This is a genomic window from Streptomonospora nanhaiensis (genome assembly GCF_026642255.1).
Classification (GTDB): domain Bacteria; phylum Actinomycetota; class Actinomycetes; order Streptosporangiales; family Streptosporangiaceae; genus Nocardiopsis; species Nocardiopsis tropica.
This window is the reverse complement of sequence record NZ_CP113264.1, coordinates 2,697,130-2,752,762: the sequence shown is the minus strand read 5'-3', so window position 1 is coordinate 2,752,762 and position 55,633 is coordinate 2,697,130. Positions and strand designations below refer to the sequence as shown.

The 55,633-nt window shown below is 73.4% G+C and carries 51 protein-coding genes (2 of these 51 running past the window's edge); 21 read left to right on the top strand and 30 right to left on the bottom strand.

Annotation, left to right across the window (positions count from 1 at the left end; genetic code table 11):
- Positions 1-18, bottom strand: the start of a protein-coding gene (locus OUQ99_RS31580; RefSeq protein ID WP_344178619.1) for a type II toxin-antitoxin system Phd/YefM family antitoxin. Its footprint begins 495 nt before the window's first position; 18 of the gene's 513 nt are visible here — the first part of the coding sequence; the start codon lies at positions 16-18; the stop codon falls past the left edge of the window.
- Between the two features lie 71 nt (positions 19-89).
- The gene (locus tag OUQ99_RS11800) at positions 90-929 is read right to left on the bottom strand and encodes a helix-turn-helix transcriptional regulator (RefSeq protein ID WP_267949481.1); all 840 of its coding nucleotides are present in this window, start codon (positions 927-929) and stop codon (positions 90-92) included.
- Between the two features lie 326 nt (positions 930-1,255).
- Here OUQ99_RS11800 and OUQ99_RS11795 point away from each other — a divergent pair, with 326 nt between their 5' ends.
- Entirely contained in the window at positions 1,256-2,200 is a 945-nt protein-coding gene (locus OUQ99_RS11795) for an SDR family oxidoreductase (RefSeq protein ID WP_267949480.1), read from the top strand.
- 40 nt (positions 2,201-2,240) lie between these two features.
- The gene (locus OUQ99_RS11790) at positions 2,241-3,602 is read left to right on the top strand and encodes an MFS transporter (RefSeq protein ID WP_267949479.1); all 1,362 of its coding nucleotides are present in this window, start codon (positions 2,241-2,243) and stop codon (positions 3,600-3,602) included.
- Positions 3,603-3,851: 249 nt separating this feature from the next.
- On the opposite strand, the gene OUQ99_RS11785 is transcribed toward OUQ99_RS11790, so the two are convergent.
- From OUQ99_RS11785 to OUQ99_RS11760, 6 genes are all read right to left on the bottom strand, one after another.
- Entirely contained in the window at positions 3,852-5,270 is a 1,419-nt protein-coding gene (locus OUQ99_RS11785) for an aspartate ammonia-lyase (protein ID WP_267949478.1), read from the bottom strand.
- The gene (locus OUQ99_RS11780) at positions 5,267-6,466 is read right to left on the bottom strand and encodes a M20 family metallopeptidase (RefSeq protein WP_267949477.1); all 1,200 of its coding nucleotides are present in this window, start codon (positions 6,464-6,466) and stop codon (positions 5,267-5,269) included. The genes OUQ99_RS11785 and OUQ99_RS11780 overlap by 4 nt, the downstream gene beginning before the upstream one ends.
- The gene (locus tag OUQ99_RS11775) at positions 6,456-7,124 is read right to left on the bottom strand and encodes a DUF1028 domain-containing protein (RefSeq protein WP_267949476.1); all 669 of its coding nucleotides are present in this window, start codon (positions 7,122-7,124) and stop codon (positions 6,456-6,458) included. The genes OUQ99_RS11780 and OUQ99_RS11775 overlap by 11 nt, the downstream gene beginning before the upstream one ends.
- On the bottom strand, positions 7,121-7,543 hold the full coding sequence (locus OUQ99_RS11770; protein ID WP_267949475.1) for a RidA family protein: 423 nt from the start codon (positions 7,541-7,543) through the stop codon (positions 7,121-7,123). Before OUQ99_RS11770 ends, OUQ99_RS11775 begins: the two co-directional genes overlap by 4 nt.
- Positions 7,544-7,550: 7 nt before the next feature.
- Entirely contained in the window at positions 7,551-8,840 is a 1,290-nt protein-coding gene (locus OUQ99_RS11765) for a flavin-containing monooxygenase (RefSeq protein WP_267949474.1), read from the bottom strand.
- 226 nt (positions 8,841-9,066) lie between these two features.
- Complete coding sequence (locus OUQ99_RS11760) at positions 9,067-10,383, bottom strand: MFS transporter (protein ID WP_267949473.1); 1,317 nt, start codon at positions 10,381-10,383, stop codon at positions 9,067-9,069.
- Positions 10,384-10,666: 283 nt separating this feature from the next.
- Here OUQ99_RS11760 and OUQ99_RS11755 point away from each other — a divergent pair, with 283 nt between their 5' ends.
- Positions 10,667-11,575 (top strand): LysR family transcriptional regulator, encoded by a 909-nt coding sequence (locus OUQ99_RS11755; protein WP_267949472.1) that lies wholly within the window; start codon positions 10,667-10,669, stop codon positions 11,573-11,575.
- A gap of 151 nt (positions 11,576-11,726) precedes the next feature.
- Here OUQ99_RS11755 and OUQ99_RS11750 read toward each other — a convergent pair whose 3' ends face one another.
- Entirely contained in the window at positions 11,727-12,548 is an 822-nt protein-coding gene (locus OUQ99_RS11750) for an SDR family NAD(P)-dependent oxidoreductase (protein WP_267949471.1), read from the bottom strand.
- 113 nt (positions 12,549-12,661) lie between these two features.
- Here OUQ99_RS11750 and OUQ99_RS11745 point away from each other — a divergent pair, with 113 nt between their 5' ends.
- Together OUQ99_RS11745 and OUQ99_RS11740 are read left to right on the top strand one after the other, a co-directional pair.
- Positions 12,662-13,270 carry a TetR/AcrR family transcriptional regulator gene (locus tag OUQ99_RS11745; RefSeq protein WP_267949470.1) on the top strand — a complete coding sequence of 203 codons (609 nt, stop codon included), beginning with the start codon at positions 12,662-12,664 and terminating at the stop codon, positions 13,268-13,270.
- A gap of 616 nt (positions 13,271-13,886) precedes the next feature.
- Positions 13,887-14,060 (top strand): hypothetical protein, encoded by a 174-nt coding sequence (locus OUQ99_RS11740; protein ID WP_267949469.1) that lies wholly within the window; start codon positions 13,887-13,889, stop codon positions 14,058-14,060.
- Positions 14,061-14,106: 46 nt separating this feature from the next.
- Here the strand turns inward: OUQ99_RS11740 and OUQ99_RS11735 are convergent, their stop codons facing one another.
- Positions 14,107-15,510 (bottom strand): GH1 family beta-glucosidase, encoded by a 1,404-nt coding sequence (locus tag OUQ99_RS11735; RefSeq protein WP_267949468.1) that lies wholly within the window; start codon positions 15,508-15,510, stop codon positions 14,107-14,109.
- 217 nt (positions 15,511-15,727) lie between these two features.
- On the opposite strand from OUQ99_RS11735, the gene OUQ99_RS11730 reads away from it, so the two are divergent.
- Positions 15,728-15,901, top strand: a complete 174-nt coding sequence (locus OUQ99_RS11730; protein ID WP_267949467.1) for a hypothetical protein — start codon at positions 15,728-15,730, stop codon at positions 15,899-15,901.
- An 11-nt stretch (positions 15,902-15,912) separates the two neighbouring features.
- Positions 15,913-16,680, top strand: a complete 768-nt coding sequence (locus OUQ99_RS11725) for a DUF1266 domain-containing protein (RefSeq protein ID WP_267949466.1) — start codon at positions 15,913-15,915, stop codon at positions 16,678-16,680.
- Between the two features lie 34 nt (positions 16,681-16,714).
- On the opposite strand, the gene OUQ99_RS11720 is transcribed toward OUQ99_RS11725, so the two are convergent.
- The 6 genes from OUQ99_RS11720 to OUQ99_RS11695 all read right to left on the bottom strand — a co-directional run bounded on the left by OUQ99_RS11720 (position 16,715) and on the right by OUQ99_RS11695 (position 22,698).
- Positions 16,715-17,731, bottom strand: coding sequence for a methyltransferase (locus OUQ99_RS11720; protein WP_431061500.1), 1,017 nt, complete (start codon positions 17,729-17,731; stop codon positions 16,715-16,717).
- A 12-nt stretch (positions 17,732-17,743) separates the two neighbouring features.
- A complete protein-coding gene (locus tag OUQ99_RS11715; protein WP_267949465.1) occupies positions 17,744-18,829 on the bottom strand; it encodes a magnesium and cobalt transport protein CorA in 1,086 nt (361 codons plus the stop codon).
- A gap of 97 nt (positions 18,830-18,926) precedes the next feature.
- Complete coding sequence (locus OUQ99_RS11710) at positions 18,927-19,580, bottom strand: alpha-ketoglutarate-dependent dioxygenase AlkB family protein (RefSeq protein ID WP_267949464.1); 654 nt, start codon at positions 19,578-19,580, stop codon at positions 18,927-18,929.
- 135 nt (positions 19,581-19,715) lie between these two features.
- Entirely contained in the window at positions 19,716-21,518 is a 1,803-nt protein-coding gene (locus OUQ99_RS11705; RefSeq protein ID WP_267949463.1) for a hypothetical protein, read from the bottom strand.
- 272 nt (positions 21,519-21,790) lie between these two features.
- A complete protein-coding gene (locus OUQ99_RS11700; RefSeq protein ID WP_267949462.1) occupies positions 21,791-21,961 on the bottom strand; it encodes a DUF397 domain-containing protein in 171 nt (56 codons plus the stop codon).
- Positions 21,958-22,698, bottom strand: coding sequence for a Scr1 family TA system antitoxin-like transcriptional regulator (locus OUQ99_RS11695; RefSeq protein WP_267949461.1), 741 nt, complete (start codon positions 22,696-22,698; stop codon positions 21,958-21,960). Before OUQ99_RS11695 ends, OUQ99_RS11700 begins: the two co-directional genes overlap by 4 nt.
- Positions 22,699-22,796: 98 nt before the next feature.
- On the opposite strand from OUQ99_RS11695, the gene OUQ99_RS11690 reads away from it, so the two are divergent.
- Positions 22,797-23,078 (top strand): helix-turn-helix domain-containing protein, encoded by a 282-nt coding sequence (locus OUQ99_RS11690; RefSeq protein ID WP_267949460.1) that lies wholly within the window; start codon positions 22,797-22,799, stop codon positions 23,076-23,078.
- A gap of 60 nt (positions 23,079-23,138) precedes the next feature.
- On the opposite strand, the gene OUQ99_RS11685 is transcribed toward OUQ99_RS11690, so the two are convergent.
- The gene (locus tag OUQ99_RS11685) at positions 23,139-24,200 is read right to left on the bottom strand and encodes an EamA family transporter (RefSeq protein WP_267949459.1); all 1,062 of its coding nucleotides are present in this window, start codon (positions 24,198-24,200) and stop codon (positions 23,139-23,141) included.
- 71 nt (positions 24,201-24,271) lie between these two features.
- Here OUQ99_RS11685 and OUQ99_RS11680 point away from each other — a divergent pair, with 71 nt between their 5' ends.
- On the top strand, positions 24,272-25,192 hold the full coding sequence (locus tag OUQ99_RS11680; RefSeq protein WP_267949458.1) for a LysR family transcriptional regulator: 921 nt from the start codon (positions 24,272-24,274) through the stop codon (positions 25,190-25,192).
- Positions 25,193-25,219: 27 nt separating this feature from the next.
- On the opposite strand, the gene OUQ99_RS11675 is transcribed toward OUQ99_RS11680, so the two are convergent.
- Positions 25,220-26,149 (bottom strand): LysR family transcriptional regulator, encoded by a 930-nt coding sequence (locus OUQ99_RS11675; protein WP_267949457.1) that lies wholly within the window; start codon positions 26,147-26,149, stop codon positions 25,220-25,222.
- A gap of 317 nt (positions 26,150-26,466) precedes the next feature.
- On the opposite strand from OUQ99_RS11675, the gene OUQ99_RS11670 reads away from it, so the two are divergent.
- The 3 genes from OUQ99_RS11670 to OUQ99_RS11660 all read left to right on the top strand — a co-directional run bounded on the left by OUQ99_RS11670 (position 26,467) and on the right by OUQ99_RS11660 (position 30,730).
- On the top strand, positions 26,467-27,009 hold the full coding sequence (locus OUQ99_RS11670; protein ID WP_267949456.1) for a GNAT family N-acetyltransferase: 543 nt from the start codon (positions 26,467-26,469) through the stop codon (positions 27,007-27,009).
- Positions 27,010-27,336: 327 nt separating this feature from the next.
- A complete protein-coding gene (locus OUQ99_RS11665) occupies positions 27,337-28,545 on the top strand; it encodes a hypothetical protein (RefSeq protein ID WP_267949455.1) in 1,209 nt (402 codons plus the stop codon).
- 76 nt (positions 28,546-28,621) lie between these two features.
- On the top strand, positions 28,622-30,730 hold the full coding sequence (locus OUQ99_RS11660) for an FUSC family protein (RefSeq protein WP_378552565.1): 2,109 nt from the start codon (positions 28,622-28,624) through the stop codon (positions 30,728-30,730).
- Between the two features lie 69 nt (positions 30,731-30,799).
- On the opposite strand, the gene OUQ99_RS11655 is transcribed toward OUQ99_RS11660, so the two are convergent.
- Positions 30,800-31,453 carry a cyclase family protein gene (locus OUQ99_RS11655; protein ID WP_267949453.1) on the bottom strand — a complete coding sequence of 218 codons (654 nt, stop codon included), beginning with the start codon at positions 31,451-31,453 and terminating at the stop codon, positions 30,800-30,802.
- A gap of 251 nt (positions 31,454-31,704) precedes the next feature.
- Between OUQ99_RS11655 and OUQ99_RS11650 the strand changes: the two genes are divergently transcribed.
- The 3 genes from OUQ99_RS11650 (at position 31,705) to OUQ99_RS11640 (ending at position 37,285) form a co-directional block, all read left to right on the top strand.
- Positions 31,705-32,388, top strand: a complete 684-nt coding sequence (locus OUQ99_RS11650; RefSeq protein WP_267950348.1) for a lysophospholipid acyltransferase family protein — start codon at positions 31,705-31,707, stop codon at positions 32,386-32,388.
- A gap of 292 nt (positions 32,389-32,680) precedes the next feature.
- Positions 32,681-34,027: an FAD-dependent oxidoreductase gene (locus OUQ99_RS11645; RefSeq protein WP_267950347.1), complete on the top strand. Its 1,347-nt coding sequence runs from the start codon at positions 32,681-32,683 to the stop codon at positions 34,025-34,027.
- A gap of 381 nt (positions 34,028-34,408) precedes the next feature.
- Positions 34,409-37,285 (top strand): penicillin-binding transpeptidase domain-containing protein, encoded by a 2,877-nt coding sequence (locus OUQ99_RS11640; protein WP_267949452.1) that lies wholly within the window; start codon positions 34,409-34,411, stop codon positions 37,283-37,285.
- Positions 37,286-37,427: 142 nt separating this feature from the next.
- Here the strand turns inward: OUQ99_RS11640 and OUQ99_RS11635 are convergent, their stop codons facing one another.
- From OUQ99_RS11635 to OUQ99_RS11610, 6 genes are all read right to left on the bottom strand, one after another.
- A complete protein-coding gene (locus OUQ99_RS11635) occupies positions 37,428-37,817 on the bottom strand; it encodes a DUF3040 domain-containing protein (protein ID WP_267949451.1) in 390 nt (129 codons plus the stop codon).
- Positions 37,818-38,021: 204 nt separating this feature from the next.
- Positions 38,022-39,113 (bottom strand): ABC transporter ATP-binding protein, encoded by a 1,092-nt coding sequence (locus tag OUQ99_RS11630; protein WP_267950346.1) that lies wholly within the window; start codon positions 39,111-39,113, stop codon positions 38,022-38,024.
- Complete coding sequence (locus OUQ99_RS11625) at positions 39,113-39,958, bottom strand: ABC transporter permease (protein WP_267949450.1); 846 nt, start codon at positions 39,956-39,958, stop codon at positions 39,113-39,115. Before OUQ99_RS11625 ends, OUQ99_RS11630 begins: the two co-directional genes overlap by 1 nt.
- The gene (gene modA / locus OUQ99_RS11620) at positions 39,955-40,773 is read right to left on the bottom strand and encodes a molybdate ABC transporter substrate-binding protein (protein ID WP_267949449.1); all 819 of its coding nucleotides are present in this window, start codon (positions 40,771-40,773) and stop codon (positions 39,955-39,957) included. Before modA ends, OUQ99_RS11625 begins: the two co-directional genes overlap by 4 nt.
- Complete coding sequence (locus tag OUQ99_RS11615) at positions 40,766-41,167, bottom strand: TOBE domain-containing protein (RefSeq protein ID WP_267949448.1); 402 nt, start codon at positions 41,165-41,167, stop codon at positions 40,766-40,768. The genes modA and OUQ99_RS11615 overlap by 8 nt, the downstream gene beginning before the upstream one ends.
- Before the next feature lie 189 nt (positions 41,168-41,356).
- Positions 41,357-42,985, bottom strand: coding sequence for a glycoside hydrolase family 10 protein (locus OUQ99_RS11610; RefSeq protein ID WP_267949447.1), 1,629 nt, complete (start codon positions 42,983-42,985; stop codon positions 41,357-41,359).
- Between the two features lie 321 nt (positions 42,986-43,306).
- Here OUQ99_RS11610 and OUQ99_RS11605 point away from each other — a divergent pair, with 321 nt between their 5' ends.
- Both OUQ99_RS11605 and OUQ99_RS11600 read left to right on the top strand, forming a co-directional pair.
- Positions 43,307-44,587 (top strand): isochorismate synthase, encoded by a 1,281-nt coding sequence (locus tag OUQ99_RS11605; RefSeq protein ID WP_267949446.1) that lies wholly within the window; start codon positions 43,307-43,309, stop codon positions 44,585-44,587.
- 66 nt (positions 44,588-44,653) lie between these two features.
- Positions 44,654-45,154, top strand: coding sequence for a GNAT family N-acetyltransferase (locus tag OUQ99_RS11600; protein ID WP_267949445.1), 501 nt, complete (start codon positions 44,654-44,656; stop codon positions 45,152-45,154).
- 192 nt (positions 45,155-45,346) lie between these two features.
- Here the strand turns inward: OUQ99_RS11600 and OUQ99_RS11595 are convergent, their stop codons facing one another.
- Together OUQ99_RS11595 and aztA are read right to left on the bottom strand one after the other, a co-directional pair.
- Positions 45,347-45,655, bottom strand: a complete 309-nt coding sequence (locus tag OUQ99_RS11595) for a threonine dehydratase (RefSeq protein WP_267949444.1) — start codon at positions 45,653-45,655, stop codon at positions 45,347-45,349.
- A 61-nt stretch (positions 45,656-45,716) separates the two neighbouring features.
- Positions 45,717-46,415, bottom strand: a complete 699-nt coding sequence (aztA, locus tag OUQ99_RS11590; RefSeq protein WP_267949443.1) for a zinc ABC transporter ATP-binding protein AztA — start codon at positions 46,413-46,415, stop codon at positions 45,717-45,719.
- Positions 46,416-46,466: 51 nt separating this feature from the next.
- Between aztA and aztB the strand changes: the two genes are divergently transcribed.
- The 4 genes from aztB (at position 46,467) to aztD (ending at position 50,868) form a co-directional block, all read left to right on the top strand.
- Positions 46,467-47,360 (top strand): zinc ABC transporter permease AztB, encoded by an 894-nt coding sequence (gene aztB, locus OUQ99_RS11585; protein WP_267949442.1) that lies wholly within the window; start codon positions 46,467-46,469, stop codon positions 47,358-47,360.
- Positions 47,357-48,565: an ABC transporter gene (locus OUQ99_RS11580; protein ID WP_267949441.1), complete on the top strand. Its 1,209-nt coding sequence runs from the start codon at positions 47,357-47,359 to the stop codon at positions 48,563-48,565. Before aztB ends, OUQ99_RS11580 begins: the two co-directional genes overlap by 4 nt.
- A gap of 4 nt (positions 48,566-48,569) precedes the next feature.
- Positions 48,570-49,511 (top strand): zinc ABC transporter substrate-binding protein AztC, encoded by a 942-nt coding sequence (aztC, locus tag OUQ99_RS11575; RefSeq protein ID WP_267949440.1) that lies wholly within the window; start codon positions 48,570-48,572, stop codon positions 49,509-49,511.
- Positions 49,512-49,680: 169 nt separating this feature from the next.
- Complete coding sequence (aztD, locus tag OUQ99_RS11570; protein ID WP_267949439.1) at positions 49,681-50,868, top strand: zinc metallochaperone AztD; 1,188 nt, start codon at positions 49,681-49,683, stop codon at positions 50,866-50,868.
- A 199-nt stretch (positions 50,869-51,067) separates the two neighbouring features.
- Here the strand turns inward: aztD and OUQ99_RS11565 are convergent, their stop codons facing one another.
- The 3 genes from OUQ99_RS11565 to OUQ99_RS11555 form a co-directional block, all read right to left on the bottom strand.
- Positions 51,068-53,086 (bottom strand): PhoX family protein, encoded by a 2,019-nt coding sequence (locus OUQ99_RS11565; protein ID WP_267949438.1) that lies wholly within the window; start codon positions 53,084-53,086, stop codon positions 51,068-51,070.
- Positions 53,087-53,634: 548 nt separating this feature from the next.
- Positions 53,635-54,996 carry a GntP family permease gene (locus tag OUQ99_RS11560; RefSeq protein WP_267949437.1) on the bottom strand — a complete coding sequence of 454 codons (1,362 nt, stop codon included), beginning with the start codon at positions 54,994-54,996 and terminating at the stop codon, positions 53,635-53,637.
- 12 nt (positions 54,997-55,008) lie between these two features.
- On the bottom strand, positions 55,009-55,633 hold the 3' portion of the coding sequence (locus tag OUQ99_RS11555) for a glycerate kinase (RefSeq protein WP_267949436.1). The gene runs 575 nt beyond the window's last position; 625 of the gene's 1,200 nt are visible here — the last part of the coding sequence; its start codon lies beyond the right edge, outside the window; it ends in the stop codon at positions 55,009-55,011.

The following is a 55,633-nucleotide window of genomic DNA, read 5'->3' as shown; positions in this document are numbered from 1 at the left end:
GACGGGGTGGGCGTCCACCGGTGACCGGAGGCCTCCCGGGCCGGGTGCCCGAACCCCGGCAGCGGCCGGAGACGGAGCCCGTCGGGGCCTCAGTGGAGCGCCTGGGCTCCGATGACGGAGAGCAGGCGCAGCTTCTCGTGGCTCTCGCTCCCGGGGTCGGCGGTGTAGACGAGCAGCGAGTGGGCCTGGCCCGGGTCGAGCAGCCTCTGGCAGTTCAGCGTCAGGGGGCCCACCTCGGGGTGGACGAAGTGCTTGACGTCGTGGGGGCGCACACCGATCTCGTGGTCGCCCCACACCCGTCGGAACTCCTCGCTCCGGTCGAGGAGCAGCTCGGCCAGGTGCGCGGCCCGTGAGTCGGGTCCCCGCAGGGTGAGGATCTGGCGCAGGCCCGAGGCGTACATGCGGGTGAGGAACGCATGCTCCTCGGGGGCGTAGAAGTCCCGCACGGAGGGGTCGGTGAACCACCGGTACCCGGCGCTGCGCGCGGGCCCGGTGTACCCGGTCGTGTCGCCGGTGAGGGCGACGCCCATCGGGGTCTGCCTGAGGGTCTCGCCGAGTTCGGTGACGATCTCCGCGGGGGTGTCGTCCAGGCGGTCGAGGATCCGCAGCAGGCCGGGGCCGACGTGGTCTCCGACCCCGCCGCGTGCGGGCGGGTTGTGTCCGGCGAGGCGGAACAGGTGGTCCCTCTCCTCCAGCGACAGGTGCAGCCCCTGGGCGATCGAGGCGAGCATCTGGAGCGAGGGCTGCGGCCCGCGCTCCCGTTCCAGCCGGGAGTAGTAGTCGGTCGACATGTGGCACAGCGACGCGACCTCCTCGCGTCGCAGGCCCATGGTCCTGCGGCGCTGCCCGCGCGGGAGCCCGACGTCCTCGGGTTGCAGCGCCCCCCTGCGGTTGCGGAGGAACTCCGCCAGCCCGGTGCGATCGATCACAGCATTCCTTCCAAGGTCATGCTCTGTGTCTACCGTCCGCGCGCGAGTGTAGCCACGGACCGCCGATCCCCCCTTCCGGCCGCCGGCCCGAGGGGTGGACCCGCGAGCCTGGGATCGGGAGGCCGTGGTTACTCCCCCGCCGAGGACCGAGGATCGCTCTTGCGCACCGGGAACGGAAGCGGGGCGGGTCGGTGACCGGTCCCTCCCGTGCCGGGCCTGCGCGGTCCGGTGACCCCTACCCGCCCCTGCCCCCGGCGGAGGGGAACACCGGACGCCTCCCACGCCCCCGACCGGCGTGAGGGATCGACTATCCGAGGAGCAGAGCAATGCCACGTCGAACCATCGACATCACCGTGCCCGACCTGACCGGGAAACTGGCGGTCGTGACCGGCGCGAGCGACGGCATGGGCCTGGGAATGGCCGAGTGGCTGGCCGCGGCCGGCGCGGAGGTCCTCCTGCCCGTCCGCAACCCCGCCAAGGGGAAGAAGGCGGTCGAGAAGATCCGCCGCAACCACCCGGGCGCGCGGGTGTCGACCCGCGGCCTCGACCTCTCCTCACTGGCCTCGGTCGCCGCCCTGGGCGACACGCTCCGTGAGGAGGGCCGCCCGATCCACATCCTCATCAACAACGCCGGCGTGATGCGGCCCCCGAACCACCAGACCACGGTCGACGGGTTCGAGCTGCAGTTCGGCACCAACTACCTCGGCCACTTCGCCCTGGTCTGCCGGCTCCTGCCGCTGCTGCGCGCCGGCCGGGCACGGGTGACCTCGCAGATCAGTGTCGCCGCGCGCCGCGGCTCCATCAACTGGGAGGACATCAACTGGGACCGCTCCTACGACGGGATGCGCGCGTACAGCCAGTCCAAGATCGCGTTCGGTCTGTTCGGCCTCGAACTGGACCGCCGCAGCAAGGCTCACGGGTGGGGCATCACCAGCAACCTCTCCCACCCCGGGGTGGCCCCCACGAGCCTCCTGGCCGCCCGCCCCGAGCTCGGCCGCGACGAGGACACCCCGCACATCCGCCGGATCCGGGCCCTGTCGGCCCGCGGGATCCTGCTGGGCACCCTCGAGTCGGCGAAGCTGCCCGCGCTGATGGCCGCGACCGACCCCGGTTCCAAGCCGGGTGCGCTCTACAGCCCCAGCGGCTTCGGAAGGCTCGGCGGCCCGCCCTCCGAACAGCGGCTGTACCCGACGCTGCGCAGCGCGGAGGAGGCGGCGCGCGTCTGGCAGGTCTCCGAGGAACTGGCCGAGGTCTCCTTCCTCGCCGCCTGACCGCCGTTCGCACGACCGCCCCACTACCTACGGAGTCCGCATGAGCACTGTCACCCCCCGCGCAACGAGACCGAGAAGCCCCTGGTGGGTGGTGATCGGCGGTGGCACCTCCAACGCCGTCGGCCCCCAGATGTACCTGGCCACCATCGGCCTGTTCGTGCTGCCGATCGTCGAGGAGACCGGCTTCAGCCGCACGACCGTGACCGGGGCGTTCTCGGTCGCGGCGGTCGGAATGGCGATCGGCCTGATCATCGTCGCGCAGCTCGTGGACCGCTTCGCCGCGCGCTACATCCTCGTGCCGGGGTTCGTGCTGTTCGCGGCCTCGATGGCGCTGGTCGGGCTGGTGCCGCCGGTCGAGTGGGTCTACTTCGTCCCGTGCTTCTTCGTGGGGTTCTTCGGGGCCGGAACGGCGGTACCCGCCACCAGGGCGGTGGTGAGCTGGTTCGACAACAACCGCGCCCTCGCCGTCGGCGTGGTGACGGGCATCATCGGGCTGGGCTCGGCCCTGGCCCCGCTGCTGGCCGGAACGCTCATCGAGAACGTCGGATGGCGGATGACGTACGGCGTGATGGCGCTGATCTCGGTCCTGGTGTCGGTCACGATGGTCACCCTGTTCGTGCGGGCCCGCGCGGAACGGCACGTCCGCGGACGGCTCGTCCAGGAGACACAGGTGGAGGGCCGCGACGTCAGTCTCCAGCTCCCCGGCCTGACGGTCCGCGAGGCGTTCCGCACCCGGCAGTTCTGGGGCATCGCGGTCGGGCTGGGCCTGGTCGGGGTCGTCGTCTACGGCCTCCAGGTCCACCTCGTGCCGATGATGACCGACCGCGGGCTGAGCGCCGAGCAGGCGGCCACCCTGCTGGTCGTCTTCGGCCTCGCCTCGCTGGTGGGACGCGTGGCCGGCGGCTTCATCGTCGACCGCGTGCCCGGAACCATCATCGGCCCGATCGTGATGATCGCCCCCATCGCGGGCATGTTCTTCCTGTACCCGCCGTTCGGCAGCGCCGCCGTCGCGGTCGCCTTCATCGGCGTCGCCTTCGGCATCGAGGGCGATCTGCTCGCCCTGCTCATCAGCCGCTACCTGGGCACGCGCTACTTCGGCCGGATCCTGGGCGTGGTCCAGGCCGCGTTCCTCCTGGGCACCGCCTTCGGGCCGCTCCTCCTCGGGCTGGGCTACGACCTGCTGGGCTCCTACGACCCCGTCATCCCCGTCCTGATGGGCATCCTCGTCCTCGGTGCGATCCTCATCGCGACCCTGGGCCGCTACGTCTACCCCCCGGTCACCGGCTTCGACCGGCTCGCCGCGCGCGACGAGCTCGCCGCCTCCGAGGTGCTGAGCGGCATCGCCGAGGGCGGCGACGCCCCCGGTTCCCCCGACAGGCCGAAGGCCGGGGCCCACGGCTGACCGTCCCGGGCCGGCACGCCGCAGGGCCGCCACGGGCCCGCGGCCGCCGGCCCGCTCCGTCCGCCCGGGGCAGGGGGTATCTCCCCACCCCGGTCGGACGGACCGCAATAGCCTTCCATGGAGGCCCCGACCGGGCCGGGCAGGACCCTGCCGAGACCGCGGCCCAGGACCGTGGAACGGGGCTGCTTCGGCGCCGGAACCGTCGGAGCCGCCCCTGAGGCGCGACCGCGGGCACGGCCGTGCGGGTGGCTAGAGGACGACGGAGCCCTCACCGGTCAGCTTCTCCGGCGCGAGCACGGCATCGAGCTGCTCCTCGTCGAGCAGGCCCCGTTCCAGGACCAGTTCGGCCAGTGCGCGGGGCCCGTTCAGCGCCTCCTTCACGAGAGCCGCCGTGGGCGCGTACCCGAGGAGCGGCACCAGTCCGGTCGCGACGGCGAGGCTTCCCCTGGTCCGCGCGGTGACGGCCTCGCCGTCGGCGCGGATACCGCTCACGCAGCGCCCGGTGAGCAGGTCGGCGGCGTTCGTCAGGAGGTCCGCCGAGTCCAGGAGGGAGGAGGCGATGACCGGCCCGAAGGCGTTGAGCTGCAGCTGCCCGGCCTCGGCCGCCATGGTCACGGTCGTGTCCGCCCCCACGACGAGGAACGCCACCTGGTTCACGGTCTCCGGGATGACCGGGTTGACCTTTCCCGGCATGATCGACGATCCCGCCTGCACGGCCGGGAGCACGATCTCCCGCAGCCCTGCCTGCGGACCGGAGGCGAGGAGCCTGAGATCGTTGCAGATCTTCGACAGCTTCAGCGCGCAGCGTTTCAGGAGCCCGGAGGCCGAGACGAACACACCGGTGTCGGAGGTCGCCTCGATCAGGTTGTTCGCCGAGGTCAGCGGATACCCCGTGATCTCGCTGAGCTCGGCCACCACGCTCCGCCGGTATCCGACGGGGGCGGTGATGCCGGTCCCGATCGCCGTGGCGCCGAGGTTGACCTCACGCAGGTGGGGCAGGAACTCCTCCAGTCGGGCTGCGTCCTCCCGGATCGTCTCCGCGAAGGCGGCGAACTCCTGCCCCAGGGTCATCGGCACGGCGTCCTGCAGCTGTGTGCGACCGATCTTGACGATGCCGCGGAAGTCCGCCGAACGTGCCTCGAACTCGGCGGCGAGCCGGAGGAGCGCGGGCACGAGCCGCTCGATGCCGCGGTGGACCGCGATCCTGACCGCAGTGGGATAGGTGTCGTTGGTGCTCTGGCTGCGGTTGACGTGATCGAGCGGGTCGATCACCGCGCGGGTCCCCGGCACGAGGCCGAGGATCTGCAGTGCCCGGTTGGCCACCACCTCGTTCACGTTCATGTTGGTGCTGGTCCCCGCCCCGCCCTGGACCCGGTCGACGAGGAGCTCCCCGTCGAGGTCGCCCCGCATGAGCTCGTGGCAGGCCGCGGCGATCGCCTGCTCCTGGGCGGGGTCCAGCAGCCCCTGCCGGGCATTGGCGCGGCAGGCGGCGAGCTTGACCGCCCCGTAGGCCCAGACGAGGTCGCGCAGTTCGCCCCAGGGGCGGCCGGTGACGGGGAAGTTCGCCCTGGCGCGTGCGGTGTTGATCCCCCAGAGCGCGTCCGCCGGGACCGACACCTCGCCGAGCGAGTCGGCCTCCGTCCTCTCCACGGGGACGTCCGCGCTCATGCCGGCCCTCCTCCCGACCGTCGCCGGGCGACGGGCGTGCTCCCCGCCGGGTCGGCGTCGGCGGGGCCGGGTTCCCGCGCGAAGTACTCGTGCGCCGTACGCGCGAGCAGCGTGGCGCCGTCCCCGATGACCCGGTTGGCCGCCTCCCCCACGCAGACGGCGGCGAACTCCGGCTGGTGGTTGCTCACCGGGAAGCAGTCCAGTCCGATGTAGGGGTGGATGGCGGGCACGTGCTGGGAGACGTTGCCCATGTCGGTCGAGGCGCGGTTCATCGTCCGGTGTTCCACGGGCGCGTCGAGCCTGCGCCCGATCGCGAGGGCGTGACGCGTGTAGATCTCCAGGGCGCGCTCGTCCGTGCGGAACTCGGAGTAGGGCCGGGACTCCGGTGTGAACTCCAGCGCGGTGTCCGTGGCCAGCGCTCCCGCCTCGAAGCACTGCTCCACCCGGCGGCGCAGCGGCTCCAGCTGGGCCAGGCTCTCGGCCCTGGTGTACCAGCGGCCCTCGGTGGTCCCGGGGATGGCGTTGGGCGCCTGGCCGCCCACCGTCTGGATCCCGTGGACGCGGGTGCCCGGCGGGAGCTGCTGGCGCAGCAGGCCGAGGGCCACCTGGGCGATCACGAAGGCGTCGTTGGCGTTGCGGCCCTCGTGCGGGTAGGCGGCCGCGTGGGCGGACCGGCCGGTGAAGCGGACGTGGTCGTGGGCGACGGCGTAGGGCTCGGCCCGCGGGGCGTCGACCGGGCCCGGGTGGGCCATCAGCGCCAGGTCCAGATCCCGGAAGGCTCCGGCGTCGAGCAGTTCGATCTTGCCCCCGCCGCCCTCCTCGGCCGGGGCGGCGATCACGTCGATGCGCAGGTCGAGCGGGTCCGCCCACGCCCGGAGCGCGATCGCGGCGCCCGCCGACATCGCGGCGATGAGGTTGTGGCCGCAGGCGTGGCCCAGGCCCGGCAGCGCGTCGTACTCGACGACGAAGCCGACCCGGCGCCGGCCGGTCCCGTAGGCGGCGTGCACCGCGGTGGGGAAGCCGAGGTAGGCGGTCTCGACGTCGAAACCGAACTCCTCGAGCAGCTCCGCCGTCCACCGTGCCGCGCGGTGCTCCTCCCAGGCGGTCTCCGGGTGGGCGTGCAGGGTCTCGGAGTAGGTGATCAGGCGTTCCAGGTGCTCCGTGGCACCGGGCTGCCCGCCGGGTTCAACGGTCATCGCCGGGCACCCCGTATCCGGGCGAGGCCGCCGGTTCCAGGCCGCGCCGGACGTAGTCGTCGCGCTGCGGGAGCCAGACCCCGAGCAGCCCCCGCAGCGCCTCGATCGGGTCCTCCTGCCAGTCGACGCGCAGGTCCGTGTCGCGCCAGCCGTTCGCGGACACGGTGGACAGGCCCGCGGAGTACACCGGTCCCGCCTCGCCGCCGGCGGCCAGCCCGGCCGCGAGCGCGGCGAGGAGACGCTCCTCCAGCTCTCCCCCGGCGGAGCCGAAGGCCTCGCACATGGCCTCGGGGACACCGGGTCGGGAGAGCATGTTCCCCGCGGCCGCGCAGTGCGGTCCGGTGGCCTCCCCGTGGACGCCGAGGGTGAGCGCGCCGCTGTAGGTCGCCGCCGCCCCGGAGGCGTCCACCACGGTGAGCTGCCGGTAGTCGATGTCCGGCTCGCCGTCGACGACGGCGTCGAGCGCTTCCCGGGGGCCCGCGCCCGCGGCGAGCCCGTCCAGCAGCGCCGTTCCCAGCCGCGGGTCGGTGATGTTCTGTGAGGCGACAGCGCCGACGGAGTCGCGCAGGTGCACGACCCGTGCCGCGACCGCGGGGGAGGACGAGGCGGCGGCGATGCCGAACCGGCCGTCCTGGTGGGCGGCGATGGAGAAGGTCATTCCCCGCCTCCCGAGATCACGGCCGTCGCGTCGATCTCCACGAGCCACTCCGGACGGGCCAGGGCCTGGACGACGATGCCGGTGGAGACCGGGTGGACGCCCTTGAGCCAGCGCCCGATCTCGCGGTAGACCTCCTCGCGGTAGCGCGGGTCGACGAGGTAGATCGTCACCTTGACGATGTCCCGGAGGTCGCTCCCGGCCTCCTTGAGGAGCAGGTCGATGTTGGCCATGGCCTTCTCGGTCTGCGCGCGGACGTCGCCGATGCCCACGGATTCCCGGGTGTCCAGGTCCTGGCCGATCTGGCCGCGCAGGTAGACGACGCCGCCGGCCACCACCGCCTGGCACAGGTCGTTGTCGAGGTTCTGCTCGGGGTAGGTGTCCTTGGTGTTGAACGGGCGGATGCGCTTGTGCGTGGTCATGGTGTGGTCACTCCTGGATGCGGGCTCGGGTGTGGGACGGGCGCGGGTTCGAGTCGTTGTGTTCCATGTAGCCGCGCTGGATCGAGATCTGGTCGGCGACGTACTTCGCGTCGTGCCAGGCCCCCCAGAGGAAGCTGGAGCCGCGGCGGGACTGCCACGGAAGCCCCATGAAGTACACGCCGGGCTCGGAGGAGACCCCGCGCTGGTGCCTGGGTCTGCCGTCCGCGTCGAAGGCGTCCACCTGCAGCCAGCCGTAGTCGGCGGTGAAGCCGGTGGCCCACAGGACGGACGTGATCCCGGCGGCGGCGAGGTCGAGTTCGAGGACGGGATCGGTCACCGACTCCGGGTCATCGCCCAGGATCCTGGCCTCCGGCTCCTCGGGGAGGTCGAGGCCGTTGCGCTCGACGTAGGCGTCGGCCTCGTCCAGCAGGGACAGGTAGTTGGCGTCGCCCCGCGCGATGTTGTCCCGCAGGTCGGGCGCGAAGCGGAGGGTCCCGGCGTCGAAGGACTCGGTCCGGCCGACCAGGGTGATGCCGCGGTCGGCCAGCGTCCGGAAGTCCACGGTTCGGCCGCCGTGCGCGCCGCTGACCGCGATCGTGACGTGTTCGGCGCCCTGCGGAGGGGAGGACGCCTCCCACTTGCCGAGCACACCCAGCCACCAGACGAAGTCGTGTCCGCGGTACCTGCGCGGGGGGCGGTCGTGCGGTCCGACGGAGAGGTGGACCCGTCGGCCGGCGGCACGGAGCTCGTCGGCGATCTGGACCCCCGAGGAGCCCGATCCGACCACGAGCACGGCGCCCTCGGGCAGTTGGGCGGGGTTGCGGTAGGCGCTGGAGTGGATCTGGACCAGGCCCGCCTCCTCGGGGATGATCGGCGGGACGGCCGGGCGCTGGAAGGGGCCGGTGGCGGCCACCACGTAGCGGGCGTCGAAGTCCCCGTCCGAGGTCCGGACCCGGAATCCCCTGCGGCCGGTGTGCCTGCGCACGGACGTCACCTCGACACCGCAGCGGATCGGCGCACCGATCTTCTCCGCGTAGGCGGCCAGGTAGTCGGCCACCTGCTCCTTGGAGGCGAAGTCCTCCGGGCCGAGGCCGGTGAACTCCAGCCCGGGGAAGCGGTCGTGCCAGACGGGCCCGTTGGTGACCAGCGAGTCCCACCGCTCCGAGCGCCAGCGCTCGGCGACGCGGTTCCTCTCCAGGACGACGTGCGGCACCTTGCGTTCGCCGAGGTGCTCACTCACCGCGATCCCGGCCTGCCCCCCTCCGACGACGACGACCTCGATCTCTTGGACTGACATGCGAAACCTCCAGGGTTCGGTCAACGCGTGTGGTTCCGCGGCGGCGGACGCGCTCTGCGTGCTTTCTCCGTGGACCCGGCCGGCTCTCCGGGGCGGTGTCCGCGGAGTCCGCCGGGCCGGGCCGCTCCACGGGCCCGTCCGCCGGGCGGATGGATCTGTTCTCGGGCGGGCCGGGGCGCCGGCCGGGCGCGGAGCGCACACGGACGGCCCCCGGCCCGCGTACTGCTCAGCGCGGGGCCCGGTCGCTCTCGTGCAGCAGGTCGGAACCGCTGGTCTCGGGCATGGTGCGCAGTGTGACCGCGCCGATGACGCCGATCACGATCATGGTGAACGCCGGGACCATGGTGCTTCCGGTGAGCGAGATCAGCCAGGTCATCAGGTACGGCAGGGTTCCGGCGAAGAAGGCCCCCGCGACGCTGTAGGCCATCGACAGGCCGCTCTGCCGGGTCCGTGTCGGGAAGAGCTCCGCCACCGTGGACGCGTGTGTGCCCAGGATGATCGCCAGGATCGCGGCCAGGCCGAAGGTCGCGGCGAACGCCGCCCAGGACGTGTTCACCTGCATCAGCAGGAACAACGGCACGGCGGCGACGATCAGCAGGGCGGCGGCGGTGTAGAGCACCGGCTTGCGGCCCACGCGGTCGGACATCCTGCCCGACAGCGGGATGATCCCCATGGCGACGACCGAGGCCGCCGCGGAGAGCAGGGCCGCCCGGTCGGCGGGCACCCCGACGATCTCCTCCTGGTAGGTGATCAGGTACACGAGGACGATGTAGAAGGTCGAGTTCATGAAGGTCTCGATGCCGACCGTCTGGAGGAACTGCCTGCCGTTGGAGCGGAACACCTCGACGACCGGCTGGCTGGGGACGTTGTTCATGTCCTCGAGGGCGCGGTACTCGGGCGTGTCCTCGATACGCAGGCGGATGTAGAGGCCGACCGCGGCCATGGGCACCGTCAGCAGGAAGGGGATCCGCCAGGCCCAGTCGAGGACGACCTCCGCCGGGAAGGCCGCGTGCAGGGCCCAGACGGCGATCGACGCGCACAGGAACCCGCCGACCGAGCCGAACTCGATCCACGAGCACCCGAATCCACGGCGCTTGGGCGGCGAGAACTCGGCGAGGAAGGCCGCGGCGGAGCCGAACTCCCCGCCCGCGGCGAGCCCCTGGATGATGCGGGCGACCACGAGCAGGATCGGCGCGAGGATGCCGACGGACTCGTAGCTGGGCAGCAGCCCGAGCATGAGCGTGCCCGCCGCCATGGAGATGATGACGATCGACAGTGTGGTCTTGCGGCCGAACCGGTCACCGAGGTGGCCGAAGAGCACCGAGCCGAGCGGACGCACGAAGAACGCGACGGCGAAGACCGCGAAGACCGAGAGCAGGCCGGCGGTGCCGTCCTGTTCGGGGAAGAACACCTGCGCCATGGTGGTGGCCAGGTACGCGTAGACGGCCCAGTCGAACCAGTGGACGAAGACGCCCACCGCTCCGGCGAACACACTCCGCCGCAGGTCCTTCTTGTCTACCTGCTCCGAGATCTCACTCGTCATTTCTCCTCCTGGGATCGTGTCCTCGCACGCGCCGAGGCCCCGGAGGCGCCGGTGGCCCCCAGCGCGCCGGAACGCTCTGGTGAATGATCAGGAGGTCGCTCGTTCGCGGGAGTGTGGAGTCGAGCGCCTTGCGGGGGCGCGGTAGAGCCCCCGGTGTTGTCGGCATCCGACCTGCCTGTGTCATGGGTCACCACTATCCAGGCGGAAGATAGGATCTGTAAAACACATAGATCCAAAGAACGCCTTCGGAAAAACCGATGGCTCCGGCAGGAGGGTCGAACCGGTGGGTGACGTGAGCCTGCGGCAGCTGGAGTACCTGAGGGCCATCGCCAGGCTCGGCTCGGTGACGGCGGCGGCGCGGGAACTGTTCGTGTCGCAGTCGACGGTGTCGACGGCGTTGACCGACCTGGAGTCGGCGCTGGGAGTCACCCTCTTCGTCCGTTCTCCGAAGGGGATGCTCCTCACGGCGTCGGGGCAGCGCGCCCTGGCCGTGGCCGACAACGTGCGGGCCAACCTCGAACAGCTCCGGGAGACGGCCAGCCGGGAGCGGGAGGAGGTCGAGGGGGACCTCACCGTCGGCTGCTACGCGACGATCGCGCCGATCCTCCTGCCGAAGGTGATCGCCGAGTTCTCGCGGCGGCACCCGCAGGTGCGGCTCTCCTTCGTCGAGGCGGCACACGGGACGCTGTTGGACGACCTGCTCAACACCCGGATCGACCTCGCGATCACCTACCACTACGAGCTCGACTCCGTACGCGCCATGAGCGGGGTGACAGCGCAGACGCTCCGGTCGGACCCGCCCTACGCGCTCGTCCCCGCGGACAGGGCATGGGACACGGAGGGCCCGCTGAGCCTTGCCGCCCTGGCCTCGGAACCGCTGATCCTGTTCGACCTGCCGCCCGCGGGCGACTACTTCCTCGGCCTGTTCGCCAAAGCCGGCCTGGTCCCGAACGTGCGCTTCCGTACCGCGAGCTTCGAGATGGTCCGCGCCCTGGTGGCCCGCGGGCTGGGCTGCGCGCTGCTCACCCAGCGCACCGCGCTCGAACGCAGTTACGAGGACCTGCCCTATGTGACCAGGGAGCTCGACATCGAGTCCGGGGGGCTCGGGATCGAGGTCATCGAGCCGACCGACCGCAGACCGGTGCGGCGGGTGCAGGCCTTCGTCGACGTCTGCCGGGAGATCATCGTCTGATCCCCGGCGCGGAACCGGCTCCGCCGCAGCCGATACGTGCCGGGGCTCCGAAGAACCAGGCGGGACACCGGTCTGCCCCCCGCGCACGCGGGGACGGCCCCGACCGCCCGACCGCCGTGTGATGCGCCCCCGGAGGCGACGCGGGACGCGGTCAGCCCGGGGCCGTCCGGCTGAGGTGCTCCCAGGACCGGTACAGTTCCGTTCGCTCCCGGTCCATCTGAAGGACGTGGTCGAAGGACTGGCTGCCGACGATGAGCCTCCGGGGCGGGTCCGGCAGTGCGACCAGCTCCATGACGGTCGGAGCGGCGGTGTCCGGTCCCGGAGCGACGGCGTCGCCCCACATCGCCTCCATCTCGGTGCGCAGGGGTCGGTACCGCGCCAAGGGTTCCGTGGCCGTGGTGCCGGCGGTGAACAGGCCGGTCTCGTAGCCGCCCATCTGCACGACGGTGACCTTGACGCCGAACCCCTCGACCTCCATCGCCAGCGCCTCGCTGACCGAGTCCAGGGCGGCCTTGCCCGCGCCGTAGAGGCCGACGGTGGCCATGCCGCCGCCGCTGCCCATCGAGGTGACCTGCAGGAGCCGTCCCCCGCCCCGGGCACGCAGGTGCGGCAGGACCGCCTGGGCCACCCACACGGCGCCGAAGAAGTTCACGTCCATGTGCGCCCGGATCTGCTCCTCCGTGGCCTCCTCCACCATGCCGTAGAGCATGGCGCCGGCGTTGTTGACGACCACGTCCAGCCCGCCGAACGCGGCCGCCGCCCGCTCCACCCCCTCGAACACGCCTCGGCGGTCGGCGACGTCCAACGCGAGCGGGACCAGGCGCTCGGGGTACTTCCCGGCCAGCTCCTCCAGGGGCCCGACGTCGCGGGCGGCGGCCACCACCCGGTCGCCGCCTGCCAGGGCAGCCTCGGCGAAGGCTCTTCCCAGGCCGCGGGATGCCCCGGTGATGAGCCAGACTCGTGCGTCCGCCATGACACCTCTTTCTCACAAAGGAAACGGTTCGTCTCGTTTCCTGCGAGTGTAGGACACTCCACCCAACCTAGCAATACGGCCCGTCTCGTTTCTTTTGCGGATAGGCTGGACGCATGTCCAACGCGAAGGGGCCGGACCACTCCCGGCGCAAGGAACGGTCCCGGCAGGCGATCCTCTCGGCCGCCCGCTCCCTGGTGGCGGAGCAGGCCTACGACAAGGTCACGGTCGAGGCCATCGCCGCCCGCGCCGGCGTCGGGAAGCAGACGATCTACCGGCGGTGGCCGTCCAGGAGCGCGGTCGTCTTCGCCGCCGTCCTGGCCCTGAGCGAGGGCGCGGACGGACAGTCCGTCGCACTGCCGGACACGGGCGACCTGGAGTCCGACCTCAAGCTCGTCATGCGGGCCACGGCGGAGGAGTTCGCCGACCCGTCCTTCGACAGGCTGCTCCGCGCCCTCAACACCGAGATCGCCAACGACGCCGAGCTGGCGGCCGAGTACCGCGAGAAACTGGCCCGCCCGCTGGACGAGGCGAAGAAGGCGCGTCTGCGCAGCGCCCAGGAGGCCGGCCAGCTCGATCCCGACGCCGACCTCGACCTGGTCCTGGAGGTGCTCTACGCCCCCCTCTTCCAGCGGTGGCTGCACCGCGGCGGCCCACTGACCCCCGCGTACGCCGACGCGCTCGTCGACGCGACCCTCAGGGCTTTCGGCCCGGCCCGCCCCTGACCCCCGGGCGTCCGCCGTCGAGCGTTCCGGCGCGGAGCCACAGGCGGTGACGCCGGGTCCGGAACGCCTGTGGCGCAGGACTTTCCGGGCATTGGTGACCGGTTTCGGCGTTCGCCGGGCGGGTCGGCGGAAGCGTCCCTAGGCTCGCCCGGAACGACCCCGAGGAGCCATGATGCCCACCCCGGCGGCGCGCCGCCTCCCCCGAGCCCGTGCGGCGACCCGGTCCCGGCCTCCTCCCCCGCCCCGTCCGGGCGGCGACCCACCGGTACGCGCGGGGGGACGGGACGACCGCCCCCACCGACCGGTGCCGCCGCACGCCGGAACAGGGATCCGGCCACCCCCCCGGGGCATGGCCGGTTCCGGCCAGTGCGCCGTGCCTCCGATGCCGCCCCCACCCCGCCGCGCCGGTGGTATCACTGGGATTGCTCCCCGCGCACACCGGAACGGACCCCGGAGCGTGACAGGGCTGGGTACCCGGCCCGGGAAACAGTGGACCGCCCTGCCCCAGTGGCGCCGTTCCCGCTCGGTTGTACCCGGCCCCGGCCGTAGTGAGGGTTGACGCATGTCCATATGGTCCCGCGGTGACCGTACAGGAAGGGTCGAAGAGGCCCTGTTGATGTTGGAGGGACAGGGGATCATCGACGGGTTGGAGATCCTGCCCGCCGAGCCCAAGCCCTACCGGGTGCGCGTTCCGGCCGGCATCGTCCACATGGACGAGGACGAGGCGTCGATGTTCGCCCTGGGCGCCGTCGTGGGGGCGTTCGGCGGCGTCGCGCGCCAGCACGCCTGAGCACCGCCGCGCCCCGCCGTCCGCGGGGCGCGGCGGAAGCCGCCCCTTACGAGCCCTGTCGGACGGCCTCGCCGGCCCTGCGGGCCCGGTGGGAGGTCAGGAAGTCGCGGTACCAGTGGTAGCTGTCCTTGGGGTGGCGCTCCAGGCGTTCGTAGTCGACCCGGACCAGGCCGAAGCGCCGGTCGTAGCCGTAGGCCCACTCGAAGTTGTCCAGCAGCGACCACACGAAGTAGCCGCGCACGTCGACCCCGGCCTCGATGGCCCGCGCCAGGGCCGCCAGGTGGTCCCGCAGGTAGTCGACGCGACCGGTGTCGCGGACGCGCCCGGTCTCGTCGGGCCGGTCGTCCTCGGCCGAGCCGTTCTCGGTGATGAGGATGGGCGGCAGGTTCGGGTAGCGGCGGTCGAGGTCGATGAGCAGGTCGGCGAAGGTGTCGGGGAGCACCGGCCAGCCCATGGTGGTGTGCCGTACCCCCTCGAAGTCCACCTGCTCGGTCCGGATGTCCACGGCCGTGCGGGCGGAGATGTCGGCCTCGGCGTGCGGGGCGTCGCGGAGCATGATCGGCCGGTAGTAGTTCACGCCGAGGAAGTCCAGGGGCTGGGCGATGATCTCCAGGTCCCCGTCGGCGCGGTACGAGCCGTCGGCCATGTCTCCCCAGACCTCGTCCTCGTTGTCGGGGTAGGCGCCCTTGAAGATGGGGTCGAACCACACGCGGTTGTGGAGCGTGCGTGCGCGTTCCACGGCGGCGCGGTCGGCGTCGGAGTCCGACGCGGGCAGCAGGTGGTCGGGGTTGAGGGTGATGCCGACCTCGCCCGCCGCGGCGGCGCGCAGTTCTCCGGCGGCCATGCCGTGGGCGAGGAGGAGGTGGTGGGCCGCGGCGAGCGCGGGGGCCCCCTCGCGGGTGCCGGGGGCGTGCCGGCCGATTGCGTGGCCGACGAAGGCCGAGCAGAACGGCTCGTTGAGGGTGATCCAGCGGTTGACGCGGTCGCCGAGGCGGTCGGCGACGATGCGGGAGTACTCGGCGAAGCGGTGGGCGGTGTCGCGCACCCGCCAGCCGCCCTCGTCCTCCAGGGCCTGGGGCAGGTCCCAGTGGTAGAGGGTGAGGACGGGTTCGATCCCGGCGCCGAGGACGGTGTCGACGAGCCGGTCGTAGAAGGCGAGGCCCTCGGGGTTGGGGCGGCCCCTGCCCGTGGGCTGGACGCGCGGCCAGGCGACGGAGAAGCGGTAGAGGTCCACTCCGAGGTCGGCCAGCAGGGCGACGTCCTCGCCGTAGCGGTGGTAGTGGTCGCAGGCGATGTCGCCCGTCTCGCCGCGCGCGACGCGTCCGGGGGTCCGGCAGTAGGTGTCCCAGATGGACGGTCCGCGCCCGCCCTCGTGGACTCCCCCTTCGACCTGGTAGGCGGCGGTGGCGGTACCGAACTGGAGGTGTGCGGGCAGTGTCGGGGCATCCATGGGGAGTCCTTTCTGGGAGCGCTCCCATCGTAGGTGATGTGACCCCTGGCACCAAGACCTTCTCCGTCACACCGCGAACACCGGGAGTGCACGGAAACCACTCCTTCCACTCCTCTTCCTCTCGATCGGAGAAATCCGGAACCCGCGGCCCGACGGAGGCGTCACACCTCGCGGCGCGCCCCACCGTCTCCGGGCGCGCGACGGAAGGAACCGGGGCATGGGCAGCAGCTGGACCGACCACGCGCACAACCGCAGGACCCGGGAGCCGGAGGAGACACCGGACTCCGCCCGCTCCCGGACGGCGGCCCCCCGGTGCTCCGCCGCCCCGGAGCGGAGCACCGCCGGGGCCCGACGCGAGGCGGAGGGGATCCGCCGCCTCCCGAACCCCTGAGGAGGGGCGCCATGGGACTGTTCTCCAAGCGGGCCAGGCTCCGGAGCGACCCCGCGGGGTTCTTCCAGGGGCCGCTGGCGCACGCCTTCGCCTCCGGGGCGCACATGCCGACGGCGGGGGGCGGGGTGTGGAACGCCGTCCACTCGTCGTGCTCCTGCTGCGACGCCGAGGACGAGCGGGCCAAGCTCCGGGACTCCTGGGGCATCACCGACACCGCCGGGTGGGACGGCGCGCTGCGCCGCCTGACCGACGACCACCGCCCCGCCTCGGACGTGACGGTCCTGCTGGACCTGCGCAACCGGGCGATGGCCCGCGCGCCCGGGCACCCCTTCGACGCGGGCGTGTGGCCGGACCTGATCGCCCACTGGTGCCGGGCCCGCGGCGCCGCCCACCGGGTCTACGAGGAGATGGTCCTGGAGGCCGCCCGGATCTGGGAGTACGAGGAGCGCATGGTCGAGGACGGGGTCCTCCCCCGGGGCGTGCCGGTGCGGACCGTGCGCGCCTACGACTTCGGCCGGGCGGTCAACCTCGCCCGGTGGGGCGTCAACGCCGGGTACGCCGACGAGCGGGCCGCGCACGGGCACATCCTGCGGGCGGGTGCGCAGTCGATGCGCCACCACGGCTCGTGGCAGGAGATGTCGGCGGGCTTCGTGCTAGGGCGGGCGATGGCCTTCGACGAGGGCTCGTTCGGCCCCTACTACACGGACTCGGTGGCGGCGCACAAGGTCCTGGCCGGTGATCCGGCGAGCCCGTGGCTCAACCTCCCCTGGCGGATGTGACGGGACGGGCGAGGGCGGAGGGCCCGCCCCATGGTCATGGCTGCGGGACGGGGCCGGCGACGAGGAGCCGCATCTCCAGCGGCAGGTCGAGGATCTCGCGCGTGGTGAGCCCGGCGGAGCGCAGCAGTTCCTCGTAGCCGCGCTCGGTCCGCTCGGCCCCCGGGGTCATCACCATCATGTGCACGTCCAGGACCAGCGACAGCCAGGGACGGCCCTCGTCGGGCAGGATGCGTTCGGCGACGAGCACTCTGCCGCCGGGGGCCATGGACCGGCGGCAGTGGCGGAGCAGACCGCGCGCGTCCTCGTCGGACCAGTTGTGCAGCACCCGGCTGAGCAGGTAGACGTCGGCGCCCTCGGGGACCCCTTCCCGGAAGTCGGCCTCGACCAGGTCGCACCGTCCGGCGTCCGCGAACGCCCCGAGGCGCTCGCGGGCCGCGGCGAGCGCGGCCGGGCGCTCCACCAGGACGCCGTGCGCGCCGGGGGCGGCGGCCAGGACCGCGGCGAGGAGCTCGCCGGCCCCTCCCCCGAGGTCGACGACCGTGCGCACCCCGCCGAAGTCGTACACGTCGGGGATGTGCGTGGAGAACCGGCCGCCCGCGGCCATGCCCGCGGTGTAGAGCTCCGCGTCCCGGGGGTGCCGTTCCAGGTACGAGAAGACGTCGGTGCCGTGGGCCTCGCCGAAGGCGGTCCGCCCCGTGCGGACGGCGTCGGCCAGGTGCTCCCACGAGTCGCCGAACATGTCGCTGTCGTAGAGCAGGGCGAGTTCGGCCATCCCGGAGGGGTGGCCCCGGCGCAGGTGGGAGCCGACCCGGGTGGGCTCGTGGCGGCCGTCGCGCTCGCGGACCACGCCCACGGCCGCCAGCAGCCGCAGCAGGCGGTCCAGCCGGTCCGGGTGCAGGCCGAGCCCCTCGGCCAGGGAGCCGGTGTCGGCCGGGCCCTCGCCGAGGCGGTCCAGGACCCCCAGCTCGACGGCGGTGGCGACCGCCCTGGACACCCACGCCCCCGTCATCAGCCGGATCACCTCGCGTTCGGCGGATTCCCCGTCGCGCACCGTGTTCCCTCCTCACAGCCAGCCGTTGCGTCGGAACACAACGTAGAGGCTGAGGCTGGAGAGCGCCATCAGAAGGAGGGACAGAGGCCAGCTGAACATCCACTCGAACCCGGGCCGGGGCGGGATGTTCATGCCGTACGCGGAGGCGATGAGGGTGGGCACGACCAGGATGCCGCCCCAGGACGAGACCTTCTTCATGGCCTCGTTCTGGGCCTGGTCGATGAGGGCGCTGTTGACGGACATGATGTTCTGGAGGATCTGGCGGAACCCCTCGGCGTGCTCGCGCACGGCGCTGACGTGGTCGGCGACGTCGCGGAGGAGGTTGTGCAGCGTGCCCCGGGCCTCGGCGGAGGCGTGGGGCGGTCCCGGGTCGGCCTCCTCGGGGCGCTCCATGAGCGCCATGAGGTCGGTCATGACGACGTCGAGCGGGTCGACCGCGCGGTGCAGGACGATGACCTGGCGGGCGAGCCGGTAGGTGCGGCGCGAGGCCTCCGGGTCGCCGTCGAGGACCTGGGTCTCGACCTCGTCGATGTCGTCCTGGATGTCGAAGACGACGGGCGCGTAGGCGTCCACGACCCTGTCGAGCACCGCGAGCACGACGGCCAGGGAACCGTGGGCGAGGACCCGCGGCTCGGCCTCCAGGCGGCCCCGGACGGCCTCGACGTCCACCTGCCCCCGGTGCCGGATGGTGATGACGAAGCCGCGGCCCCCGAAGAGGTGGAGCTCGCCGACCCGGACGGCCTCCCGGTCCCGGTCGTAGTGCGCCGGTCGCAGCACGACGAACAGGACGTCGCCGTAGGTCTCCACCTTGGGCCGCTGGTGGGCGACGATGGCGTCCTCCAGGGCGAGCCTGGGAAGGGAGAAGTGCCGGGCGGTGTCGGTGAGCTGCTCCTGGTCGGGCTCGTCCATGCTGATCCAGGCCATGAGCCCGCTGTCGCGGGCGAGGGCCCGGCGGGCCTCCTCGACGGAGTCGGCCTCGCGCTCCCGGCGCCCGTCGCGGTAGAGGACGGCGCGGACGGTCCCCGGCGAGTCCCGGGCCGGCAGTCGGGCGGCCTCGTGGCCCAGGGCCATCACGCGTTCGGGCGAGGAGTCGTGCATGGGCTTCCCTCCCGGGCGGTGGGTACTGTGCCCGATCCTGGCGGGGCGCGGGGGCCGGGGCGCGCCGACACGCCACGCCCGGGCGAACCGGGAGCGGTCAGCCCTCCAGGCCGGAGGCGCGGACGGTGATGTTGAGCCGTCCGGCCAGCCCGAGGGAGGGCGGGGCGGTTCCCGGCCGGGTGCGCGGAACGCCGTGGTAGGCCATGCGGGAGGGGCCGCCGAAGACGAAGAGGTCGCCGCTGCGCAGTTCGACGTCGGTGTAGGGGCGGGTGCGGGTCTCGGTGTTGCCGAAGCGGAAGACGCAGGTGTCGCCGAGGCTGAGGGAGACGACGGGTTCGCGGGAGAGCTCGTCCCTGTCCTGGTGCATGCCCATGCGGGCGTCGGCGTCGTAGAAGTTGACCAGCGCCACGTCGTAGGGGTCGGCGCCGGGCCCGGGCGGGGCGCCGTAGGCGGCCCCGACCGCGCGGGCGGCCAGGTCGGCGAGGACCGCCGGGAAGGGCCGGACGGGGGTGCCGTCGGGGAGGGTGCGGGAGTAGGAGTAGGGCTGCCAGTGCCAGCCGAGCCCGACCATCTGAACGCTCATCACCCCTCCGCGGGGCATCGGGTGCCGGCGCATCCCGGCGGGGCCTCGGGCCCAGTCGCGGCAGCGGCGGACCAGGTCGGCCTGGGCGTCCCCGTCCAGCCATCCGGGCAGGTGCACGGCGCCGGGGGCCACCTCCACCGGCGGGGAGCCGAACAACGCGTCGCTCATACCCCCATCGTCCCCGCGCGGGGCCCCGGCGCCAACCGCGGCTCCCGGGAAGCCCAGGAAGCTCCCCGGGCCCGGACGGCGGGCGCACGAGGGGAGCGCCCCGCCCCCGCGGCGGGGGCCGCGGGGGCGGGAGGGTCAGCGGCGCAGGAGTTCGCGGATGTTGACCACGAGCAGGAGCACCACGATGACCGCGATGGGGACGGCGATCGCGATCCGCCAGTCGGCGATGAACGCGGCCACGATCCCGACGGCGATCCCGATCACGAAGGCCGCGATCGCCAGACCGGTGAGGTACTGGACGAACTTGCGGCGGGCGACCGAGTCGACGGCGGCGAAGGCCACCACGACCCCGAGCATCGCGTAGAGCGTGAACTGCCCGTCCAGCAGGAACATGGGCAGGGCCAGGGACACCAGCAGGAGCGGGGTGCTCAGGGCCACCCACAGGTGCAGGAAGCGGGCGGTGCGCTGCTGGCCGGAGGAGTACGGCAGGTGCGGGGCCTTGAGGTGCCCGGTCGGCGTGGGCACCAGGGGCGTCTCGGAGGCCAGGGCCCGGAGGTGGGTGTCCCGTTCGTCCGCGGTCAGCACGCGCTTCTCGTAGACCTGGGCCAGCTCCTCCTCCAGGGCCTCGATCTGCTCGGTGTACTCGCGGGCGCGCGGCCGGGAGTGCGCCTCCCGGGACAGGGCCATGCGGGCGGAGTCGAGCTGGCGCAGCTCGTGGCGGCGGCGCAGGACGTCGGCGTCCATCTCGCGCAGGCGCTCGTCCAGGACGCCCACGTGGGAGCGGAGCTCGGCGCGGGCGGCGGCCTCGGTAGGCGCCACCTTCTGGAGGCCGACCCAGGCCAGCGGGTCCGCCCACGAGCGGCGGATGGTGCCGTCGCGCTCGTAGCGGGGGCCGCTGGGCGCGCGCTCCCCGTCGAAGAAGTCGCGGGTGTCGCGCCCCCACAGACCGCGGAAGCCCTTCAGCCAGGGGGTGTCGTCGTCGATCAGGACGGCGTACCACTCGCGGTCGCCGCCGGGGCCGAGGCGTTCGCCGTCGCCGCGCGCGTAGTCGACGAAGGGGACGCCGATGCCGTGGCGGTTGATCGCGCTGTCCGCGCGGAAGACGCGGTGCGCGATCCACTGCCAGACGCGGATGATGCCGCGCAGGAAGGAGGGGTCCACCTGGATGAGGTAGTCGCCGGGGAGCATCTGGTGGGAATGCGATCCCGCGCCGACGTAGACCATCGGGTGGTCGCCGTCCCGGTGCAGGTCCGGGTCGTTCCAGCTGCGCCTCAGGTCGTCGCCGTGGTACTCGTGCGAGGAGGCGCCGACCCAGACGGGGCGCGTGGTGCCGTCGGGGTTCTCGACGGCGTAGACGGTGACGCGCTCCCAGTCGGCCTCGTGGTCGTTGACCCCGCCGTAGATGGTCCGCCAGTCGTTCATCGCGTAGAAGAACCAGTACTGGAGGATGATGTAGCCGCCCTCGCGGGACACCCGGCCGTAGTAGGTGGCGCCGCCGTTGTCGACGCGCTCCCGGTACCGGGTCACCGCCGCGAAGGTGACGCCGCCGGGGACGGCGCCCCGGATGAGCAGGGAGAGCTTCATGAGGATGTCGAGGACCCGGCCCAGGACGCCGACGGCGGCGAGGCGGCCGCTCTTGGGGATGACCGAGCGGGCGACCCCCTTGTAGCGCCGGGCCTCCTCGCGCAGGGTCTCCTCCTGGACGAAGCGGAGGTGCTTGTGGCGCTCGGGCCACTCCTCCTCGGCCTGGGACAGACGGTCGAGGGTCAGCTCCCCCGCGGGGACCAGGACGCGTTCGCGTCCGCCGGGCTCCTCGATCCACAGGCTGCAGTTGCGTACGTAGGCGTCCACGTCGGTGGGGAAGAAGAGTTCCCCCTTCGTGCACATGAGCACGGGTTCGTGGGCGCGCAGGAGTTCGAGATCAGATTTCGCGGCCATGATCGCACCAAGCTAGTGCATTCGGACTGTCCGATACGCGAGGGGAAATCCCAGCTCAGAGCCCGTTCCCGTACGCAACGTGACGGTCTTCGCTGCTCAGATGGGCTGTGGCGGCGCGATGACAGCCGGTTTCCGGCCGAATCGGGCAGCTCTCACACCTCAGAAGTGGTGCGTATCACAGTTTGTCCGGTGCGCGGAAACCCCTGGAAGCGGACCCCGCCGATACCCCCGCCCGGTCGGACGACCGGGCGGGCACGGTCTCGGGGCGGCGACTACCGGGCCTCGGCCGCCAGTAGCGCGCGCCACTCGCCGGAGGGGAAGGAGAGGGTTCCCGCATCGCGGTTCTGCGTGTCGCGGACGTCCGCCCCGATCCCGGAGAGACGAGCCTCCACACAGGCCCCACTGTTCGCGGAGTAGGAGGATTTGAACCAGTCAGCAGTCACAGCAGTTCCCCCAGCAGTTCACGGGTGGTCTTGTGGGGCAACGCTAGCGCGTACGCGTCTCGGAGCAACTCGGTCACCCTGGGAAGAACTGCGTCTCCATAGACCTGATTCCCCTCCAAGTGGTCACTCGTCACGACATGTCGACCGTCCCGGAGCTGGAACACCATGATCGGGCCAGGGATACCCAGAAGAAGACTCTTCTCCGGGACCAGGTGAAGTGACACCCATTCCGGGAGTGACAGCAGGTGCTTGACTTGATCAGCACGAACCGCGTCCGGAACACCCGTCAATGCCGTCACGGGAAAAACCGCCCAAATATCTGAGGACAGGTGCCCTAAGCGCTCGGACCGCAACTGCGCGAGACGTTCGACGTCCCGGACTTTTCTACCAGCGCGGTACACCAGACGCGCATATGCCTGGCACCACAACAAGCCCGGAACCGTGACCGGTGAGATGAGATCAATCCGAAGCGCCTCCCTCTCCAAGGTGTCGACATCCCTCAGGAACGGAGGAAGGTCATCCCTGACCTCCTTCTTCCACGCCGCGAGGACGGCGCCGTTCGCCTCCAGAGCTTGATCCAGGGCGTCCACCGCCCCCCGCGTCGGATTCGTCTTTCCGGAGAGATACCGGGACAAGGACGCCTGAGAGACACGCGAGTGCGAGGACAGCGCGGCCTGCGTCATCCCGCTGATCTGGAGGTGGCGGCGGAGCACATCGGGGAAGTGAGGAGGCTTCACAGGAATCATTGTGGAACGCCTTCCAGCCGCGTGTCCGGCGTATCCCGAAACTCGTCGATCAGTGGAGCAACTTGACCGGCAGAGGCCACTTTGGAGGCATGGAACCAGCACGCAAGTCGACCAAGGAAGCCACGGCGTTCGCTACCCCGCAGCCGGCGGTGAACCACCGGTACGACCTGGAGGAGATCCTCGCCACCGGGCCCGACTTCTACCTGTTCACCGGGGAGGCCGCCCTGGCCCTGGGGGTCGGGGTCTCCACGGTCAGGCGCTGGTCGGACCGCGGACACCTCGTCTGCGCGAGGAACCCGCGCGGTGTGCGGTTCTTCCGCGCCGGAGACGTCTTCGCACTCCGAGAGGAGCGGACCGGCGGCCATCGGTGAGCACGGCAGGCCCAGGGGCCGCCGCCCGGACGGGCGGTGGCCCTCCGGCGTTCCCGGGGTTCAGGCGGCCCGGTCGGACTCTCGGGACCCGGGTGCCTCCGCCTGCTCCGCCTCCGGGGTCCCGCGACCGGCCGGGAGCACGGGCACGTCCCGGCCCTCGGCGGGAGGCCCCGCCGACGATCCGGGGACGCCCTCCCCCGCCCGGCTCCGGCGCACGGCCTCCGGGCCGGGCGCCGCGGGCCGGTCGCTCCGGTCACCCCGGGCCGCCCCCACCCCGGCGACCACCACCAGCGCCATGCCCACGACCTGCACGGCCACGGGCGCCTGGCCGATGACGACCAGGCCCATCACCAGGCTGACCGCGGGCTCCAGGCTGGAGAAGGTGCTGTAGGCGGTCCGGCCCATCCGCTGGAGCGCGACCATCTCCAGCAGGAACGGCACCATCGGGAAGAGCAGCGCGATCACCAGCGTGAACAGGATCAGGTCCACGTCCGGGGCGGCGAAGACGGCAGGCGCCCCGAAGGGTGCGCTGACCAGCGATCCCACCGTCATGGCCAGCGCCAGGCCGTGGACGGCCCCGAAGCCGGCGCCCACCCTCTGGGTCAGCACGATGTAGGCGACCACGCAGACCGCCCCCGCCAGGGCGAAGCCGACCCCGGCCAGGTCGAGGTCCCCCCGCCAGGGCCGGGTGAGGCAGAGCACGCCGAGCACGGCCGCGGCGATCCACACGAGTTCGCGCCGGCGGCGCATGGCGGCCACGGCCACGACGAGGGTGCCCAGGAACTCGATCGAGGTGGCGGCGCCGAGCTCGATCCGCGCCGTCGCCTCGGAGTAGAACAGCATCATCCCCGCGCTCGCCGTGCCCAGGATCACCACGGCCCCCAGTTCGCGCGGCGTCGCCGCGCGCACGGCGCGCCACAGGGAGCGACCGCCGAGAGCCAGCAGCAGGACCGCCGCCCACGTCAGCCTGAGCCAGGTGACGGTGGCGGGACTGGCGTGCGCGAACGCGGTGACGGCCAGGGCGCTGCCGGTGTGCAGGGTGAACATGCCGATGAGCAGCATGACCGGCGCCGGGACCTGGAAGCGGGCACGGCGCAGCGAGGACACGAATGAGGGGATCACCCGACCATTGGATCCGAGAGGTTCGTTTCTGTCCACGGACCGATGGTTGATGGACCGTGTAGTTTCGGTGGATGGATTTCACCCGGTTGGGTCTGCTCGTGGAACTGGAGCGCCTGGGCACGATGGCCGCAGTGTCCGAGGTCACAGGCATGAGCACGTCGGCGGTCTCCAAACACTTCGCCGTCCTGGAGAAGGAGGCCGGCGTCCCCCTCCTGGCGCCCGACGGCCGCCGCGTGCGCCTCACGCCGGCGGGGCGGCGGCTCGCGGAGCACGCGGTGGACATCCTGGCGCGGGTGGAGGCGGCCCGGGCCGAGTTCGAGGGCGAGGGCGAACCCGTCGGCCGCGTCGACCTGGTGATGTACACGAGCGCCGCGCCCGTGGTGCTTCCCGCCCTGCGGCGCCTGCGGCAGGACCACCCGGGCATCGAGGTCCAGCTGACCGAGCACGAGTCGGAGCAGGCGCTCACCCTCCTCCAGACCGGGGGCGCGGACCTGGGGGTCGTGTACCAGTACAGCCTTCTCCCCCGGGATTTCCCGGGAACCCTGACGGTGCGCCCGATCGGCGGCGAGGAGCTGCTCCTGTCCCAGCCGTCCGAGGGCGCGGACAGCCGGACCCTGACCCGGCGGCGGCTGCGGGAACTGTCCGGGGCGTCATGGATCGCCAGCCCCTACCGGGGGGACGAGGAGGCGCTGGTGCAGCGGATGTGCGCCGACGCCGGCTTCACGCCGCGCATCGCGCACCGCGTCGACACACTGGATCTGTTCGAGGAGCTGGTCGCGGCAGGGCTGGGCATCGGCGTGGTCCCGCGCCTGGCTGCGGTGACCCGCCGCGGCGTGGCGCACGCGCCCCTGGGAGAGCTGGGCGGGGTCAGGGAGGTCTTCCTGGCCGGCCGCACCGGCGGGTGGGCGTGGCGGCCGATCCAGCTGGTGGCGCGGTACCTGCACGAGGCGGCCGGGGAGGTCCTGGACGACGTCCCGCCGCTGCCCGCCTGAGCCCGGGCGCTGCCCCGGGCGCCCCGGTCAGCCCGCGATGGCGAAGGGTCCCACGGACGGCACCGGGACCTTGCTGGCGGCCTCCCGGACGGCGGTGAGCAGGGGCTCGGGGGACGAGCCGGCCCGGGACAGGGCGACGATGTGCCGGCGCGCCGTCTCGCGCACGCCCCGCACGACGATCTGCGGCGCGTGCAGCCCCGTCCAGGCCAGCCGCGGCATCAGGGCGATGCCCAGGCCGGCCTGCACCAGGGAGAAGACGGCGCTGAAGTCGTCGACGGTGTGCACCACGCGCGGCTGGAAGCCCGCCTGGTTGGCCGCGCCGGACACGCACTCGTGCCAGGCCGTGCCGGGCGCGGACATGATCCAGTCCTGGTCGGACAGGTCCTCGGCCAGGTGGAGGCTGGTGCGGGCGGCCAGCGGATGCTGGTACGGCAGGATCGCGTCGAGCAGTTCCACCATGACGGGGTCGACCCGGAAGTCGGGGTCGCCCGAGGCGGGCAGGTGCCGGGTGGACATGGTCAGGGCCACGTCCAGTCGCCCGGAGCGCACCATCTCGGCGCTCTCCTCGGGCTCGGCCTGGACGACCTCGAAGGACCACTCCGGGTGGCTGGTGCGCAGGCGCGCGAGGGCCGGGGCCACGAGGTCGCTGATCCCCGTGGAGAAGGAGCCGACGCGGATGACGCCGCGGTCGCCCTGCGCGTACTCGGCGAGGTCGGCGGTGGCCCGCTCCATCTCCGCGAAGATGACGTGCGCGCGCCGGAGCAGCACCCGCGCGGCGCCGGTGAGCAGGAAGCGGCGGCCCTGGCGTTCGACGAGGGGGACCCCGGCCTCCTTGGCCAGGACGGCGAGCTGCTGGGAGACCGCCGACGGGGTGACGTTGAGCGCCTCCGCCGTCGCCGCCACCGTGCGGTGGTGTTCGAGTGCCTGGAGGAGCTGCAACCGCCGAACGTCGATCATGCGCTCCAACTTATGACAGTACGAACAGGTTTCCGTGTGGTTTCCGTCCTGTTGCCCCAGCTCGGAAGGTGATTCCGTGCACACTGCCGAAGCGTGGCCCAACACCGGGCGAACCCTGGATTTACCAAGGAAAGAATCGAACTAATTCTTCTACTGCGATCTCGTGCATCTCTTTTTTTCGTGTCACGCCCGTTCGGGTCGACACCGACACGTACAGTCGGAACACAGCTCAACCACGGGTCCCCGCTCTGGGGACCCCGGGGGATCAGCACCCAATGCTGGTGGGAACGGGTGAGAAGAACATGCAAACTTCGCTGATGACCAAACCTCGTACGACCGACGTCGGTCTCCTCAGCTTCCGCTACCTGGGCGCGCACGAGGTGGAGGAGCTCGCGGACCTGTGGGGCGCCCTCCACCAGCAGCACACCCTGAGCGCCTCGCACCTGTCGGACATCATCAGCGCCACGAGCCTGGACGAGTCCTGGCGCCGCCGCCGCGCCCAGTACCTGGCCTGGCTGTCGGACCCCGACACCATGGCGATCCTCGCCGAGAGCGGCGAGGACCTGGCGGGGTACGCGATGGTCACCATCCGCGAGAGCGCGCAGGGCAGCTGGGACCGCGGGACGCGGGTCGCGGTCGTGCAGACGTTCGCGATCGACCCGGAGTACGACTCCAGCGGGGTCGGGTCGAAGCTGCTGGAGGAGGTGCGCCGCCAGCTCGCCTCCATGGGCATCCGCGACATCGAGTTCTCCGCGCTGGCCACCGCGTCCGAGGACATCAGCTTCCTGGAGCGGGAGGGCTTCCGCCCCTTCGTGACGACCATGGTCTGCCGCGTGGACGGCTTCGGCGCCCACGACTGAGCCCCCTCTCCCCCGACGCCCACCGCGGACGCGTCCGGGCCCGCCCCCGAGGCGCGGGCCCGGACGGCGCCCCGGCAGGCGCCCCCGCCGCGCCCCGCACCGATCCTGTCCGGTGCGGGGCGCGGCGCCTTTCACCCCGGGCAGCGCGGTCCCGTCCGGCTCCTCGGGACCGATGACGCCGACGCGCCGCCCCACGCCCCCGCGGGAAGCTTGCCCGGCAGGGGCGGGGCCGCGGGCACGGGGCCGCCCCGCGGGCCCGAACCCCTCACGTCGCGGGAGGGCGACACACCCCGGCGGCGGGCGGCGGCGAACCGCTACGCTCACCCCGTGGCCACCTCCGACTCCAACACCTGCAACTTCCCCGGCTGCGACCGGCCGGTGCCCCGCGCGTCCTCCCCCGGACGTCCTTCCCAGTACTGCGGACTGCCGGAGCACACCCGGTGGCGCGCCTGGAAGGAACGCCAGCGCCAGGCCCAGGAGGCCGAGCGCCAGGAGGAGGCGGCGCGGGCCGCCCAGGAGCCGGCGCCCGGAGCCTCCCCGGCGCCGGGCGCAGAGCCCGTCACCGCCGCGCGCCTGCGCGCGGACGACCTCCTCACCCGGTTCGCCGTGCAGAGCGAGCAGCTCACCGCCACCCTTCGGGCCGCGACCGAGGCCTTCTCCACCATGACCGATCCGGCCGCCGCCGAGGCCCAGGTGGAGGCGGCCCGCCTCGCGGGCGCGCGGCACGCCGCGGAGGCCGACGGGGCCCGGCTGGAGGCGGAGAACCGCCGGCGTGAGGCCGAGACCGCGCGCCGGGTCGCGGAGGACGCGGCCGCCGCCGCCGTGGCCGCCGCCCAGGAGGCCGAGCGGATGGCCGACGAGGCCCTGTCCGCCCGGGACGCCGCCCTGGAGGAGCGCGACCGGCACGAGGCCGCGGCACGCGCCGCCGCCGTCGAGCGCGACGCCGCCACCGCGGAGGCCAACGCCGGGCTGGCCTCGGCCGAGCGCCGGATCGCCGGGATCACCGCCCGGGCGGCGGAGGAGCTCGACCGCGAGCGCGCCGACGCCGCGCGGCGGGTGCAGCACGCCAGGGCCGAGGCGGAGGGGCTGCGCGCCGAGACCGCGGAGCACGCGCGCCGCCGGGACGAGGCGGTCCTGGCGGCGGAGAGCGCCCTGGCCCGCGCGGAGCGCGCCGAGGCGCAGGCGCACCGGTCGGCCGAGGAGCTGTCCGCCGAGCGGGAGCGGTTCGGCGCCGAGCTGGCCCGCGCCCAGGAGCGGCTGGAGTCCGACCGCGCGGCCGCGGCGGCCGAGCGCGAGCGCCTGGCGGCCGAACTCGACCGGCTCACGGCCGACCGCGAGCGCCTGGCCGCGGAACTCGACTCCCAGCGCCGCAACGCCGAACTGACCCTCGCGGAGTCCAGGGAGGCCGCCGCTGCCCGCCTCTCCCTGGCGGAGGAGGCCCGCGACAGGGCGGTGGAGCGGGCCGAGCGGGCGGAGGCGGAGCGCGACGAGGCTGTCGCCTCGGCCGCCACTGCGGTACAACAGTCGTCCAAGTAGTCACCTAAGTACCGGTTCATCCCGGTCTAGGATGGAAGCCGTGCGAGATCTGGGAACCACAGGAGACACCGGGCCGATGAACCTGGGCGGTTCCCACGCCTCCGACGACGGTCCCGGTGCGGACGCGGACAAGGGGCCCCGGCGGGCCCAGGTCGGAGAGCGCCCCCGCCCCCGCGTGGACCTGAAGGCCGTCTTCGGCCTGGAGGCCGGGGCGTGGGCGTGGACCACCGCGGCCCAGGCCACCATCGCGATGACGGTGTCGTTCGCCCTGGCCGCCCTCGTCTTCGGCCCGCAGATCGGCACCCTGGCCGCCCTGGGGTCCATGACCGTCCTGTACGAGAAGAAGACCCCCTACGCCTACCGCTCCGCCGCCCTCGCCCTGGTGGGCCTGGGCTTCGTCGCCGCCGTCGCGGTCAACTCCATGGCCGCGTCCCTGTCCCCGTGGGCGGCGGTGGCCTCCATCGGCCTGACCGCCGGGGTCGCCACCTGGGTATGCGCGGCCTGGCGGGTCGACAAGCCCGGGCCGATGTTCTTCGTGCTGGTCGCCACCATCTCCACGATCGCCCCCGGGACCCTGGCCGACGTGCCCCTGCACGCACTGGTCGCGGCCCTGGGCGCGGCGGTCGGGTGGGCCGTCTCCATGTCGGGGGCGCCCCTGCGCGCCCGGCACCCCGAGTACCAGGCGGTGGCCGCGGCCTTCCGCGCGCTGGGCTCCCTGCTGCGCTCCGTGGGGACCCCGGACCTGGACCACGCCCAGCACAAGGCGTCGACGACCCTCGCGGACGCCTGGCGCATCGTCCTGCTGGGGCAGACCCGCGGCTACCGCACCACGGCCGAGGCCGCCCGGCTGCGCGCCCTGCTCCGGTGGGTGTCCGACATCCACCTGGCCGCGACGCAGGTGTGCATGGCGCGCCCCTCCCCGCTTCCGGAGGAGGTCGCGGAGTACGCCGACGCCCTGGCCCTGGCCGTGGCCGACCCCGGCCGGGCCCCGGACCCCGACTCCCTGGACGAACTGCGCCGGGGCATGCGCCCGCGCTCGCTGGAGGCCAGGCTCTACTCGCTGCTCTCCCGGGCCGCGCACTCGGCCCGGCGGGCGAGCCAGGACGAGGAGGACGACGAGCGCACGGAGACACTGCACGACGAGCGCTACCCCGCGCTGTGGGGCGCCCTGCGCTCCAGCCTGAGCGGGGACTCGCTCATCCGCCCGACCGCGCTGCGCATGTGGGTGACGGTCACCGCGGCGGGGGTGTTCGGCCTGTGGCTGGGCCTGGACCACTACTACTGGGTGGCGCTGACCACGACGGCGGTCCTCCAGGCCGGAAACGTCGTGCTGACGATGAACCGCTCGGTGCAGCGCTCGCTGGGCACCCTGCTGGGCGTGGTCGTCGGCGCCGGGCTGCTGATGCTCGACCTGCCGCTGGCGGCGGTCATCGTGCTGGCCGGGGTGCTCCAGGGGGCCACGCAGCTGGTGGTGGGGCGCAACTTCCTCTACGCCTCGGTGCTGCTGACCCCGATGGCGCTGCTGCTGTCCTACACGGCCTCGCCGCACCCCATCACCGCGCTGGCCGAGTCGCGGATCATCGACACCGTGGTGGGGTCCGCGTTCGGCATGGCGGGCTCGCTGCTCCTGTGGCGCAAGGCGTCGGCGACCCGGCTGCCGCAGGCCATCGCGGGCGTTCTGGCGACCACCCGCCAGTGCATGCTGGCGGTGCTGGACCAGGAGGTGGAGATCGGCCCCGGGCGCCGTTACCGGCTCCGGCGCGACATGCGCGCGGCCCTGGTGAGCCTGCGCGGCGTGTACGAGAGCGCCATCGGCGACGTCCCGCGCGCCGCCTCGACCCGGCCGCTGTGGCCCGTGGTCGTGGCCACCCAGCGCATCGGCTACCTCGCCCTGGCGGCGCTGGCGCAGGACCGCAAGCCCGAACCGGTGGGCGTCATCACGCTCCAGAGGGTGGACCTGGCCTTCGGGGAGCTGATCTCGGCGATAGAGGAGCGCCGCACGCCGCGGCTGGGCGCGCTGCCGAGGCTGGCCGCCTACCCCCGGATCAACATGGAGCTGCGGGCGCTGTCCAACTCGATGACCAGCGCCGTCGCCCAGGACGAGCGCGCCGCCCAGCAGGAGGTCGAGCGGCGGGCCCAGCGGGAGCGCAACCGGGCCCAGAAGGACGTGGACGCCGACCTGTGACCCCGGGCTCCGGGGCGCCGGCGCGGACGCGTACGGGGGGCGCGGTCCCCGGCACGCGTCCGACGGCGGTCAGCCGGTGAGGGCGAAGGCCCGCACGGGGAAGGCCGCCATCCCGCGGACCTTGGGGGGCGCCGCGAAGAAGGTGAACCCCTCCTCGGGGAGCTGGTCGAGCAGGCACAGGTGCGAGACGACGGGGATCCCCGCGGCGAGGAGGACGGCCAGCGCGGGCCTCGCCCCCTCCGAGGCGGGCGAGGTGTCGTCCACGCCGACCGAGTCGATGCCCACCAGGACGGCCCCGGCCTCCACGAGGGCCTTGGCAGCGGTCTCGGTCAGGCGCGGGTGGTCGAAACGGCCGTAGGCCTCGGTCCGCCAGTGCCTGTCCCACCCCGTGCGCACGAGCACCGCGCGACCGCGCAGGTCGAGGCCTCCGAAGGCCTCCGGGCCGATCTCGGGGGACGACGCGGCGGTGACGACCGTGCCGGGGAGGCCGGCCACGCGTGCCAGGTCCAGGTCGGCGAGGTCGGCGCCGTCGCGGTAGCGGTGGGCGGGCATCTCGACGTAGGTGCCCGTGGCCCCCACCATCGTGACGCGGCCGCTGCTGTCGCCGTGGCCGGGCACTGCGCCGGGGACGGAGACCCCCTCCCGGACGACCGGCCGGGGGACGCCCGGGCTGGTGGTCATCCCGTCGGTGATCTGGTGGCTGACGTCGACCAGTTTCGGCATGGCTGTTCTTCCTCGCTTCACGAGCGCGTCCGGATGCTGGGCCCCCGACCTGCGCCAGAGGTCTAGACCATCAGCGTAGCGCGTGTGACCCACGGCACGGCAGTGTCCGAGGGAACAGTCCCGACCGCGCCTCGGCCCCGCCTCCCGCTCCGGACCCCCGCTAGGCTCGAGGGCGCGCGGACCATCGGGAGCCCTCGGTAAGTCCGTACACCCCACGGACCCACCACCCACCGAGAAGAGGCGACCTCATGGTGTCACTTTACGCAGCCGCCAAGGCCGTCATCGCGCCGGCCACCCGCGTGGTGTGGCCGCAGCGCGTGGAGGGCGCGGCCCACGTCCCCCCGAAGGGGCCGGTGATCCTGGCCTCGAACCACCTCGCGCTGATCGACCCGCTCTTCATCGGCGTGGCCTGCCGCAGGCCGGTCCGCTTCATCGCCAAGCAGGAGCTCTTCGACGAGGGCACCCTGCCCCGGCGCCTCTTCGCCCGCGCCCTGCGCGCCATCGGCCAGCTGTCGGTGGACCGGCGCCCCGGCGAGAGCGCTCAGGAGGCCATGGACAACAGCCTGGCCGTCCTGGAGGGCGGGGAGGTCTTCGGCATCTTCCCCGAGGGCACGCGCTCCCCCGACGGGCGCCTGTACAAGGGACAGACGGGGCTGGCGTGGCTGGCGCTGACCACGGGCGCGCCCGTGGTCCCGGTGGCCCTGACCGGCACCGAGCGCATCCTGCCCCCGGGCCGCAGGGTCCCCTCCCTCAACCGCGTGGGGGTGCGCTTCGGCGAGCCGGTGGACCTGTCGCCCTGGAAGGACAAGGCCCACAAGGCGCGTCCGCGCCGGGAGGCGACGGACGCCGTCATGGACGCCATCGCCAAGCTCTCCGGCCAGGAGCAGGTACCGAGGTTCGCCTCGTCGGTCAAGGCCGAGCTCGAACAGGGGTGACTTTCCCCACAGGCACACGGGGGCTGATTCGCCCGTGACGGGGCGTTGACCCCTGATTGAGGACCACGGGCGACATCCGCGGAACGCCGCGGACCCCGCCCCCACCAGGGGCGCCCGCCCGCAGGGCAGCGCCGGACCCCTTCCACGCCCCTGGGGGCGGGAGCGGAATTGTCTACCATTATAGTAGGTTTTCCCGGTGCCAACACCGGATAGATTAGGCAAGCCTTACCTTTTGATGGCGTCCGACTCTGGCGCGAAGACTTGGAGCTGTGCGATGACGCGACCACTGCGAGTGGGAATCGTGGGTGCGGGGCCTGCGGGGATCTACGCCGCGGACCTGCTCACCAAGGACGAGACCCTGTCCGCGTGCGGCACGTCCGTCAGCATCGACATCCTCGACAAGCTGCCCGCCCCCTACGGTCTGGTCCGCTACGGCGTCGCACCGGACCACCCCCGGATCAAGCAGATCCAGGGGGCCCTCCACAAGATCCTCGACAAGCCGGAGATCACCTTCTACGGCAACGTCGAGTACGGCGTGGACCTCAAGCTGGAGGACCTGCGCCGCCACTACGACGCGGTCGTCTTCTCCACCGGCAGCGACCGCGACCGGCCGCTGGACATCCCCGGCGTGGACCTGCCCGGGAGCCACGGCGCCGCCGACTTCGTCTTCTGGTACGACTCCCACCCCGACGTCCCGCCCTCCTGGCACGTCGAGGGCACCAGCGTCGCCGTGATCGGCGCGGGCAACGTCGCCGTCGACGTCGCGCGCATCCTCGCCAAGAGCGCGGACGACCTGCTGGACACCGACATCACCGACAACGTGTACGAGGGGCTGCGCGCCAAGCAGATCACCGACGTCCACGTGTTCGCCCGCCGCGGCATCGCCCAGTGCAAGGCCACGCCGATGGAGCTGCGCGAGCTCGACAAGCAGCCCGGCGTCGAGGTCATCGTGTACCCCGAGGACTTCGACATGGACGAGGGCAGCCTCCGCTCCTGCGAGGAGTCCAACCAGGTCAAGACCAACGTCAAGGTCCTCCAGAACTGGGCGATCCGCGACCCGCGCGGCGCCGAGCGCCGCCTGCACCTGCACTTCCTGCACAGCCCCGTGGAGATCCTCGGCGAGGACCGGGTCACCGGCTTCCGCACCGAGCGCATGGAGCTGGACGGCGAAGGCGGCGTCCGCGGGACCGGCGAGTACGTCGACCACGAGGTCCAGGCCGTCTACCGGGCCATCGGCTACCTGGGGTCGCCCCTGGCCGACCTGCCCTTCGACGAGGAGCGCGGTGTCGTCCCCAACACGGGCGGCCGCGTCCTGGACCTGGACGAGAACCACATCGACGGCGTCTACGCCACGGGGTGGATCAAGCGCGGTCCCGTGGGCCTCATCGGCCACACCAAGGGCGACGCCCTGGAGACGGTCACCAACCTGGTGGCCGACCGCGAGTCCTTCACCCCCGCCGCCGAGCCCGACCCGGTCGCCTTCCGGTCCCTGCTGGAGGAGCGCGGCGTGGACTACACCACCTGGGAGGGCTGGCAGCGGATCGAGGCCCGCGAGGAGGAGCTGGGCGCCGAGCGCGGCCGCAAGCGCCTCAAGCTGCGCTCCCGCGAGGAACAGACCAGCATCGCACGCCAGGCCTGACAGGGCGTGTGAGCTTCCCCGGCCGGTCCCGCGCCCCTCTGCGGGACCGGCCGCACCCCCTTCCCGCACAGGTCGGGTTCCCACCGTGAGATTGCGCATGTGCGATCGCCGCCCCGTACCGGAACAACGGCGTCGGCTGATGGGTTAGAGTCACTGTTGGTCGGTGTGGTAGCAAGTGTCCCCCGGGCCTCAACTATTGCCTTCGCGGAATACCGCGTCCGGCCCCGCCCTCGGGCGGGTGACCGTACGGCCAGGAGCCCCGTTGTGCCCCGCGCCGAGAGGCGACCGCCATGCCGACCTTCATCCTCGTGCCCCGCTCCCACCGAGGTGGGAGCGGGGCATCGTGGTATCTCCAGGCAACGTAGCGAAGGACGGTCAGGCGTGGACGAACGGTCCCCCCGGCAGCCGGATTCCTCCGGGCCGCCCGAACAGTCGGACGAGACCCCGGTAGGCGATTCGCGCCCCGAGAACCCCTACCGCATCCCCCGGCGGCCCCAACCGCCGAGCCCGGCCGAGAGCGGGGGGTTCGGTTACGAGCACCCCCGTCCGGCGGACCCGGCGTCCTCCGGCGAACCGGAGCCCGCCGCTCCGGCCCAGCCGTGGGAACCGCAGCGGGGACGGCACGGACACCCGGAGGAGGACGACTCCTTCGAGCGTTCGGCATCGACGTGGGACAACCCCTACAGGGAGTCCGCGGACCGGGACTCGCCCCCGGCCGGGGCTGCGTCCTCCGGGTGGGACTCCCCCCGGCACGGCGAACCCTCCGCGCAGCCGTGGAGCGCCGCCGACGCGGACGCGCGCCCCCGCGACTCCTGGGACGCCCCCTCCGGCGAGACCCCCGCACCGAGCGCACGGGACACCCCCTCCGACCCAGACCGGCCCCGCAGCTGGGACGCCCCCGCCGGCGGCTCCCCCGCCCCGGACGCACGGGACAACCCCCCGGGCGGGGAGCCCTCCACCGAGTCCTGGAGCGACACCGCCCGGACCTGGAGCGCCGCCGACGCGGACGCGCGCCCCCGCGACTCCTGGGACGCCCCCTCCGGCGAGACCCCCGCACCGGACGCATGGGACGCCCCCTCGGGGAGGACCCCCTCCGACGACTCGTGGAGCCCCCCCGTCGCGGACGCGAGGCCCGACGACCCCTGGGACACCCCCTACCCCGCCGCCCAGGGCCCCTCCGGCGACTGGAACGCCTCCCGCGAGCCCAGCGGCCCCCAGCCCGCGCACGACTCGTGGCAGGAGCCGCAGGCGGAGTCCGGGCCGGGCCCGGACGGCCGCGGCGGCACGTGGGACGACGACCCCTACCGGAGCCCCGGCGAGCCGGGGCGGGAGGCCCGCTCCGCGGCGCAGGGCGCCCCGGACGACCGGTACGACGGCTGGGACGACGACCCCTACAGGGGCCAGCCCGTCCACCAGGGCGACACCCCCTACCCGGGGAGCGAACCCCACCGCGACGACGCGGAGAACCGCGCGGCGGCGGCCCCGGCGTCCGGCCAGGGCTTCGAGTACCTGTACAACGGCGGCTCGGGCCCGGGCGGCCCGGAGGGTCCCGAGGGGCCCGACGACGCCTACGACCCCGGTCCGCCCCAGCCCCGCAAGTCGCGGCGCGGCCTGCTCATCGGCATCGTCTCCGCGGTGGTGGTGCTGGCGCTCGTCGGCGGCGGCGTGTCCTGGTACGTGCTGACCATGCCCCAGCCCGAGGAGGCCACCGCCGAGTACCAGGCCTCCTGGGAGGCGCAGGACTACGAGCGCCTGGCCGCCGTGACCAGGGGCGTCGATGCCGCCGAGATCCTCGGCGGCATCGACGCGGGCCTGGGCGTCGACTCCATCGAGGTGGAGGTCGGCACGCCCACGACCGACGGCGGCACCGGCAGCGCGCCCTACGAGGTCACCATGTCGCTGACCAACGCCGACGACTGGGGGTGGGAGGGGGAGCTCCCCCTCATCCGCGAGGACGGCGCGTGGTGGGTCGACTTCTCGCCCGAGGTCGCCTACCCCGGTCTCGGAGAGGGCCAGGTCCTGGCCCGCACCGCGGTGTGGGGCGAGCGGGGGCAGGTCCTCGCCGCGGACGGCACCCCCCTGGAGGGCGCCGCGATCTCCGGCTCGCTCCAGATGATCGCGGGCTCCCTGGGGGAGGCCACCGAGGAGGACCTCGAACGCCTCGGCCCCGCCTACAGCGTCGGCGACACGGTGGGCCTCGGCGGCCTCCAGCTCACCTACGAGGAGCAGCTGGCCGGCGAGGCGGCGACCACCATCCTGATGGTGGACGCCGCACAGGCCGAGGACCCCGCCTCGCTGGAGGCGACCGAGGAGAACACGGTCGCCACCCTGGACGGGTCCGACGGACAGGACATCACCACCAGCATCGACATGGGGATCCAGAACGCGGCGTCGAGCGCCATCATCGACTCCGACGACCCCGCGGGCCTGGTCGCGGTCCGGCCCTCGACCGGGGAGATCCTGGCCGCGGTGAACGTGCCCGGCGGGTTCAACCGGGCCTTCGAGGGCCAGTACCCTCCCGGCTCGTCGTTCAAGATCGTCACCTACAGCGCCCTCCTGGACAACGGGATGGGCATGGACGCCTCCCTGGACTGCCCCGAGGAGTACGACCTGGGCGGCTGGCCGTTCCGCAACGCCGGCGGGGCCGAGTACGGCGCCCAGTCGGTGACCGAGGCGTTCGCGACCTCCTGCAACACGGCCCTCGTGGAGCGGGTCGGCGCGCAGCTCAGCGGCGAGACCCTCCAGGCCAGCGCCGAGCAGTTCGGCATGAACGCCCCGCTGGACATCGGCGTCCCCGCCTTCGAGCCGTCCTTCCCGCCGGTGGACAGCAGCACCATGCTGGGCGCGCAGAGCATCGGCCAGGGCCAGATCCTCACCTCGCCGCTGCACATGGCGACGGTGCCCGCCGCCGTCGCCGACGGTTCCTGGCGCCACCCGGTGCTGGTGACCGAGCCCGCCGCCACCGAGCTGCCCGAGCCGCGGCCGATCGCCAACGCGGAGGCGCTGCGGGGGATGATGCGGGCGGTCGTCACCGACGGCACGGCCGAGAACGTCCCGTTCCAGGGCGAGGTGTTCGGCAAGACCGGCACCGCCGAGTACGGGACCGCCGAGGACGCAGACGAGAACGATGAGCTCCCCAGCCACGCGTGGATGGTGGGGTACAAGGGCGACGTGGCGTTCGCCGTGGTGGTCGACGGGGGCGGCGGCGGTTCGGCCGTGGCCGCGCCCCTGGCCGCCGCGTTCACCAACGCCCTCTGACGGGAACGGCAACGGGCGGGCACCCACCGGTCGGTGGGTGCCCGCCCGCCGTCGTCCGCGGGGACGCGGTCGGCGCCGTGCCCGGCCGGGGCCGCCAGGAACCACGGGGGACGGGCCCCCGGGGTTCCTGGCGGCCCGGGTCCTAGCGGCCCGGGTCCTCGTCCACTGCGGGGTCCTCGTCCACGGTTCCGGAACCGGTGCCGGCGGGGTCCTCGTCCGCCGGAGCGACGCCCGCCGGGCCGCTGTCCGGAACGGTGTCCTCCACCGTCTCCGAGGTCCCGGCCGGGACGGGGGGCGGTGGCTGCGGAGCGGTCGGTGTGAGGACGAACAGCAGGACCAGCAGCCCCGCGGTGACCGCGGCGATCAGGCCGCACGCCACCCACGGTTTCCAGCCGTCCAGGCCGGAGTCGGCCATGGCGTCGGGATCGTCCGCCCCGAAGGAGTCCAGGCGCTCGGCAAGGTCCGGTTCGTCCTCGCGGAGCTGCCGCTCGATCTCCTCGAGGATTCTTCGCTCATGCTCTCTCAGGGACATGGCACCCTCCTCAGCCGCTGGGGGAAGGACTGTCGTCGCCGGGTTCCTTAAGTCTCCCCCGGGTGGGCCCCGGATATCCAGGTGTCCGCCGCTTTTCCCGAGCCTGTTTCGGGCAGGCGGGCCGGCGGCGGGTCCGTGGCCCGGATCCCGGGCCCGGCGTGCCGCCGTCCCGGCCCGCCGCCGCGATGAACTGGGACGACGCCCTCAGCCGGGGTAGCACTCCACCTCGGCCGCCTTGACGCCCGCCCACACCTCGCTCCCCTGTTCGAGCCCGAGCTCGGCCAGTGCGGCCGGGCTGACGTCGGCGGCCAGGGACAGCTGCCCCGCCAGGTGCACGCGCACCTGGTCGCCGAACCTCTCGACGCCGTCCACGGTCAGCCGCCACACGTTGCGGGGGCTGCCGTGCGGGTGCCGCGGGTACAGGGCGACGGCGCGCGGCGGGAAGGCCACCAGGACCTCCCCCCGGTGCGCTCCGCCCACCTCCACCCGGGCCCCGTCCGCGTCCCCCCGGGGCCCCAGGAGGACCGTGGTCCCCTCGGCCCGCCCCCGGAAGAGGTTGAGCCCCACCAGGCGGGCCACGTACGGGGTGCGGGGCCTGCGCGCCACCTCGGCGGGAGGGCCCTGCTGGACGACCCGGCCGTCCTCGACGACCGCGATGCGGTCGGCCAGCACCATGGCGTCCAGGGGGTCGTGGGTGACCAGCACGGTGGCCCCGTCGAACTCCTCCAGGAGGCGGCGCAGCCGGCCGCGCACGTCGATGCGGGTGCTGGCGTCGAGGGCGGCCATGGGCTCGTCGAGGAGCAGCAGGCGGGGACGCACCGCCAGGGCCCGGGCCAGCGCGACCCTCTGGGCCTGGCCTCCGGACAGGTTCCGGGGCCGGGCCCCCGCGTGGTCGGACAGGCCCATGTGGGCGAGGAGCCCGGCGGCCCGCTCCCGGGCGGCGGCCCGGGTCGCGCCCTGGCAGCGGGGGCCGAACGCCACGTTGTCCAGGGCGCTCATGTGCTCGAACAGCAGGTAGTCCTGGAAGACCATGCCGATGGGCCGTCGCTCCACCGGCGTGGTGGTCTCGTCGCGGCCGTCCACGCGCACGTGCCCGCCGGTGAGGGGCGCCAGCCCGGCCAGGGCGCGCAGCACCGAGGACTTGCCGGCCCCGTTGGGGCCGAGCAGGGCCAGGATCTCCCCCTGTGCGGCCTCCAGGGCCACGTCGAGGGAGAACCCGCCCCGGCTCAGCCGCAGCTCGGCGTCCAGTGCGGGGGGCCGGGCGGGCGGGGTGCGGGCAGCGCCGTCCGGCCCCATCAGGTGTTCACCCACCTCTCGCGCAGCGTGGCCAGGACGGCCAGGGAGACCAGGAGCAGGACCAGGCTGAGCACGATGGCGGCCTCCGGGTCGCGCTGCATGGCCATGTAGACGGCCAGCGGCATGGTCTGGGTGGTGCCGGGGAAGTTCCCGGCGAAGGTGATGGTGGCGCCGAACTCCCCCAGGGCTCGGGCCCAGCACAGGACGGCGCCCGCGCCGATCCCGGGCAGCACCATGGGGAGGGTGACGCGGGTGAAGACGGTGGCCCGGCTCGCGCCGAGGGTGGCGGCGGCCTCCTCGTAGCGGCGGTCCGCTCCGCGCAGCGCGCCCTCCACGCTGATCACCAGGAACGGCATGGCGACGAACACCTGGGCGAGGACCACGGCGGCGGGTGTGAAGGGGATCGTGATCCCGAACCAGGTGTCGAGGTACCGGCCGAGCAGGCCGTTGCGCCCCAGCACGAGCAGCAGCGCCACGCCGCCGACGACCGGGGGGATGACCAGGGGGACGGTGACCACGGCGCGCAGGACGCGGCGGCCGGGGAAGTCGGTGCGGGCGAGCAGCCAGGCCAGCGGCACCCCGAGGAGCAGGGACACCAGGGTGGCGGCGGTGGCGGTCGACAGGGACAGCCAGAGGGCGGCCAGCACCTCGGGTTCGGTGACCCGCTCGCCCATCGTGGACCAGGGCGCGCGGATCAGCAGCCCCGCGAAGGGGAGCACGAGGAAGGCCGCGCCCGCGAGCGCGGGCAGGACCAGGATCCACGGGGGGCGGCCGGACCGGACGCGCGGCGGGCGGTCCCGTCCGCGGCGTGTGTCCCGGTCCGCCCCCGGGCCGCCCGCGGTCACGGCGTACCGAACCCGGCCTCGGCGAGGACCCGCTCCCCCGTCCCGGACAGGACCAGCTCCACCCAGTCGGAGGCGAGTCCGGCGTCGGCGGTACCCGCCAGGACGCCGATGGGGTACTCGTTGACGGCTTCGTCGGCCTCGGGGAAGTCGATGCCGGTCACCCGGTCCCCCGCCGAGGCGACGTCGGTGGCGTAGACGAGCCCGGCGTCGACCTCGCCCAGTTCGACCTTGGTCAGGACGGCGCGCACGTCCCGCTCGTAGGTGTCGGGGGTGACGGCGACCCCGGCGGCCTCCATGGCGGTGGCGGTGGCCGCGCCGCAGGGGACCTCCTCGGCGCACAGGGCGACGGAGACGCCGTCCCCGGCCAGGTCGGCGAAGTCCTCGACGCCGCCGGGGTTGTCGGGCGGCACCGCGATCCGCAGCGTGTTCGTGGCGAAGACGGCGGCGGCGCCGCCGCTGCCGGACGCCCACCCGGCGTCCAGCCCCTCGCCCTCGACGACCTGCCGCATGGTGGCGGTGTCGGCTGCGGCGAAGACGTCGGCGGGGGCGCCCGAGTTGATCTGGGCGGCCAGTTCGCTGCTGCCCGCGAAGTTGAGGACCACCTCGGCCCCGGGGCGGTCCCCCTCGAACTCCTCGGCCAGGGCGGTGAACACGTCGGTGAGCGAGGCGGCGGCGAAGACGTGGAGCTCACCGTCCCCGCTCCCCGCCGGGGAGCCGTCTCCGCCGCCCTGCGCGCCGCAGGCGGTGGCGGCGAGTGCCGCGGCGGTCAGGGCGCAGAGGGTGCGCGGGGCGCGTCGGGGGGCGCTCTCACGCATGGCGTCCCCCGGTGGTCTCGACGACGACGTTGGTGGACTTGACGACGGCGGTGGCGGTGGTCCCGACGTCCAGCCCGAGCTCGTCGGCGGCCTCGCGGCTCATCAGGGAGACCACCCGGTGCGGCCCCGCCTGGATCTCCACGGCCGCCATGACCCGGTCGCGGACGACGTTGGTGACCAGTCCGCGGAAGCGGTTGCGGGCGGAGGAGAGCCGGCGGCCGGGGTCCTCGTCCGCGCCCGCGCGCATGAACGCGGCGAGTTCGGCGCCGTCGAGGAGGCGCCGGGCGGAGGTGTCGCGGGTGGCCGCGAGCCGGCCGGAGTCGACCCAGCGGCGGACGGTGTCGGCGCTGACGCCGAGGAGGTCGGCGGCCTCGCTGATCTGGTAGGTCGGCATGCGACGAACCTACCCCTCGCCGATGCCAGGGCAACAGGTGGTTTCGGCTAGCAGATCATAACTTTTTTTCTCGCTCCCGGGGAGGTTGCGCCGACCCCGGGTCAGGGGTCAGCAGGGGCGCGGACGACGGGACCCCCGGCCGACGGTGTTCCGTCGGCCGGGGGTCCCGTGCGGGGCGCCGGCCCCGGGTCAGCCGCGGATGTCGGCGGCCTCGCTCACCGGGCCCTCGGCCCGGTAGTCGTCCAGGGCGGTGACCACGTACCCGGCGCCGTCCTCCAGCGGTGCGTCGTCGGCCAGGGCGGTCCCCCCGGTGAGCCCCACGAGGTTCTCCGGGGCCAGGGCGGCGCACCGCGCCTCCTCCGAGCCGGTGTCCGCGCCCGCGGGCAGGCGGTAGACCGCGTAGAAGCGGGCGGCGTCGGCGGCGTCCCACTCGACCTCGACCCGGTCGCCGTCGGTCCGGGCCTGGACGCCCCCGACCTCGCCGACGAGCGGGCCCTGGTTCTCCGGGGCCTCCGCCTGCGGCGGGAGCGCCGGCCGGCCGTAGTGGGCGTCGGCGAGTTCGGCGTAGGCGTCGGAGGCCTGCTCGCGCAGGTTCTTGATGGAGAAGTAGATGTCCCCTCCGACCTCGGGCAGCTCGCCGGAGTAGTCGAGCTGGGTGCTGAGCGCGTCGTCGCCGCGCCAGCCCTCCTCGCCGACCCGGTAGGCGGCCTGGCCGATGTAGAGGTCCACGCCGGTGCCCTCGACCTCCGAGGCCCACCAGTCGGTCATGGCCTCGTAGTCGGCGGTGGAGAAGCCCCTCTCCCAGTACAGCTGCGGGGCGACGTAGTCGACGGTGCCGTCCTGGATCCAGGTGCGGGTGTCCGCGTACTGGGCGTCGTAGGACTGGAGGCCGGAGCTGGGCGAGCCGCTGGGGTCGGTGCTGTCGTTGCGCCAGATCCCGAACGGCGAGATCCCGAAGCTCACCCAGGGCTTGGTGGCCTCGATCCCCTCGTGGACGTCGGCGATGAGCCGGTTGACGTTGTCGCGCCGCCAGTCGCCCCGGTCGTCGAAGCCGTCGCCGTGCTCCTCCCAGCTGGCGTCGTCGTCGAACTCCTCCCCGTCCTTGGGATAGGGGTAGAAGAAGTCGTCGAAGTGGACCCCGTCGATGTCGTAGCGCTCGACGACGTCCATGATGACGCCGGTGACCCACTCCCGGACCTCCGGGTTGCCCGGGTCCACGTACGCCTCGTCGCCGTAGTCGACCAGCCAGTCCGGGTTCTCCTTGACAGGGTGGTCCTCGGCCATGTCCTCGATGTCGGGGTCCTGGAGGCCCACGCGGTAGGGGTTGAACCAGGCGTGCATCTCCAGCCCGCGCTCGTGCGCCTCGGCCACCGCGTACTCCAGCGGGTCGTAGCCGGGGTCGCCGCCCTGCTCGCCGGTGAGGTAGCGGGCCCACGGCTCCAGCTCGGACTCGTAGACCGCGTCGGCGGTGGGGCGCGCGTGCAGGAAGACGGCGTTGAGGCCCATGTCGACGGCGTCGTCGAGGTAGGCGTCGAGCTCGTCCTTCTGCTCCTGCGCGGACAGGCCGGGCTCGGAGGGCCAGTCGATGTTGCGGACGGTGGTGAGCCACGCCCCGCGCATCTGGCGCTCGGCGCCCCCGCCCTCGCACTGGAGCGGGGCCGCCGCCGTCCCGGCCTCTCGCGTGCCGGGGGCGTCGCCGTCGGCCGCCCCGCCGCCGGAGGCGGCGCAGCCCGACAGCAGGAAGGTGGTCGCGGCTGCCGACGCCGCCCACCGCGCTGCGGTGCGCCGCGTGCTCCCGGCCCGTGCCACTGATCCCATGAACGGTTCTCCTCTGAGGTCCTTGGCGCACAGCCGTCCCCCTGGCGTGGCGCCGCGACCAAGGCTAGAGCAGGAAGTCAATTTTTGGACACGATTCGGACAACTTGTGGATAACGTCGCATCAAGGCAGGCGAGGGAACATTATCGCGGCGCAACGAAACACCGCCGGGCAGGGGGCTTCGCCCCTCCCGCACCCCCGAGGAGGGTCAAATCGGCACCATCCGGGCCGTCCGCCCGGGGAAGCACGAGGGGCGGAGACCGCACCGACCTCGGACGGACCGGGACACAACCGCCCCGGGCGAGGTCCTACACTCGGTGACCGTGAACGTCGCCCTGAGCCCACCCAAAATGTTCGTCCGCACCGTTCCCCTGAGCGATCACACCGCCGGCCTGGTCCGCCTCCTGCCGGACGGCGCCCCCCTGGCCTGGCTGACGGGGGACGAGGGCGTCGTGGGCTGGGGCGAGGCCGCGCGGCTGGACCTGGGCACCGAGCCCGAGGGGACCGCGCCGACCGACACCACCCGCTTCTCCGAGGCGGCCCGGTGGCTCAACGGGCTCATGGAGCACGCCGAGGTCTCCGACGGGGTCGGTGCGGCGGGGACCGGCCTGGTCGCGTTCGGGACGTTCGCCTTCGCGCCCACCTCCCCCGGCTCCGCCCTGGTCGTGCCCCGCGTGCTGGTCGGGCGGCGCGGCGGGCGCAGCTGGCTGACCACGGTCGGCGACGAGCCCGGGGACCGCCCGGGCGAGCTCCCGCCCCCGGCGTCCGCACCGCGCCCCGTGGGCCCGGTCTCCTGGACGCAGGGGTCGCTGTCGGGGGAGGACTGGATGTCCGCCGTGGCCGGCACCGTCGAACGCATCCGCGCGGGGGAGCTCGACAAGGCCGTGCTCGCGCGCGACGCCTTCGCCGAGGCCGCCTCCCCCATCGACGTCCGCACCCTCCTCGAACGCCTGCGCCTGCGCTTCCCGAGCTGTTTCACCTTCTCCGTCGACGGCATGGTCGGGGCGACCCCGGAGCTCCTGCTGCGCCGCGAGGGCGACCGGCTCACCTCGCTGGTCCTGGCCGGGACCCGCCCCCGGGGCGAGGACCCGGGCGACGACCGGCGCCTGGCCGACGAACTCCTCGCCTCCGCCAAGGACGTCGACGAGCACCGCATGGCCGTGGACTCCCTGCGGACCGCGCTCGCACCGCTCGCCGAGGAGATGGAGGTCCCGGCACGGCCCAGCCTGCTCCGGCTCGCCAACGTGCAGCACCTGGCGACCCGCGCGCACGCGCGCCTGTCCCCCGGGGTCTCCGCCCTGGACGCCGTCGCCGCCCTGCACCCCACCGCCGCCGTGGGGGGCACGCCCACCGGCACCGCCATGCGGCTGATCGCCGGGGCCGAGGGCATGGACCGCGGCGGCTACGCCGGCCCGGTCGGCTGGGTCGACGGGGCGGGCAACTCCGAGTGGGGCATCGCCCTGCGCTGCGCGCACGTGGACGGCGCCCGGGCCCGGCTGTTCGCGGGGGGCGGGATCGTGGAGGGGTCGGTGCCGGAGGCCGAGCTCGCCGAGACCGAGTCCAAGTTCCGGGTCATGCGCGAGGCCCTCACCGACGGGGCCTGAACGGCCCCGGCCCGCCGCGCGGGCCGTGTCACATCCCGGAAACACGCGGGCGGTACTTTACCGCCCATGCGTATCGACATCGTGAACTGGGACGATCCCGACGCCACCGCCCTGCGCGCGGGGCAGCGGGCGGAGATCGCCGAGCGTTACGGCACCCCCGACTCCGAGCCCGGGACGGCCCCCTCCGCCGAGGACATCGCGGTCTTCACCGTGGCCCGCGACGGCTCGGGCGCCGCCGTGGGGTGCGGCGGGCTCCGCGACCTCGGCGGCGGGGTGGGCGAGGTCAAGCGGATGTACGTCCTCCCCGCGGCGCGCGGCACCGGCGCGGCGCCCCTGGTCCTCGCCGCGCTGGAGGACTGGGCGCGCGGGCGCGGGTGGACGCACCTGCGGCTGGAGACCGGCGACCGCCAGCCGGACGCCGTGCGCTTCTACACCCGGTCGGGCTACACGCCCATCCCGTGCTTCGGGGCGTACGCGGGGTCGCCGTCCTCCCTGTGCTTCGAGAAGGCGCTCGGGGCCCCGCTCCCGGCGGCCTCCGGGGCCGGAGCCGCGGCGCGCCTCGACTGAGGCGGCCGGGCACGCGGACCGGGCCGGGGCCTCCCGCCGGCGGCGGGAGCGGAACCGGCCGTCCCCGCACGGAGGAGGTGGCGTCCGCCGCCCCCGCCGCGGGCACGGGACGGTCGGGCCGGACCCTTCGCGTCACACCGGCCGCGTTCGCGTCCGGGCGGACGCGGACCCGGAGCGGGCCCGCACGCCGGGTCAGGAGACCGGGGCGTGCTCGTCCCAGTGGCCGTCGTGCTCGCGGTGCAGGTGCCCGTCGTGCACGTAGTCCACATGGTCCCCGTGGGGCACCGCCACGTGGCCGCACCCCTCGCCGTGCCGGTGCCCGTGGTCCTCGTGCACGGTGTGCTCCTCGTTCGCGCACTCGTCCCAGTGGCCGTCGTGCCCGTGGTGCAGGTGCCCGTCGTGCACGTAGTCCACATGGCCCTGGTGGGGCACCGCGACATGGCCGCACCCCTCGCCGTGCCGGTGCCCGTGGTCCTCGTGCACGGGATGCGTCGCCGTCATCTCTCCCCCTCTGGACGGTCCGTCGTCCCGGTGTGGCCGGGACGCGTGCCCGACCAGTCCATCAGAGATCGTCCGCGGTGAAAAGGGCCTGGTCGGCAATGGTGGACAGCTCCGCCAGGCGCCCGTCCTCCATGCGCAGGACGCGGTCGGCGTGCGCGGCCTCCCGGGCCGAGTGCGTGGCGTGGACCACCGCGACCCCCCGGGCCCTCTCCTCGGCCAGCACCGCCGTGATGCGCTCGCGGGAGTCGGCGTCCAGCCCGGTGGCGGGCTCGTCCAGCAGGAGCAGGTCCGCCCCCTGCGCCAGTCCCTGGGCCAGCAGGACCCGTTGGCGCTGTCCTCCGGACAGGTCCCCCAGGACGCGCCGGGCCAGGTCTGCGACGGCCAGCCGGTCCATGCAGGCCTCGACCACGGCCCGGTCCCCGCGGGTCAGGCGCTGCCAGGGCCCGCGCTCGGCCCAACGGCCCATCTCGACGGTCTCGCGCACCGTGACGGGCAGCGCGTCGGAGACGGCGCTGCGCTGGACGACGAGGGCGGGACGCCGGGCGGCGCCCCGGCGGACCCTTCCCGCCGTCGGGGCCAGGGTCGAGGCCATCACCGCCAGGAGGGTCGACTTCCCCGAGCCGTTGGCGCCGACCAGGGCCGTGACAGTGCCCGCGTGGACCGTGGCGGTGACGCCGTGCAGGACCGCCCGTCCACCGTAGCCCGCGTACACGTCCTCCAGCGCCACTGCGGCTGTTGCCGCCGCATCGACCGATGTCATGACCACTCCCGATTTGGTATTGAAAACGGTTTTCATTATAGAGTGCCCGACATGGAAGCCCTGTTCGACCCGTTCGAGGTCGTGTTCGTCCAACGCGCCCTGTGGGGAGGCGTCCTCGTCTCGCTCATCTGCGCCCTGGCGGGAACCTGGGTCGTGCTCCGCGGCATGGCCTTCCTCGGCGACGCGATGTCGCACGGGATGCTGCCCGGCGTCGCGGTGGCCTCGCTCCTGGGCGGGAGCCTCTTCGTCGGCGCGGCCCTGGCCGCCGTCGCCATGGCGCTGGGGGTCACCGCCCTGAACCGGTCGCCCCGGCTCTCCCAGGACACGAGCATCGGCCTGCTCTTCGTGGGCATGCTCTCCGCGGGCGTCATCATCGTCTCCCACTCCGGCTCCTTCGCCGTGGACCTGACCGGCTTCCTCTTCGGCGACGTGCTCGCCGTACGGGAGCGGGACCTGCTCCTCCTCGCGCTGGCGCTGCTGGCGGCCCTGGTGATCGCCGTCGGGGGCCACCGCTCCTTCGTGGCCCTGGCCTTCGACCCGCGCAAGGCGACGACGCTGGGGCTGGCGCCCCGGGCCGCCCACGCCGCCATGCTCGGCCTCGTCACCCTGGCGGTGGTGGCCTCGTTCCACGTGGTCGGCACCCTGCTGGTCTTCGGCCTGCTCATCGCCCCTCCGGCCGCCGCCGCGATCTGGGCCCGGAGCATCCCGGCGATCATGGTCGGCGCCGCCCTGCTGGGCTCCGCCTCGACCTTCGTGGGCCTGCTCGTCTCCTGGCACTGGGGGACGGCCGCCGGGGCCAGCATCTCGGCCACCGCCGTCGCCCTCTTCTTCGTCTCGGTCGCCTCCTCCCGCGTCCGCCCCCTGCTCGGGGCGCTGCGCCGGACCCGGGCCGCCGACGCGCCCCCCGCACCGATCCACGCCCACGAAAGGTCGAACGTGTCATGAACCGCCCCCACCGCAGGACCGCGGCCCCCGGGGTGTCCGCCTGGATGCTCGCCGCGGCACTGCTCACCGGATGCGCCTCCGCCCCGGACCCGCAGGAGCCCGAGGACGGGGAGGCCACGCCCCACGGTTACGTCGAGGGGGCCGAGGAGGCCGCCGAGCCCCAGTCCCGCCTGGTCGTCGCCGACGCCGAGGGGGCCGTCCAGGTCCTCGACCTCATCACCGGGGAGACCACGCTCCTGGACCCGGTCGGGCCGGTCGACGGGATCGCCGGCGACGGAAGGTTCGCGTACCTCTTTTCATCCGATGAGCGGATGACAACCGTGATCGACAGCGGCACCTGGACCGTGGACCACGGGGACCACATGCACTACTACCGGGCCGACATCCGCCCGGCCGGAACCGCCGAGGGGATCGCCGCCGCCAACGCGGCGACCGACACCGCCCTCACCGCGCTGACCGACGGCGGCGGCGGGGTGTCCCTGCTGGACCGCCCCTCCCTGGAGGACGGGGCGGTCGAACCGGTCGACATCGCCACCACCGGGGACGCCCCGGCCGTCGTCGCCCCCCACGGCGGGGCGGTCGTCACCGCGGGTGCGGACGGGGTCCACGTCGACGACCGGTCCGGCGAACCGGTCCTGACCCTGGACGAGGAGTGCACCGACCCCCGGGGCCAGGCCACGACCCGGCGCGGCCTGGTCATCGGGTGCGAGGAGGGCGCCCTCCTGGTCACCGAGGACGACGGGGAGTTCGCCGGCGAGACGCTCCCGTACCCCGACGGCCTGCCCGACGGCGCACGGGCCGAGGAGTTCCACCACCGGCCGGGCGCCGGAGCCCTGGCCGCGGTGCCCGCCCCGGACACGGTCCTCGCCCTCGACCTCGCCGAACAGCGGTGGGACCACTGGGAGCTGCCCGGCGTGGTCTCCGTCGCGGCCGTCGGCGAGGGCGCCTCCGTCCTGGCGCTCACCGAGGACGGGGTCCTGCGCTCCTTCGACCCCGGAACGGGAGAGGAGCGGGCCCGGACCGAGCTCCTGGACGAGGTCGACACCGAGCACCCGCCCTCCATCCGGGTGGACACCTCCCGGGCCTACGTCAACGACGTGCGGGGCGGCCTGGTCCACGAGATCGACTACAACGACGACCTGCGCGTGGCGCGCACCTTCGAGACCGGGGTCGCGCCGCAGTACATGGTCGAGACCGGACGGTGAACCGATGACCGACCCCCGAACCGCGAACCCGCGCCGCACCGGCGCCGCCCTGGCGCTCGCCCTGGCCGTACCGCTCGGCCTCACCGCCTGCACCCCGGGCGGGGAGACCGGCGGCGGCGTGGTCGTCACCACCAACATCCTCGGCGACATCACCCGCGCGGTGGTCGGCGACGAGGCGGAGGTGACCGTGCTGATGAAACCGGACGCCGACCCCCACTCCTTCGGCGTCTCCGCCCAGGAGGCCGCGACCATCGAGGAGGCCTCCCTGCTCGTCCACAACGGCCTCGGCCTGGAGGAGGGGGTACTGCGCAACGTGGAGTCCGCCGAGGAGGCGGGCGTGCCCACCCTCGCGGTCGGCGAGCACGTCGACCCCCTCGCCTACACCTCCGACGAGAGCGAGGGCGAGCCCGACCCGCACTTCTGGACCGACCCGCAGCGGGTGGCCACCGCCGTCGGCCTCATCACCGAGAACGTGGTCGCGGAGGTGGACGGCGTCGACGCCGACGCCGTGCGGGCCAACGCCGCCGCCTACGAGGCCGAACTGACCGCCCTCCACGGCTGGATGGGCGGGGAGTTCGACGCCATCCCGCCCGGGGACCGCAAGCTCGTCACCAACCACCACGTCTTCGGCTACCTCGCCGACCGCTACGGGTTCGAGGTCGTGGGCGCGGTGATCCCCAGCGGCACGACACTGGCCTCGCCCAGCGCCTCGGACCTGAGCTCGCTCGCGGAGACCGTGGAGGAGGCCGGGGTCCGCGCGGTCTTCGCCGACTCCTCCCAGCCCGACCGCCTGGCCACCGTGATGGCGGAGGAGGCCGGGGTGGAGATCGACGTCATCCCCCTCTTCTCCGAGTCGCTGACGGCCGAGGACGGGGACGCGGCCACCTACCTGGACATGATGCGCGCCAACACCACCGCGATCACCGCGGGCCTGGCCGCACCCTAGACCCCGCCCCGCCCCCGCGCGGCCGGGCGCGACCCCCTCCGCCCTCCCCGGGGAGGGCGGCCGCGCCCGGCCGCCCCAAGGGGCCGGCCGGACCCCCCGGACACCGGCGCCGCCGCCCGGCGCGTGCCGCGCACGAGAACACGACCCCTGACACGAGGACCGAGACACCATGAGAACACCGCACACCGCGACCAGGGCGGCCCTGCCCGCCGTCCTGTCGGCGGGACTGCTGCTGACCGCCTGCTCCACCGGGGCCGACAGCGCCCCCGAGGAGGAGGCCCCGGCCGCCGACACCGCCGCCGCTTCCGTCGCCGAGCCGATCGCGGTCACCTACGACGGCGGCGTCCTCGTCCTGGACGGCACCACCCTGGAGGTCGCCGGGAACATCGAGCTGGAGGGCTTCAACCGGCTCAACCCCGCCGGCGACGACCGCCACCTGTTCGTGTCGACCTCCGACGGGTTCCAGGTCCTGGACGCCGCCGCGGGCGAGCTGACCGACACCGTGTTCCCCGCCGACACCCCCGGACACGTGGTCCGCCACGGCGGGCGCACGGTGCTGTTCGCCGACGGCAGCGGCGAGGTGACGTCCTTCGACACCGACGCCCTGGGCGACGGCACGCCCGAGGACCTGGACGTGTACACCACCGAGGAGGCCCACCACGGGGTGGCCGTGGAACTGGAGGACGGCGAACTCCTCGTGACCCTCGGCGACGAGGAGGAGCGCGTGGGCGCCGTCGTCCTGGACGCCGACCGGGAGGAGATCGCCCGCAGCGAGGACTGCCCCGGCGTCCACGGGGAGACCACCGCCGGGGGCGAGACCGTGGTCATCGGCTGCGAGGACGGCGCCCTGATGTACCAGGACGGCGAGTTCACCAAGGTCGAGGCCGAGCACGACTACGGGCGCATCGGCAACCAGGCCGGCTCGGAGGACTCGCCCATCGTCCTGGGCGACTACAAGACCGACCCGGACGCCGAGCTGGAGCGCCCCGAGCGCGTCGCCCTGGTCGACACCTCCGACGCCTCGCTGTCCCTGGTGGACCTGCCCTCCAGCTACACCTTCCGCTCCCTGGGCCGCGGCCCGCAGGGCGAGGCGCTGGTCCTGGGCACCGACGGGTCGCTGCACGTCATCGACCAGGAGGAGGGCGAGATCACCGACTCCGTCGAGCTGATGGACCCCTGGGAGGAGCCGCTGGAGTGGCAGCAGCCCCGCCCGGCCCTGTTCGTCCGGGGGGAGACCGCCTACGTCACCGACACGGCCACGCGCCAGATCCACGCGGTGGACCTCGGGACCGGTGAGGTCACCGCCTCGACCACGCTGGAGGAGACCCCCAACGAGCTCAGCGGCGTGAGCTCCTGACACCGGGGCCGGCGGGCGCCGCGGCGCCCGCCGGCCCCCCGTGCGTACGGCCCCCGCCCCGCGACGTGCGGGGCGGGGGCCGTGGGCGCATCCGGTGCGCGGCCGCCGGCGCGGGCGGCCGTGCGCGGGAGCGACCGGCCCGGCAACCCCCACGACGGAGCCGGGGCCGGCCTCCCGCGCCCTCCCTCGGGGAGGGGGTCTACCTGCCGACGTCGCGCCCGGCGGTGTGCCAGATGCACACCACGGACGGGCGCGGGAAGTCGCCGTCGGGCCACGTGCTGGTGGGCTCCGCCAGGGTGCCCCCGTCGCCGGGGTGCTGCGGGGCGAGGAACACCGTCTTGTTGTCCTTCGAGATGAGCGGGCCGCAGGCCTCCGCGCCGACCGGGACGGTGGCGAAGGTCCTCAGCTCACCCCGGAAGCGGCCCTCGACGGGGACCACGTGCAGGGCGTCGTTGATGCCCAGCGCGCCGGGCTGGCCGTCCGTGGAGATCCAGAGGTTGCCGTCCTTGTCGAAGGTCAGGTTGTCCGGCGCCGAGATCGGCATGACCTTGGACTTGTCGAAGCCCGCGTAGTAGGTGTCCTCGTCCTCGGGGTTGCCGCAGACGATGGGCACGTTCCAGGCGAACTCCGTGGCCCCGGCGTCCGAGCCCGCCTCCACGATCTCCAGGATGTGGCCGTGCTTGTTGGGGCCGCGCGGGTTGGGCTCGTCGGCCTGGCCGGGCTCGCGGGCGGAGTTGTTGGTCAGCGCGCAGTAGACCTTGCCGGTGACGGGGCTCGGCTCGAAGTCCTCGGGCCGGTCCATCTTGGTGGCGCCCACGGTGTCGGCGGCGAGCCGCGTGCGCACCAGGACCTCGGCGACGCTGAACCCGGGCACGAAGCTCTCGGTGTCGGTGCACAGGGCGATCCACTCGCCGCTGCCGTCGAACTCGCCGTCCTCGGGGAGCGCCCCGGAGCCGTCGAACTCCTCGGCCGGGCTGTTGCCGGTCAGGCGGGCCACGTAGAGGGTCCCGGTGTCCAGCAGGGTGAGGTTGTGGCGGCGCGAGCCCTCGACGTACTTCTTCGCGCTCACGAACTTGTACATGTAGTCGAAGCGCTCGTCGTCGCCCATGTACGCGGCCACGCGGCCGTCGTCGGTGATCCGGATCGTGGCGCCCTCGTGCTTGAAGCGGCCGAGCATGGTGCGCTTGAGCGGCTCCGACCCCGGGTCCAGCGGGTCGATCTCGACGATGTAGCCGAACCGGTTGGCCTCGTTGGGGTGCTTGGCCAGGTCGAAGCGCTCCTCGAACCGGTCCCAGCGGCGGCCGGCGAGGCCGGTCCCCATGCCGTACCGGGCGTTGGGTGCGTCGGCGGGGGCGTTGCTGAAGTACTGGTTGAAGTTCTCCTCCGCGCTGAGGAAGGTGCCCCAGGGGGTCATCCCGCCCGCGCAGTTGTTGAGCATGCCCTTGACCAGGGTGCCGTCCGGGTCGTCCTGGGTTCTGAGCAGCTCGTGCCCCGCGGCGGGGCCGGTCAGGCGCATCGGGGTGGAGGCGGTGAGCCGCCGGTTGAAGGCGCGCTCCCCGTCGGCCAGGCGCCACTCGCCGGTGCCGGCGTGGCGCTTCAGCTCCACGATGGACCCGCCGTGGGCGGCCATGGCGATCCTGACGTGCTCCTCGTCCGCGGTCGCGCCGTCCGTGTACCCGGGGAACATCAGTTCCTCGTTGGTGTACTCGTGGTTGACCCACAGCAGGCCGTTGTCGTCGTCGAGCTGGTGGAAGCCCACGTAGTCGCAGTTGTAGCCGAACTGCTGCTCCTGGGCCTCGGCCGTCTGGGCGTCGACGTCGAACTCGGGGGCCCCGGGCAGGACAGGGTCTCCCCAGCGGATGATGACGTGCTGGTCGTAGCCCCGGGGGATGGTGACCTTGTCGTCGGTGTTGGGCTGCACGCTCGTGAAGGTCGGCCGGGGCGCGGGGTGGGGGCGTCCGGGCCCGCGGTCGGCGGCCGCGGTGCCCAGGGCGGAGAGGCCGAGGGCGGAGACGCCCGCGCCGACCGCTCCGGCGCGCAGGGCGCTGCGGCGCGAGAGGGCCTTCTGGAAGATGTCGCCGAAGTAGGGGTTGGCGCTGGTGTTGGGGGCGGGGTGGAAGCAGGCGTCGCCACAGCGCAGGGCGCATGTCGCGCGGGAGCGACCGCCCCCTACCTGGCCGAGCAGCGGCAGCGGGCGGCGGGGCGCGGATTCGGGCACACCTTCTCCTTGGGGATCGTCTCTGCTCCCGTGCGCTCCGCCAACGTGCGGGGTCGGGTCGGAGCGCGCGGGTCGTTCTCGTCCGGCGGGCCTCCCGCCGGACGCTCTCGACCTTGGCCGAGGTTCCACTCGCACAGGTGAAACCGAGGTGAACGCCCCTACAACTCCACCGCATCCCTGGGTCGGTCACGCTCCACGGTCGTCAGGGCACCCACCGTCGACTTACGCCGCGATCCTCACACGTCGGACGCCCCGTGTCCTACGTGCCACGCCCGGTCACCTGTCCGTGTGGATCCCCGCCGGAACCGGTCTCCCTCCCGCCTTCGGGGCCCGTACGTCGACGAGGGCGTTCCCGGCGCGGGTGCCGGAAGCCCCTTCCCGCCCGGAGGGGCCCGCACGTCCCGGCGGGGGCGTCCCCCGCGCGTGGGCGTGCGCCGCGGCCGGCAGGGGCCCAAGACGCGTCCGCCCCCGCCGGGGTCCCGGCGGGGGCGGACGCGACGCGGAGAGGCGCGCCGCCGGCCGTACGGGCCGGGGCACGCCGCGGCGGGTCACAGCAGGAAGAGGGCCAGCACCTGGATCGCGGCGAAGGCGGCGACGCCCTCGACGGCGGTCGCCACCGTGAGGGTGCGGTAGGCCGTCGCCACCGGGATGCGGCTGAGCTGGGAGACCACCCAGAAGTAGGAGTCGTTGGCGTGCGAGACCACCATCGCGCCCGCACCCACGGCGAGCACGGTCAGGACCATCCCCTCGGGGGAGGCGAGCCCGAGCGAGCCGAGCATCGGCGCGATCAGCGCGGAGGTGCTCACGATCGACACGGTGGACGAGCCCTGGGCGGTCTTGAGCGCCGCGGCGATCAGGAACGGCACAGCCAGGCCGATGCCGAGTCCGGCCAGGTTCTCGGACAGGAAGCCGGTCAGCGGGGAGGCCGCCAGCACGGCGCCGAAGGAGGCGCCCGCGCCGGTGATGAGCAGGATCGGTGCGGCGACGCGGATCGACTCGTGCATCTGCTCGTTGAACCGGGTCAGCTTGCCCGAGCCGCGCAGGAGGGTCGTCGCGGCCAGGAGGCCGATGACGAGCGCGATGACCGGGGTGCCCAGGAACGTGAGGACGTCGAAGGCGGTCCCCTCGCCGATCGGCCGGCCGGGGAGGTTGACCACCGAGGAGGTGCAGATGAGCGCCAGCGGCAGCAGGATCGGCAGGAACGCGGCGAAGGCGTTGGGCAGGCGGCCGTAGCTCTCGCGCAGCTCCTCGTAGGTCTGCGTGGAGATGTCGTCGTCGCTCTCGGCGGGCAGCGGCGTGAAGTCGCGGCGGGAGAACACGGTCGCGTAGGCCAGCCCCGCGAGCGCGGCCACGGCCGAGACCGGCAGGCCGAAGGCGATGACCAGCCCCAGGTTGTCGGCGATGCCGATGTTCTCGGCGGCGGCGAGCGGGCCCGGGGTCGGCGGCACCAGCGTGTGCGTGGCGTACAGGCCGGTCATGAGCGCGATGGCGGTGGCGAGCGAGGACACGCCGGTGCGCAGGGTGATCGCCTTGCGCAGCGAGTTGAGGACCACGTACCCCGAGTCGCAGAACACGGGGATGGAGACGATGTAGCCGATCAGCGTCATCGTCAGGTTCGGGAACCGGGTCCCGATCACCCGGATCAGCGCCTCGGCCATGGAGATGGCGGCGCCGGAGCGCTCCAGGATCACACCGATCATGGTGCCGAAGAGGATCACCAGGCCGATGTTGCCCAGGGTGCTTCCGAAGGCCGTCGTCACGGTGGTGACGATCTCGCCGAGCGGAAGGCGGAAGGCGAAGGCGCCGAGGATGGCGGCGCCCATGAGCGCGAGGAAGGGGTTGACCTTCCAGCGCGCTGTGGCGAGCACGATGCCCGCCACGAGGACGATGAGGATCAGGAGCGCGGTCACGTGCGGTTTTCCTTAGGGATGTACGGGTCGGGTGAAGCTGTTCGCGAGGAGCCGGCAGCAGTTGTAGGCGGCCCAGGTGATGCCGGGGATCGCCTCGTCCTGCATCTGTTCCAGGGAGCCCGGGCCCCGCGCGATGGAGAAGGCGGCGGTGATGCCCGAGCGGCGGAGCTCCTCGGCGGAGACCGCGACCCTGCCGGCGATCACCACGACGGGGCGGTCGGCGGGGGTGAGGCGGCGCACCGCGTCGACGACCTTCCCGGCCAGGGACTGGCCGTCGAAGGACCCCTCCCCGGTGAGGACGAGGTCGGCCCGGGAGAGGAGCTCCTCGGCGCCCAGGACGTCGGCGACCATGCGGGAGCCGGGGACGACCTCGGCGCCCATGAGCGCGGTCAGCCCCGCGGGCAGGCCGCCGGCGGCCCCCATCCCGGGGAGGTCGCGGACGTCGGTCCCGGAGGCCTCGGCGAGCACGTCGGCCAGGCGGCGCAGTCCGGCGTCCAGGGTTCGCACGTCCTCGGGGGAGGCGCCCTTCTGCGGGCCGAAGACGGCGGCCGCGCCCTCGTCGCCGAGCAGGGGGTTGGTGACGTCGCAGGCGATGCGCCAGCGCACGCGGCGGGCGCGGGGGTCGAGCCCGTCGAGG

What these genes read in the sequence shown, in the direction of transcription:
- OUQ99_RS11660 (WP_378552565.1), top strand. Translation starts at nt 28,622, where the DNA reads ATGAACCTGGGCGGTTCCCACGCCTCCGACGACGGTCCCGGTGCGGAC.
- OUQ99_RS11615 (WP_267949448.1), bottom strand. Translation starts at nt 41,167, where the DNA reads ATGCCGACCTACCAGATCAGCGAGGCCGCCGACCTCCTCGGCGTCAGC.
- OUQ99_RS11670 (WP_267949456.1), top strand. Translation starts at nt 26,467, where the DNA reads ATGACCAAACCTCGTACGACCGACGTCGGTCTCCTCAGCTTCCGCTAC.
- OUQ99_RS11725 (WP_267949466.1), top strand. Translation starts at nt 15,913, where the DNA reads ATGGGACTGTTCTCCAAGCGGGCCAGGCTCCGGAGCGACCCCGCGGGG.
- OUQ99_RS11635 (WP_267949451.1), bottom strand. Translation starts at nt 37,817, where the DNA reads ATGTCCCTGAGAGAGCATGAGCGAAGAATCCTCGAGGAGATCGAGCGG.
- OUQ99_RS11785 (WP_267949478.1), bottom strand. Translation starts at nt 5,270, where the DNA reads ATGAGCGCGGACGTCCCCGTGGAGAGGACGGAGGCCGACTCGCTCGGC.
- OUQ99_RS11595 (WP_267949444.1), bottom strand. Translation starts at nt 45,655, where the DNA reads ATGACGGCGACGCATCCCGTGCACGAGGACCACGGGCACCGGCACGGC.
- OUQ99_RS11580 (WP_267949441.1), top strand. Translation starts at nt 47,357, where the DNA reads ATGAACCGCCCCCACCGCAGGACCGCGGCCCCCGGGGTGTCCGCCTGG.
- OUQ99_RS11795 (WP_267949480.1), top strand. Translation starts at nt 1,256, where the DNA reads ATGCCACGTCGAACCATCGACATCACCGTGCCCGACCTGACCGGGAAA.
- aztD (WP_267949439.1), top strand. Translation starts at nt 49,681, where the DNA reads ATGAGAACACCGCACACCGCGACCAGGGCGGCCCTGCCCGCCGTCCTG.
- OUQ99_RS11610 (WP_267949447.1), bottom strand. Translation starts at nt 42,985, where the DNA reads ATGGGATCAGTGGCACGGGCCGGGAGCACGCGGCGCACCGCAGCGCGG.
- OUQ99_RS11775 (WP_267949476.1), bottom strand. Translation starts at nt 7,124, where the DNA reads ATGACCTTCTCCATCGCCGCCCACCAGGACGGCCGGTTCGGCATCGCC.
- OUQ99_RS11765 (WP_267949474.1), bottom strand. Translation starts at nt 8,840, where the DNA reads ATGTCAGTCCAAGAGATCGAGGTCGTCGTCGTCGGAGGGGGGCAGGCC.
- aztA (WP_267949443.1), bottom strand. Translation starts at nt 46,415, where the DNA reads ATGACATCGGTCGATGCGGCGGCAACAGCCGCAGTGGCGCTGGAGGAC.
- OUQ99_RS11680 (WP_267949458.1), top strand. Translation starts at nt 24,272, where the DNA reads ATGGATTTCACCCGGTTGGGTCTGCTCGTGGAACTGGAGCGCCTGGGC.
- OUQ99_RS11630 (WP_267950346.1), bottom strand. Translation starts at nt 39,113, where the DNA reads ATGGGGCCGGACGGCGCTGCCCGCACCCCGCCCGCCCGGCCCCCCGCA.
- OUQ99_RS11600 (WP_267949445.1), top strand. Translation starts at nt 44,654, where the DNA reads ATGCGTATCGACATCGTGAACTGGGACGATCCCGACGCCACCGCCCTG.
- OUQ99_RS11760 (WP_267949473.1), bottom strand. Translation starts at nt 10,383, where the DNA reads ATGACGAGTGAGATCTCGGAGCAGGTAGACAAGAAGGACCTGCGGCGG.
- OUQ99_RS11780 (WP_267949477.1), bottom strand. Translation starts at nt 6,466, where the DNA reads ATGACCGTTGAACCCGGCGGGCAGCCCGGTGCCACGGAGCACCTGGAA.
- OUQ99_RS11735 (WP_267949468.1), bottom strand. Translation starts at nt 15,510, where the DNA reads ATGGATGCCCCGACACTGCCCGCACACCTCCAGTTCGGTACCGCCACC.
- aztB (WP_267949442.1), top strand. Translation starts at nt 46,467, where the DNA reads ATGGAAGCCCTGTTCGACCCGTTCGAGGTCGTGTTCGTCCAACGCGCC.
- OUQ99_RS11715 (WP_267949465.1), bottom strand. Translation starts at nt 18,829, where the DNA reads ATGCACGACTCCTCGCCCGAACGCGTGATGGCCCTGGGCCACGAGGCC.
- OUQ99_RS11705 (WP_267949463.1), bottom strand. Translation starts at nt 21,518, where the DNA reads ATGGCCGCGAAATCTGATCTCGAACTCCTGCGCGCCCACGAACCCGTG.
- OUQ99_RS11745 (WP_267949470.1), top strand. Translation starts at nt 12,662, where the DNA reads ATGTCCAACGCGAAGGGGCCGGACCACTCCCGGCGCAAGGAACGGTCC.
- OUQ99_RS11790 (WP_267949479.1), top strand. Translation starts at nt 2,241, where the DNA reads ATGAGCACTGTCACCCCCCGCGCAACGAGACCGAGAAGCCCCTGGTGG.
- OUQ99_RS11750 (WP_267949471.1), bottom strand. Translation starts at nt 12,548, where the DNA reads ATGGCGGACGCACGAGTCTGGCTCATCACCGGGGCATCCCGCGGCCTG.
- OUQ99_RS11675 (WP_267949457.1), bottom strand. Translation starts at nt 26,149, where the DNA reads ATGATCGACGTTCGGCGGTTGCAGCTCCTCCAGGCACTCGAACACCAC.
- OUQ99_RS11730 (WP_267949467.1), top strand. Translation starts at nt 15,728, where the DNA reads ATGGGCAGCAGCTGGACCGACCACGCGCACAACCGCAGGACCCGGGAG.
- OUQ99_RS11690 (WP_267949460.1), top strand. Translation starts at nt 22,797, where the DNA reads ATGGAACCAGCACGCAAGTCGACCAAGGAAGCCACGGCGTTCGCTACC.
- OUQ99_RS11655 (WP_267949453.1), bottom strand. Translation starts at nt 31,453, where the DNA reads ATGCCGAAACTGGTCGACGTCAGCCACCAGATCACCGACGGGATGACC.
- OUQ99_RS11770 (WP_267949475.1), bottom strand. Translation starts at nt 7,543, where the DNA reads ATGACCACGCACAAGCGCATCCGCCCGTTCAACACCAAGGACACCTAC.
- OUQ99_RS11710 (WP_267949464.1), bottom strand. Translation starts at nt 19,580, where the DNA reads ATGAGCGACGCGTTGTTCGGCTCCCCGCCGGTGGAGGTGGCCCCCGGC.
- aztC (WP_267949440.1), top strand. Translation starts at nt 48,570, where the DNA reads ATGACCGACCCCCGAACCGCGAACCCGCGCCGCACCGGCGCCGCCCTG.
- modA (WP_267949449.1), bottom strand. Translation starts at nt 40,773, where the DNA reads ATGCGTGAGAGCGCCCCCCGACGCGCCCCGCGCACCCTCTGCGCCCTG.
- OUQ99_RS11740 (WP_267949469.1), top strand. Translation starts at nt 13,887, where the DNA reads ATGTTGGAGGGACAGGGGATCATCGACGGGTTGGAGATCCTGCCCGCC.